Origin of the sequence: Streptomyces sp. BK208 (assembly GCF_004364245.1) — a bacterium.
In the GTDB taxonomy this organism is placed as follows: Bacteria; Actinomycetota; Actinomycetes; order Streptomycetales; family Streptomycetaceae; genus Streptomyces.
Genome location: NZ_SOAV01000007.1, coordinates 254,538 through 311,518, shown reverse-complemented (window position 1 = coordinate 311,518; position 56,981 = coordinate 254,538). Strand labels below are relative to the sequence as shown.

Annotated in this window: 51 protein-coding genes and 7 tRNA genes (1 of these 58 only partly in view); 14 read left to right on the top strand and 44 right to left on the bottom strand. The window is 71.4% G+C overall.

All coding sequences use genetic code 11. The features are described from left to right. From EV562_RS19755 to EV562_RS19725, 6 genes are all read right to left on the bottom strand, one after another. Positions 1-360 carry the beginning of a shikimate dehydrogenase gene (locus tag EV562_RS19755; RefSeq protein WP_133888118.1) on the bottom strand. The gene continues 480 nt to the left of window position 1, outside the view, so the window shows 360 of its 840 coding nt (coding positions 1-360); the start codon lies at positions 358-360; its stop codon lies beyond the left edge, outside the window. Continuing rightward, positions 341-2,086 carry an endolytic transglycosylase MltG gene (mltG, locus tag EV562_RS19750; RefSeq protein ID WP_133888117.1) on the bottom strand — a complete coding sequence of 582 codons (1,746 nt, stop codon included), beginning with the start codon at positions 2,084-2,086 and terminating at the stop codon, positions 341-343. Before mltG ends, EV562_RS19755 begins: the two co-directional genes overlap by 20 nt. 128 nt (positions 2,087-2,214) lie before the next feature. After that, on the bottom strand, positions 2,215-2,679 hold the full coding sequence (gene ruvX / locus EV562_RS19740; RefSeq protein ID WP_166661905.1) for a Holliday junction resolvase RuvX: 465 nt from the start codon (positions 2,677-2,679) through the stop codon (positions 2,215-2,217). 35 nt (positions 2,680-2,714) lie between these two features. Next, entirely contained in the window at positions 2,715-5,387 is a 2,673-nt protein-coding gene (alaS, locus tag EV562_RS19735) for an alanine--tRNA ligase (protein ID WP_133888115.1), read from the bottom strand. Then, on the bottom strand, positions 5,387-5,749 hold the full coding sequence (locus EV562_RS19730; protein ID WP_133888114.1) for a hypothetical protein: 363 nt from the start codon (positions 5,747-5,749) through the stop codon (positions 5,387-5,389). Before EV562_RS19730 ends, alaS begins: the two co-directional genes overlap by 1 nt. A 7-nt stretch (positions 5,750-5,756) precedes the next feature. Further along, positions 5,757-6,206, bottom strand: a complete 450-nt coding sequence (locus tag EV562_RS19725) for a DUF948 domain-containing protein (protein WP_133888113.1) — start codon at positions 6,204-6,206, stop codon at positions 5,757-5,759. A gap of 165 nt (positions 6,207-6,371) precedes the next feature. Between EV562_RS19725 and EV562_RS19720 the strand changes: the two genes are divergently transcribed. Continuing rightward, positions 6,372-8,564 (top strand): regulator, encoded by a 2,193-nt coding sequence (locus EV562_RS19720; protein WP_166661890.1) that lies wholly within the window; start codon positions 6,372-6,374, stop codon positions 8,562-8,564. Between the two features lie 30 nt (positions 8,565-8,594). Here the strand turns inward: EV562_RS19720 and rpsD are convergent, their stop codons facing one another. The 5 genes from rpsD to EV562_RS19695 all read right to left on the bottom strand — a co-directional run bounded on the left by rpsD (position 8,595) and on the right by EV562_RS19695 (position 13,761). Further along, positions 8,595-9,209 (bottom strand): 30S ribosomal protein S4, encoded by a 615-nt coding sequence (gene rpsD, locus EV562_RS19715; RefSeq protein ID WP_133888111.1) that lies wholly within the window; start codon positions 9,207-9,209, stop codon positions 8,595-8,597. Between the two features lie 290 nt (positions 9,210-9,499). Then, positions 9,500-10,855, bottom strand: coding sequence for a replication-associated recombination protein A (locus EV562_RS19710; RefSeq protein WP_133888110.1), 1,356 nt, complete (start codon positions 10,853-10,855; stop codon positions 9,500-9,502). Positions 10,856-10,924: 69 nt separating this feature from the next. Beyond that, positions 10,925-11,587 carry a vitamin K epoxide reductase family protein gene (locus EV562_RS19705; protein ID WP_166661889.1) on the bottom strand — a complete coding sequence of 221 codons (663 nt, stop codon included), beginning with the start codon at positions 11,585-11,587 and terminating at the stop codon, positions 10,925-10,927. A 192-nt stretch (positions 11,588-11,779) separates the two neighbouring features. Next, positions 11,780-13,042, bottom strand: a complete 1,263-nt coding sequence (gene hisS / locus EV562_RS19700; RefSeq protein WP_133888108.1) for a histidine--tRNA ligase — start codon at positions 13,040-13,042, stop codon at positions 11,780-11,782. Positions 13,043-13,053: 11 nt separating this feature from the next. Beyond that, complete coding sequence (locus EV562_RS19695; protein WP_133888107.1) at positions 13,054-13,761, bottom strand: MBL fold metallo-hydrolase; 708 nt, start codon at positions 13,759-13,761, stop codon at positions 13,054-13,056. Between the two features lie 183 nt (positions 13,762-13,944). Between EV562_RS19695 and EV562_RS19690 the strand changes: the two genes are divergently transcribed. Further along, a complete protein-coding gene (locus tag EV562_RS19690) occupies positions 13,945-14,781 on the top strand; it encodes a peptidylprolyl isomerase (protein WP_133888106.1) in 837 nt (278 codons plus the stop codon). Between the two features lie 135 nt (positions 14,782-14,916). Continuing rightward, complete coding sequence (locus tag EV562_RS19685; RefSeq protein WP_133888105.1) at positions 14,917-16,146, top strand: DUF349 domain-containing protein; 1,230 nt, start codon at positions 14,917-14,919, stop codon at positions 16,144-16,146. A 78-nt stretch (positions 16,147-16,224) separates the two neighbouring features. On the opposite strand, the gene relA is transcribed toward EV562_RS19685, so the two are convergent. From relA to pgsA, 15 genes are all read right to left on the bottom strand, one after another. Next, on the bottom strand, positions 16,225-18,768 hold the full coding sequence (relA, locus tag EV562_RS19680) for a GTP pyrophosphokinase (RefSeq protein WP_133888104.1): 2,544 nt from the start codon (positions 18,766-18,768) through the stop codon (positions 16,225-16,227). A gap of 172 nt (positions 18,769-18,940) precedes the next feature. Beyond that, complete coding sequence (locus EV562_RS19670; protein WP_133888103.1) at positions 18,941-19,489, bottom strand: adenine phosphoribosyltransferase; 549 nt, start codon at positions 19,487-19,489, stop codon at positions 18,941-18,943. Next, positions 19,486-20,607: a protein translocase subunit SecF gene (gene secF / locus EV562_RS19665; RefSeq protein ID WP_133888102.1), complete on the bottom strand. Its 1,122-nt coding sequence runs from the start codon at positions 20,605-20,607 to the stop codon at positions 19,486-19,488. Before secF ends, EV562_RS19670 begins: the two co-directional genes overlap by 4 nt. Before the next feature lie 3 nt (positions 20,608-20,610). Continuing rightward, a complete protein-coding gene (gene secD / locus EV562_RS19660; RefSeq protein WP_166661888.1) occupies positions 20,611-22,446 on the bottom strand; it encodes a protein translocase subunit SecD in 1,836 nt (611 codons plus the stop codon). 134 nt (positions 22,447-22,580) lie between these two features. Continuing rightward, positions 22,581-23,093, bottom strand: coding sequence for a preprotein translocase subunit YajC (gene yajC, locus EV562_RS19655; protein WP_133888101.1), 513 nt, complete (start codon positions 23,091-23,093; stop codon positions 22,581-22,583). A gap of 173 nt (positions 23,094-23,266) precedes the next feature. After that, positions 23,267-24,340, bottom strand: coding sequence for a Holliday junction branch migration DNA helicase RuvB (gene ruvB / locus EV562_RS19650; protein WP_133888100.1), 1,074 nt, complete (start codon positions 24,338-24,340; stop codon positions 23,267-23,269). Between the two features lie 46 nt (positions 24,341-24,386). Next, positions 24,387-24,992 (bottom strand): Holliday junction branch migration protein RuvA, encoded by a 606-nt coding sequence (gene ruvA, locus EV562_RS19645; RefSeq protein ID WP_133888099.1) that lies wholly within the window; start codon positions 24,990-24,992, stop codon positions 24,387-24,389. Further along, positions 24,989-25,555, bottom strand: coding sequence for a crossover junction endodeoxyribonuclease RuvC (ruvC, locus tag EV562_RS19640; protein ID WP_133888098.1), 567 nt, complete (start codon positions 25,553-25,555; stop codon positions 24,989-24,991). The genes ruvA and ruvC overlap by 4 nt, the downstream gene beginning before the upstream one ends. Positions 25,556-25,662: 107 nt before the next feature. Beyond that, entirely contained in the window at positions 25,663-26,415 is a 753-nt protein-coding gene (locus EV562_RS19635) for a YebC/PmpR family DNA-binding transcriptional regulator (RefSeq protein ID WP_133888097.1), read from the bottom strand. 49 nt (positions 26,416-26,464) lie between these two features. Next, on the bottom strand, positions 26,465-27,073 hold the full coding sequence (gene pdxT / locus EV562_RS19630) for a pyridoxal 5'-phosphate synthase glutaminase subunit PdxT (RefSeq protein ID WP_133888096.1): 609 nt from the start codon (positions 27,071-27,073) through the stop codon (positions 26,465-26,467). 12 nt (positions 27,074-27,085) lie between these two features. Then, the gene (gene pdxS / locus EV562_RS19625) at positions 27,086-27,997 is read right to left on the bottom strand and encodes a pyridoxal 5'-phosphate synthase lyase subunit PdxS (protein WP_133888095.1); all 912 of its coding nucleotides are present in this window, start codon (positions 27,995-27,997) and stop codon (positions 27,086-27,088) included. Positions 27,998-28,120: 123 nt separating this feature from the next. Next, a complete protein-coding gene (locus tag EV562_RS19620; protein ID WP_133888094.1) occupies positions 28,121-28,663 on the bottom strand; it encodes a hypothetical protein in 543 nt (180 codons plus the stop codon). Positions 28,664-29,190: 527 nt separating this feature from the next. Next, entirely contained in the window at positions 29,191-30,354 is a 1,164-nt protein-coding gene (locus EV562_RS19615) for a glycosyltransferase family 4 protein (RefSeq protein WP_133888093.1), read from the bottom strand. Beyond that, a complete protein-coding gene (locus tag EV562_RS19610) occupies positions 30,351-31,313 on the bottom strand; it encodes a phosphatidylinositol mannoside acyltransferase (protein WP_133888092.1) in 963 nt (320 codons plus the stop codon). The genes EV562_RS19615 and EV562_RS19610 overlap by 4 nt, the downstream gene beginning before the upstream one ends. Further along, complete coding sequence (gene pgsA / locus EV562_RS19605; protein WP_133888232.1) at positions 31,310-32,035, bottom strand: phosphatidylinositol phosphate synthase; 726 nt, start codon at positions 32,033-32,035, stop codon at positions 31,310-31,312. Before pgsA ends, EV562_RS19610 begins: the two co-directional genes overlap by 4 nt. A 208-nt stretch (positions 32,036-32,243) precedes the next feature. Between pgsA and EV562_RS19600 the strand changes: the two genes are divergently transcribed. Then, positions 32,244-34,442 (top strand): elongation factor G-like protein EF-G2, encoded by a 2,199-nt coding sequence (locus EV562_RS19600; protein WP_133888091.1) that lies wholly within the window; start codon positions 32,244-32,246, stop codon positions 34,440-34,442. A gap of 240 nt (positions 34,443-34,682) precedes the next feature. Then, entirely contained in the window at positions 34,683-36,344 is a 1,662-nt protein-coding gene (locus tag EV562_RS19595; RefSeq protein WP_133888090.1) for a hypothetical protein, read from the top strand. Positions 36,345-36,371: 27 nt separating this feature from the next. Here EV562_RS19595 and EV562_RS19590 read toward each other — a convergent pair whose 3' ends face one another. The 4 genes from EV562_RS19590 to EV562_RS19575 all read right to left on the bottom strand — a co-directional run bounded on the left by EV562_RS19590 (position 36,372) and on the right by EV562_RS19575 (position 40,932). Further along, positions 36,372-36,920: an HIT domain-containing protein gene (locus tag EV562_RS19590; RefSeq protein WP_133888089.1), complete on the bottom strand. Its 549-nt coding sequence runs from the start codon at positions 36,918-36,920 to the stop codon at positions 36,372-36,374. Positions 36,921-37,008: 88 nt separating this feature from the next. Continuing rightward, positions 37,009-38,985 carry a threonine--tRNA ligase gene (gene thrS, locus EV562_RS19585; protein ID WP_133888088.1) on the bottom strand — a complete coding sequence of 659 codons (1,977 nt, stop codon included), beginning with the start codon at positions 38,983-38,985 and terminating at the stop codon, positions 37,009-37,011. Between the two features lie 91 nt (positions 38,986-39,076). Continuing rightward, positions 39,077-40,369: a hypothetical protein gene (locus EV562_RS19580; RefSeq protein ID WP_133888087.1), complete on the bottom strand. Its 1,293-nt coding sequence runs from the start codon at positions 40,367-40,369 to the stop codon at positions 39,077-39,079. Beyond that, positions 40,366-40,932 (bottom strand): DUF4365 domain-containing protein, encoded by a 567-nt coding sequence (locus EV562_RS19575; RefSeq protein ID WP_133888086.1) that lies wholly within the window; start codon positions 40,930-40,932, stop codon positions 40,366-40,368. The genes EV562_RS19580 and EV562_RS19575 overlap by 4 nt, the downstream gene beginning before the upstream one ends. A 171-nt stretch (positions 40,933-41,103) precedes the next feature. On the opposite strand from EV562_RS19575, the gene EV562_RS19570 reads away from it, so the two are divergent. After that, complete coding sequence (locus tag EV562_RS19570) at positions 41,104-41,829, top strand: 3'-5' exonuclease (RefSeq protein ID WP_133888085.1); 726 nt, start codon at positions 41,104-41,106, stop codon at positions 41,827-41,829. Positions 41,830-41,968: 139 nt separating this feature from the next. On the opposite strand, the gene EV562_RS19565 is transcribed toward EV562_RS19570, so the two are convergent. From EV562_RS19565 to EV562_RS19525, 9 genes are all read right to left on the bottom strand, one after another. Then, positions 41,969-42,040, bottom strand: a tRNA-Val gene (locus tag EV562_RS19565). 39 nt (positions 42,041-42,079) lie between these two features. Beyond that, the gene (locus EV562_RS19560) at positions 42,080-42,526 is read right to left on the bottom strand and encodes an SRPBCC family protein (protein WP_133888084.1); all 447 of its coding nucleotides are present in this window, start codon (positions 42,524-42,526) and stop codon (positions 42,080-42,082) included. A 38-nt stretch (positions 42,527-42,564) separates the two neighbouring features. After that, entirely contained in the window at positions 42,565-45,303 is a 2,739-nt protein-coding gene (locus tag EV562_RS19555; protein ID WP_133888083.1) for a Tat pathway signal sequence domain protein, read from the bottom strand. 133 nt (positions 45,304-45,436) lie between these two features. Continuing rightward, positions 45,437-46,036 (bottom strand): hypothetical protein, encoded by a 600-nt coding sequence (locus EV562_RS19550; RefSeq protein ID WP_133888082.1) that lies wholly within the window; start codon positions 46,034-46,036, stop codon positions 45,437-45,439. A 12-nt stretch (positions 46,037-46,048) separates the two neighbouring features. Beyond that, a complete protein-coding gene (locus EV562_RS19545) occupies positions 46,049-46,960 on the bottom strand; it encodes a carbohydrate ABC transporter permease (RefSeq protein WP_133888081.1) in 912 nt (303 codons plus the stop codon). Beyond that, on the bottom strand, positions 46,957-47,955 hold the full coding sequence (locus EV562_RS19540; protein ID WP_166661887.1) for a sugar ABC transporter permease: 999 nt from the start codon (positions 47,953-47,955) through the stop codon (positions 46,957-46,959). The genes EV562_RS19545 and EV562_RS19540 overlap by 4 nt, the downstream gene beginning before the upstream one ends. Then, a complete protein-coding gene (locus EV562_RS19535) occupies positions 47,955-49,256 on the bottom strand; it encodes an extracellular solute-binding protein (RefSeq protein ID WP_133888079.1) in 1,302 nt (433 codons plus the stop codon). The genes EV562_RS19540 and EV562_RS19535 overlap by 1 nt, the downstream gene beginning before the upstream one ends. A 457-nt stretch (positions 49,257-49,713) precedes the next feature. Beyond that, a tRNA-Val gene (locus tag EV562_RS19530) sits at positions 49,714-49,785 on the bottom strand. 78 nt (positions 49,786-49,863) lie between these two features. Further along, positions 49,864-50,316, bottom strand: coding sequence for a TIGR02611 family protein (locus tag EV562_RS19525; protein WP_133888078.1), 453 nt, complete (start codon positions 50,314-50,316; stop codon positions 49,864-49,866). 191 nt (positions 50,317-50,507) lie between these two features. Between EV562_RS19525 and EV562_RS19520 the strand changes: the two genes are divergently transcribed. After that, complete coding sequence (locus EV562_RS19520) at positions 50,508-50,921, top strand: SsgA family sporulation/cell division regulator (RefSeq protein WP_004002642.1); 414 nt, start codon at positions 50,508-50,510, stop codon at positions 50,919-50,921. A 298-nt stretch (positions 50,922-51,219) separates the two neighbouring features. Then, complete coding sequence (locus tag EV562_RS19515) at positions 51,220-51,780, top strand: CGNR zinc finger domain-containing protein (RefSeq protein WP_133888077.1); 561 nt, start codon at positions 51,220-51,222, stop codon at positions 51,778-51,780. Positions 51,781-51,868: 88 nt separating this feature from the next. On the opposite strand, the gene EV562_RS19510 is transcribed toward EV562_RS19515, so the two are convergent. Both EV562_RS19510 and EV562_RS19505 read right to left on the bottom strand, forming a co-directional pair. Then, on the bottom strand, positions 51,869-52,048 hold the full coding sequence (locus EV562_RS19510) for a hypothetical protein (protein ID WP_133888076.1): 180 nt from the start codon (positions 52,046-52,048) through the stop codon (positions 51,869-51,871). Between the two features lie 189 nt (positions 52,049-52,237). Further along, the gene (locus tag EV562_RS19505; RefSeq protein ID WP_133888075.1) at positions 52,238-52,690 is read right to left on the bottom strand and encodes a hypothetical protein; all 453 of its coding nucleotides are present in this window, start codon (positions 52,688-52,690) and stop codon (positions 52,238-52,240) included. 191 nt (positions 52,691-52,881) lie between these two features. Between EV562_RS19505 and EV562_RS19500 the strand changes: the two genes are divergently transcribed. Beyond that, on the top strand, positions 52,882-53,406 hold the full coding sequence (locus tag EV562_RS19500; protein WP_166661886.1) for a DsbA family protein: 525 nt from the start codon (positions 52,882-52,884) through the stop codon (positions 53,404-53,406). 35 nt (positions 53,407-53,441) lie between these two features. On the opposite strand, the gene EV562_RS19495 is transcribed toward EV562_RS19500, so the two are convergent. From EV562_RS19495 to EV562_RS19485, 3 genes are all read right to left on the bottom strand, one after another. Then, the gene (locus EV562_RS19495) at positions 53,442-54,266 is read right to left on the bottom strand and encodes a GNAT family N-acetyltransferase (RefSeq protein WP_166661885.1); all 825 of its coding nucleotides are present in this window, start codon (positions 54,264-54,266) and stop codon (positions 53,442-53,444) included. 63 nt (positions 54,267-54,329) lie between these two features. Next, entirely contained in the window at positions 54,330-55,151 is an 822-nt protein-coding gene (locus EV562_RS19490; protein ID WP_133888072.1) for an aminodeoxychorismate lyase, read from the bottom strand. Continuing rightward, positions 55,148-56,212 carry a chorismate-binding protein gene (locus tag EV562_RS19485; protein ID WP_133888071.1) on the bottom strand — a complete coding sequence of 355 codons (1,065 nt, stop codon included), beginning with the start codon at positions 56,210-56,212 and terminating at the stop codon, positions 55,148-55,150. The genes EV562_RS19490 and EV562_RS19485 overlap by 4 nt, the downstream gene beginning before the upstream one ends. Before the next feature lie 177 nt (positions 56,213-56,389). Between EV562_RS19485 and EV562_RS19480 the strand changes: the two genes are divergently transcribed. From EV562_RS19480 to EV562_RS19460, 5 genes are all read left to right on the top strand, one after another. After that, positions 56,390-56,462 (top strand) — tRNA-Gly (locus EV562_RS19480). Between the two features lie 38 nt (positions 56,463-56,500). Beyond that, positions 56,501-56,574, top strand: a tRNA-Cys gene (locus EV562_RS19475). Position 56,575: 1 nt separating this feature from the next. Then, positions 56,576-56,647: transfer RNA gene (locus EV562_RS19470), tRNA-Val, on the top strand. 36 nt (positions 56,648-56,683) lie between these two features. After that, positions 56,684-56,755 (top strand) — tRNA-Val (locus EV562_RS19465). 20 nt (positions 56,756-56,775) lie between these two features. After that, positions 56,776-56,847: transfer RNA gene (locus EV562_RS19460), tRNA-Val, on the top strand. Positions 56,848-56,981 lie beyond the last annotated feature (134 nt).

The following is a 56,981-nucleotide window of genomic DNA, read 5'->3' as shown; positions in this document are numbered from 1 at the left end:
GTGTTCGCGCAGGGCGGCGACGATGCCGGGGATGTCGGTGTTGTCGCCGGTCCTGCGGCCGTCCTCGGTGAGCAGGACGGTGTTCACGGCGTCCACGGAGGCGGCCGTCTCGCTGACCGAGTCGAGCAGCGGGATCACCGCGCGCTTGAGCGGCATGGTCAGCGACAGCCCGGCCCACTCGGGACCCAGTTCCTCAAAGAAGCCGGGCAGCGCCGCCTCGTCGACGTCGAAGCGGTCGTACGTCCACTGTGCGAGGCCCAGCTCCGCGTAGGCGGCGCGGTGCAGCACCGGGGAGAGGGAGTGGGCGATCGGGGAGCCGAGCACGGCGGCCCGGCGCAGGTCAGTCGCCGGAGCTGGCATCGAACTTGTCCTTCAGCTTCAGGAACTCGTCGTGGGTCTTGGCGAACTCGGTCTTGTCCACGCCGTCGGTGGCCACGAAGTAGATCCAGCCGTCCTGCGTGGGGTCGAGCGCCGCCTGCAGGGCCTCGTCGCCGGGGTTGCCGATCGGGCCGGGCGGCAGTCCACGGTTGGTGTAGGTGTTGTACGGGTCCATGTTGCTGTTGATCTCGGACTCGCTGATGTGGATCTTGCTCTGGCCCATCAGGTAGTTGAACGTCGAGTCGAACTGGAGCTTCTGGTTCGTCTCGGTGTTGGACTCCTTGAGCCGGTTGTAGATGACCTCGGCCATCTTGCGGAAGTCGTCGTGGGTCTTGCCCTCCGCCTGCACCAGGCTCGCGGCGGTGAGCAGCTCCCACGGGCTCTTGAGGCCGAGACCTTCCGCCTTCCCCTCCAGACCGATCTTCTCGTACTGCTCGTTGGCACGTGCCACCATCTGCTTCAGCACGTCCTCGGGCTTCTGCCCCTTGGCCGCCGAGTAGCTGGACGGGTAGAGGAAGCCCTCCAGGGGATCCTTGACGCCCTTGTGGTTCAGCGCCCAATCGGGCAGCCCGAGGCTCTTGTAGTCGGACTTGGCGACGTCGGCGGTGGTGCCCGCCTTCACTCCGAGGCGCTTGTCGATGAGCTCGTAGACGGCGGCGTTGCGCTTGCCCTCGGCGATGATCAGGTTGCTGCGGCTCTTGGGGCTGAGCAGGAGTTCGACCGCGCTCTCGGCCGACATCTCCTTCTGCAGCGTGTACACGCCGTCCTGGATGCTCTTGCCGCGGGGGTTGCTCTGCTGGGCGGCGATGAAGGCGTCCACGCTCTTCACCACGCCCTGCCGCTTGAGTTCCTGGCCGATCGTGGAGCCGCCGGCCCCCTTGGGGATGGTGACGGTCACCTGCTCGCCGTTGCCGCCGCCCGCGTAGTCCGGGGCCGAGCCGAAACGATCCTGGTAAAACTGGTAGCCGAAATATCCGACCCCCGCCACGCCGCCGCCGAGCACCAGGCAGACCACCAGGCAGGCGCATCCGTTGCGGCGCTTCTTGGGCTTGCCGCCGCCCCGGCTCCTGCGCTCCCCGCGACCGTCGCGGCCCGCGTCCGCCACGTCGTCGTCCGCGCCGGCGAAGAAGGCGTGCTCCCCCTCGTCGGGTCCCGGGTCCCAGTCGGTGCGCTGCGGCTCGGGCTCGGCACGCCTGCGGGTGGGAGGCTCCGGCGGCGGGTACGCCTCGGGGGTGCCGTAGAAGTCGGGCTGCTCTGCGCCGTAGCCGCCGGCCTGCTGTCCGTAGGGGTCGGACGGGTCGGCCGGGTAATGCGCCTGAGGCTGGGCGCCGCCGCCCCAGCCGTCGTCGTAGCCCTGCTGCGGCTGCGCCTGGGGCGCGTACTGCTGCTGTCCGTGCTGCTGCTGTCCGTGCTGCTGCTGACCGTACTGCTGGTCGTACTGCTGCTGACCGTACTGGTCGTAGTGCGGCTCGGAGTTCTGGTGACCGTACTGGTCGTACTGGGGCTGCCCGCCGCCGTACGACGACTGGCCGTCGCTCCAGTCGCCGTAGCCCTGCTGCGCCTGCTGCTCGGGATACTGCTGCGGCCGGCCGTCGTAGGGGGACTGCTGGCCCGCGTGGGCCTGCTGCGCGCCCCATCCGCCGTCCCCGTACAACGGGTCCTCCGGATGCCACGGTTCGGAGCCTGGGCCCCGGCCATACTCAGTCATCGATCCCCTAGAGCCGCGAGGCGACGGGGGGCGCGGCCTGTGCCGAAGGGCCTGCTTCCGTTCCGCCTCTTGCTGTGCGGTGGCTGTTCGAATGCCTCCGCATCGCGCGGAACGTTACCGTATCGCGATCAGATGACCACTTCGACGCCCTCGCCGGGTGGCCTGCCTGACACCCGTTCGGATTCGAGTGCCTGCTGAAGGATGATCACAGCGGCGGCCTGGTCGATGACGGACCGGCCCTTCTTGGACCTCACTCCCGAGGCGCGCAGCCCCTGACTGGCGGTGACCGTCGTCATCCGCTCGTCGACGAGCCGGACGGTGACCGGTGCGATACCGCGGGCCAGTTCCTGCGTGAAGCGCCTGACCTTGGCCGCGGCCGGGCCCTCGCCCCCCTTGAGGGAGCGGGGCAGGCCGACGACGACCTCGATCGGCTCGTACTCCTCGACCAGCTGCCGTAGGCGTCGGTGCGCCGCGGGGACGTCGCGTCCGGGAACCGTCTCCACCGGGGTGGCGAGGATCCCGTCGGGGTCGCAGGACGCGACCCCGATGCGGGCGTCACCGACGTCGACGGCCAGGCGGCGGCCGCGGCGCATCACCGGGCCGTCCGCCGGGTCGTTCTCGGGCGTGCTCACTTGGCGGTGTCCGCCACGAGTCGCTCGACGGCGTCGACCGCGTCCCCGATGGCGGCCGGGTTCTGGCCGCCGCCCTGGGCGACGTCCGGCTTGCCGCCACCGCCGCCGCCGAGGGTCTTGGCGGCGGTGCGCACCAGGTCACCGGCCTTGAGGCCGCGCTCGCGGGCGGCCTCGTTGGTGGCGATGACCGTGAGGGGCTTGCCGTTCACCGTGGTGAACAGGGCCACGACCGCGGCCCGGCCGCCCTGGATGCGGCCGCGCACGTCGAGGACCAGCTTGCGCAGGTCGTCGGCGGTGGTGCCGTCCGGGACCTGCCCGGTCACCAGCGCCACGCCGCGCACGTCCTTCGCCGAGTCGGCGAGACCGCCGGCGGCCTGGAGGACCTTCTCGGCGCGGAACTTCTCGATCTCCTTCTCGGCGTCCTTGAGCTTGCCGAGCATCGACGAGACCTTCTCGGGCAGCTCCTCCGGACGGCCCTTGATCAGCTCCTGGAGCTGGGCGACGACCGTGTGCTCACGGGCGAGGAAGTTGTAGGCGTCGACGCCGACCAGCGCCTCGATGCGGCGCACACCGGAGCCGATGGAGGACTCGCCGAGCAGCTTGACCAGGCCGAGCTGGGCGGTGTTGTGCACGTGGGTGCCGCCGCACAGCTCCTTGGAGAAGTCGCCGATGGTGACGACGCGCACGCGCTCGCCGTACTTCTCGCCGAACTCGGCGATGGCGCCCTGCTTCTTGGCCTCGTCGATGCCCATGACGTCGGCGCGCACGTCGAGGTCGCGGGCGAGCACCTCGTTGATCTTCTGCTCGACGTCGGTCATCACGGCCGTCGGCACGGCGGACGGCGAACCGAAGTCGAAGCGGAAGCGGCCGGGCTGGTTCTCGGAACCGGCCTGCGCGGCCGTCGGGCCGAGGGCGTCGCGCAGGGCCTGGTGGGTGAGGTGGGTGGCCGAGTGGGCGCGGGCGATGGCCTTGCGGCGGCGGTCGTCGATGGATGCCTGGGCCTTGGCCCCGACGGTGACCTCGCCGACCTGGACGACGCCCTTGTGGACGTACACGCCCGGCACGGGCTTCTGGCAGTCGCGGATCTCGATGACGGCGCCGGTGTCGACCTTGATCCGGCCGGTGTCGCCGATCTGGCCGCCGCCCTCGGCGTAGAACGGGGTGCGGTCCAGGACGATCTCGACCTCGTCGCCCTCGGTGGCGGCCGGGGAGGAGGTGCCGTCGACGAGGATGCCGACGATCGTGGACTCGCTCTCGGTGTCGGTGTATCCGACGAAGTCGGTGGCGCCCGCCTTGTCGGCGATCTCCCGGTAGGCACCGGCACCGGCGTGACCGGTCTTCTTCGCCTGGGCGTCGGCCTTGGCCCGCTCCCGCTGCTCCTTCATCAGGCGGCGGAAGCCGTCCTCGTCCACGGAGAGCCCCTGCTCGGCGGCCATCTCCAGGGTGAGGTCGATCGGGAAGCCCCAGGTGTCGTGGAGCAGGAACGCCTTGTCACCGGCGAGGACGGTGCCACCGGCGGCCTTGGTGTCGGTGACCGCGGTGTCCAGGATGTTGGTGCCGGCCTTCAGCGTCTTGAGGAACGCGTTCTCCTCGGCGAGGGCGACCTTCTCGATCCGCTCGCGGTCGGTGACCAGCTCGGGGTACTGCTGTCCCATCATGCCGATCACGACGTCGATCAGGTCCTTGACGACGGGACCGGTGGCGCCGAGCAGGCGCATGTTGCGGATGGCGCGGCGCATGATGCGGCGCAGCACGTAACCGCGGCCCTCGTTGCCGGGGGTGACGCCGTCGCCGATGAGCATCACGGAGGTGCGCATGTGGTCGGTGACCACGCGCAGCGATACGTCCGAGGCCTGGGCGTCGCCGTAGGCCACGCCGGTCAGTTCGGTGGCCTTCTTGATGACGGCCATGGAGGTGTCGATCTCGTACATGTTCTGCACGCCCTGCAGAATCATGGCGAGGCGTTCCAGGCCGAGACCGGTGTCGATGTTCTTGCTCGGCAGCTCGCCGAGGATCTCGAACTCCTCCTTGCCGATGCCCTCGCCCCGCTCGTACTGCATGAAGACGAGGTTCCAGATCTCCACGTACCGCTCGTCGTTGACGGCGGGGCCGCCCTCGACGCCGAACTCGGGGCCGCGGTCGTAGTTGATCTCGGAGCAGGGGCCGCAGGGACCGGGGACGCCCATGGACCAGTAGTTGTCCTTCTTGCCGAGGCGCTGGATGCGCTCGGAGGGGACGCCCACGACGTCGTGCCAGATGCGCTCGGCCTCGTCGTCGTCCTGGTAGACGGTGATCCACAGCCGCTCGGGGTCGAGGCCGTAACCGCCCTTGTCCTGGGGGCTGGTGAGCAGCTCCCAGGCGTACTTGATGGCGCCTTCCTTGAAGTAGTCGCCGAAGGAGAAGTTGCCGCACATCTGGAAGAACGTGCCGTGCCGGGTGGTCTTGCCGACCTCTTCGATGTCCGGCGTGCGCACGCACTTCTGGACGCTGGTGGCGCGGTCGAAGGGCGGCTTGACCTCACCCAGGAAGTAGGGCTTGAAGGGCACCATGCCGGCCGGGACGAGGAGCAGAGTCGGGTCGTCCGCGATGAGCGACGCCGAAGGGACGACGGTGTGACCGCGCTCCTCGAAGAAGCTCAACCAGCGGCGACGAATCTCGGCCGACTCCATCAGTGGTCCTCATTCCGGTTGTGCGAGTGCGTCGTCCTGTCGTCGACGACGTACTTCGGGTTGTCGCTGTTGCGGTTCTCGATGGCGTGGTGGCGCCGGGGCGCGGGCAGTTCCCGGTCGACGGGGGCGTTCAGGCCCAGCGCGTCGTCCAGTTCGGCCTCCCGCTGGGCCATGTTGTCGCGGACGTCGAGTGCGAAACCCACCGCGCGCTCCCTGACCCTCGCACCCACGTCGAGCGCCTTGTTCGCCGCGGTGGCGGCGAGGCTGTCCGGGGTGAGCTGCTTGAGCTTCCGGTTGACCTTGGTGGTGGCCCAGACACCGGCGGCCATGCCGGTGCCGAACCAGAACGTACGGCGGAACATCGCTCGGTCAGCCCTTCTTCCGCTTCGTCCGCCGCGCGGCCGGCAGCGTACGGCCCACGATCACGGTGCGCCGCGCCTGTGCGGCCGGGACGGACACGTCATCCTTGCGACCGCCGAGTGCCCGCCGCACGCCGTACCCGAACGCCGCCACCTTCACCAGCGGGCCGCCGAAGGTGGAGGCCACGGTGGTGGACAGCGCGGAGGCGTTCGAGGTGACCTCCTGGACGTCGGAGGCGATCGCGTCGACCCGGTCGATCTGGGTCTGTGCGGAGCGCACCGCCGCGGAGGCGTCGGCCAGCAGCGGGACGGCCTGGTCGGTCACGTCCGCCACGAGTTTGGTGGTCGTCCTGAGCGTCTGGGCCAGCCTCGCCAGTGCGACGGCGAGGAAGGAGACCAGGATCGCCCAGAAGACGGCCACCAGGATCCCGGCCACCTCGCCACCGGACACTGTGTGCACCCGCTCCCTGAAAGACGTGCCTCAACATCGGGAAAGTCGTGCACCGAGCCTATCGCGCCGGGCGCGGGGCTCCGTACCCCGTTCCGCGTCCCGCGCGGCGCGGAACGGCCGAGTTGCCCGAAGGGATTGTACGGAGTGAATACGGGCCAGTACGCTCCGTGTTCCATGCGAGACCTTCGGCGCGACGGCGTTCCGCACGGCAACCTCCCGCTGGAGCTGGACGCCTTCGTGGGGAGAGCGACGGAACTCGCGGGGCTGGCCGGGGCGCTGGACGCGGCACGGCTGGTGACCGTCACCGGGCCCGGGGGCGTCGGCAAGTCCCGGCTGGCCGCCCGGGCGGCCGGGCGCCGCTCGCCCCGGGACGGGGTGTGGCGGGTGCAGCTGGCGCCGGTGCGGGACGAGGAGTTCGTCGACTACGCGGTGGTCGAGGCGCTGGGCCTGACCGACCACACGACCCGGCTGCCGCGCGAGACGCTGCTCGCGCACCTGGCCGAGCGGGAGCTGCTGCTGCTCCTGGACGGCGTCGAGCACCTGGTGGACGCCTGCGCGGCGCTGGTGACCGAGCTGCTGGGCCGGGCCCCCGGGCTCAGGGTGCTGGCGGTGGGCCGCAGGCCGCTGGGCGTGGCCGGGGAGCGGCTGGTCCCGCTGGCGCCGCTGAGCACGGAGGAGGCGGTGGAGCTGCTGGCGGTGCGGGCCGGGCAGCGGAGCGTCACCTGCGGCCATGACGCCGCCGATCCGGACGCGGACCGGCGGGAGGCGCGCGAGCTGTGCCGCCGCCTGGACGGGATCCCGCTGGCGATCGAGCTGGCGGCGGGGCGCCTGGGCGCGCTGTCGCCGGGGCAGGTGCTGCGCCGGCTCGACGACAGATTCCGGCTGCTGACGGGCGGGGACCGCACCGCGTTGCCCCGGCACCGGACGCTGCGCACGGCGATCGGCTGGAGTCATGAGCTGTGCACGCCGCCGGAGCGGCTGCTGTGGGCGCGGCTGTCGGTGTTCGCCGGGCCGTTCGACCTGGAGGCGGCCGAGTACGTGTGCAGCGGTGACGGGCTGCCGGCCGACGAGGTGCTCGACGTGCTCTCCGCGCTGCTCGCCCAGTCCGTGCTGACCCGCGAGGAGTCCCCGGCCGGGGTGCGCTTCCGGATGCTCGACACGGTGCGGGCGTACGGCGCCGACTGGCTGGAGGCGGCCGGGGACGCGGACCGGCTGCGGCGGCGGCACCGGGACTGGTACGTGGGCCTGGCCACCTGGTGCGAGCTGGAGTGGTTCTCGCCGCGCCAGGGTGAGGTCGCCGCGCGCGTGAACGCGGAGCTGCCGAATCTGCGCAGCGCCCTGGAGCACTGTCTGACCGAGCCGGACGACGCGCACCTGGGCCAGTATCTGGCGGGCTGCCTGTGGTTCCACTGGGTCGGCTGCGGACGGCTGTCGGAGGGGCGGCACTGGCTGGAGCAGGCGGTGCGGCTGGACGCGGAGCCGACGGCGGGCGAGCAGCCGCGGCTGAAGGCGCTGTGGGTGCTGGCGTACGTGGCGATCCTCCAGGGCGACACGGTGCCCGCGCTGGCCGCGCTCCAGGAGTGCCGCCGGGAGGCGGAGCGCTCGGCGAACCCCACGGCGGTGGCGTACGCGGAGCACCGCACCGGCTGTCTGGCGCTGGTGACGGACGACATGCCGCGCGCGGAGACGCTGCTGCGCTCCGCGCTGCGCCGCTACCGGGAGATCGGCGAGCTGAACAGCAACGTCCTGATGGGCCAGGTGGAGCTGGCGATGACGCGGGCGTTCCAGGGCGATCTGCCGGACGCGGTGCGCCTGTGCGAGGACGTGCGCCAGGTCTGCGAGGACCACGGCGAGCGCTGGGCCCGCGGCTACGCCCTGTACGTCCTCGCCTACGCGGCCTGGAGCGAAGGGAACCCGGTGCGCGCCCGCGAGCTGCTGGCCGACTGCCTGGGCGGTGCGCACCGCTTCCGCGACCAGCTGGGCTCGGTGCTGGCGGTGGAGCTGCTCGCCCTGGTCACGGTGGCGGAGGGCGACGCGGCGGAGGCGGCGGTGCTGCAGGGTGCGGCGGGGCGGATGTGGCCGTCGGTGGGGCTGCCGCTGTTCGGCTCGGCGCACTACAACGCGCCGCACGAGCTGTGCGAGGCGACGGCCCGGGAGCAGCTGGGCGACGAGCGGTACGAGGAGTGCGCACGGCACGGGGCGCGGCTCGGCCGCCGGGAGGCGGTGGCGCGGGCGCTGCGGCGGCCCGGGGCACCGGCCTCGCTGCCGGCGCCGCGCTCGGCGGACGGGCGGCGGACGGCGGCGGGACCCCGCACGGCGAAGCCCGCCGCCTCGCCCACCCGGAAGGGCGGGGAGACGGCGGGCTGAGGTACCGCTGGTACTGCGCCGGCGCTGGGATCAGCGGGCGTAGTACTCGACGACGAGCTGCTCGTCGCAGATCACCGGGATCTCCTTGCGGTTCGGCTCGCGGTCCAGGCGGAACGCCAGGGCCTTGAGGTTCACCTGGAGGTAGCGCGGGATCTCGCCGTCGGGGGCGAAGCCACCCTCGCGGGCGATGGTGAAGAGCGTCTTCTCCTTGGAGCGCTCGCGCACCTGCACCACGTCGTCCGGGCGGACGCGGAAGGACGGCTTGTCGACCTTCTGGCCGTTGACCTGGATGTGGCCGTGGACGACCATCTGGCGGGCCTGGTAGATCGTGCGGGCGATGCCCGAACGCAGGACCAGCGCGTCGAGACGGCGCTCGAGCTCGATGACCAGGGCCTCGCCGGTCTTCATGTTGGTCTTGGAGGCACGCTCGTAGGCGCGGACGAGCTGGCGCTCGCTGAGGTCGTACTGCGCGCGCAGACGCTGCTTCTCGAGCAGACGGACCTTGTAGTCCGAGTTCTGCTTGCGGCCGCGGCCGTGCTCGCCCGGCGGGTAGGGGCGGGCCTCGAAGTACTTGACGGCCTTCGGGGTCAGCGCGATGCCGAGGGCACGCGACTTCTTGACCTTGGGGCGGGACTGGTTCGCCACTGTGTCTCTTTCCTAGTTCCGGCTTGTCAGGGTTGTGGGAGGTCGCAATCCGCAGCCGGGGAAACCCGCCGGGTCCGTGTCGGACCTGCCGGGCAGCCGCTCCCCTGGTCTGGGCACATACGTGCAGCACGCGAGTGGCCCACCGACCTGTCCGGAACTCCGGGTGGTGGTGGGCTGCCCGCGACACCGATCGACGGTGCGCGACGCTCCTGGAACCCGCTGGGGGTTCCGGCCGGTTGTCCCGTTCTGACTGCACGGGACTCGGCACTCCGGGCGATTCTACAGGCTGCTCAGGTGGGCTTGCGACCGAGGTGCCCGCGGGTCCACTCCACCGCGTCCGCGTACCGGGCCTCGGCGCCGTGCCGGGTCGGCGTGTAGTAGGTGCGGTCCTTCAGCTCGTCCGGCGCGTACTGCTGGGCGGCGATGCCCTCGGGCAGGTCGTGCGGGTACACGTACCCCTGCCCGTGTCCGAGCTTGCCGGCGCCCTTGTAGTGACTGTCGCGCAGATGCGCGGGGACCGGTCCGGCGTGCCCCTTGCGCACGTCCTCCAGGGCGGCGCCGATGGCGGTGGTCGCGGCGTTGGACTTCGGGGCCAGCGCCAGGGCGATGGTGGCGTGGCTGAGGGTGAGGGCGGCCTCCGGGAAGCCGATCATGGCAACGGCCTGGGCGGCGGCGACGGCGATCTGCAGCGCCTGCGGATCGGCCAGGCCGATGTCCTCGCTGGCGGAGATCATCAGTCGCCGCGCGATGAAGCGGGGGTCCTCGCCTGCCTCGATCATCCGGGCCAGGTAGTGCAGGGCGGCGTCGACGTCGGAGCCGCGGATGGACTTGATCAGGGCGCTGGCGACGTCGTAGTGCTGGTCGCCGTCGCGGTCGTACTTCACCGCCGCCCGGTCGACCGTCTCCTCCAGCGTGGTCAGGCCGATCTCCGCCTCGCCCTTGTCGAGCGCGGCCCCGGCGGCGGCCTCCAGCGCGGTCAGCGCACGGCGGGCGTCGCCGCCCGCGATGCGCAGCAGGTGCGCCTCGGTGTCCTCGGGGAGCGCGACGGCGCCGCCCAGTCCCCGCTCGTCGGCGAGGGCGCGGCGGAGCAGGCCGCGCACGTCGTCGTCGGTGAGGGGTTCGAGGGTGAGCAGGAGGGAGCGGGAGAGCAGCGGGGAGATCACCGAGAAGTACGGGTTCTCGGTGGTGGCGGCGATCAGGGTGACCCAGCGGTTCTCGACGGCCGGGAGCAGGGAGTCCTGCTGGGCCTTGCTGAAGCGGTGGATCTCGTCGAGGAAGAGGACGGTCTCCTTGCCGTACCCGCCGACCGCGCGGCGGGCGCCGTCGATGACCGCGCGGACCTCCTTGACGCCGGCGGTGATCGCCGACAGCTCCACGAACCGCTTGTTGGTGGCCTTGGAGACGACGTACGCCAGGGTGGTCTTGCCGGTGCCCGGCGGGCCCCAGAGGATGACCGAGGACGGTCCCGCGGGGCCGGAGGCGCCCTCGCCGACCAGACGGCGCAGGGGGGATCCGGGCTTGAGCAGGTGCTGCTGGCCGACGACCTCGTCGAGGGTGCGCGGACGCATCCGCACGGCGAGGGGGCTGCCGGTCGGGTCCTTCTCCTGGCGTTCTTCGGCTGCGGCGGTGAACAGATCGGGCTCCACGTCCTGAACCCTAAAGGACCGCACCGACAACGCGACGGGCCCGGTGGGCCCGTCCTCCCGCCGGACCGGTCAGCTGGTCCAGAAGTCCCACCAGCGGGTGAGGATCATCATGCCGATGATGCCGATGTGCAGCACCGGCAGGACCCAGGTGAACTCGCCGAAGAAGCCGCGCAGCCAGCCGGGCGCGGGCAGGAAGCCCTTGCGGACGTTGAAGGACGTCACGTACCAGAACATCAGGATCGTGGCGACCCAGGCCAGGCAGCACCACAGGCACAGCGCGTTGATCCGGTACAGGGACTGGAACTGGAGCCAGGACACGAAGCCGACGCCGAACAGGCAGCCCGCGTTGAAGGTGAGCCAGTACCAGCGCGGGAACGTGGCGCGGGCGAGCAGGCTCATGCCGACGCAGACGACGACGGCGTAGGCGGCGAGGCCGAGCATCGGGTTCGGGAACCCGAAGACGGAGGCCTGGTCGCTCTCCATGACGCTGCCGCAGGAGACGACGGGGTTGAGGCTGCAGCCGGGTGTGAAGGTGGTGCCCGCGATCTTGGCCTCGAGCAGCTTCTGCTTGTCGATCGTGATGACCCACGCGGCGAGCAGGCCGGCCGCGCCCGTGATCACCAGCAGCAGCGCGAGGGCCCGGCTGCCGCCTTCGGTGCGCGGGGTGCGGGCCCTGGGGTCCGGCGCGGACTCGTCCACGGTGGAGACGTCCTTCACTGTCGTCTTGCTCATCACGCCGATTCCGTCACTGGAGGGTCGGACCTGCTTCGGGCAGGGGCCATTGTGCCGCACGACCCTGTAGGGGCACCGTTCGATGAACATATGAACGGATCGGCGATCACCCCGGAGCGCTGCCTTCCGGCCACCGTCCGTTCTCCAGGGGCACACGCGTACGGAACGCGTGCCCCTGGAGGGTGCGGATCGCTAGCCGCGCCGCGATTCCAGCTCGGCCACGATCTCGTTGACACCGATCGCGGTCTGCTCGCCGGACTCCATGTCCTTGAGCTGGACGACGCCTTCGGCGAGGTCGCGCTCGCCGAGGACCAGGGCGTAGCGGGCGCCGGAGCGGTTGGCCGCCTTCATCGCGGCCTTCAGGCCCTTGCCGCCGTAGGAGAAGTCGGCGGCGACGCCGTTCTTGCGCAGCTCGGTGACCTTGGCGAACAGGATCCGGCGGGCCTCCTCGCCGAGCGGGACGGCGAAGACGGAGGTGGCCGACGGGATGTCCAGTTCGATGCCCTCCGCCTCCAGGGCGAGGACGGTGCGGTCGACGCCGAGGGCCCAGCCGACCGAGGGCAGGGAGGGGCCGCCGATCATCTCGGACAGGCCGTCGTAGCGGCCGCCGCCACCCACCGCGGACTGGGAGCCGAGGCCGTCGTGGACGAACTCGAACGTCGTGCGCGTGTAGTAGTCCAGGCCGCGCACCAGCTTCGGGTCGTCCTCGAAGACCACACCGGCCGCCGTGATCAGCTCGCGCACCTCCTCGTGGTACGCCTTGCAGGCGTCGCACAGGTAGTCGCGCAGCAGCGGGGCGCCGGTGAGCTGCTTCTGCACGTCCGGGCGCTTGTCGTCCAGGACCCGCAGCGGGTTGATCTCGGCGCGGCGCAGGGTGTCCTCGTCCAGGTCGAGCCCCCGCAGGAACTCCTGCAGCGCGGCCCGGTAGACGGGACGGCACTCCTGGTCGCCCAGGGAGTTGAGCAGGATGCGGAAGTTCTGCAGGCCGAGCGCGCGGTACGACTGGTCGGCCAGGATGATCAGTTCGGCGTCCAGGGCCGGGTCCTCGGCACCGATCGCCTCGGCACCGACCTGGGAGAAGTGCCGGTAACGGCCCTTCTGGGGGCGCTCGTAGCGGTACTGCGAGCCCGAGTACCAGACCTTCACCGGCAGGTTGCCCGCCTTGTGCAGGTTGGCCTCGAGGACCGCGCGCAGCACGGGGGCGGTGGTCTCCGGGCGCAGGGCGAGGCGGTCGCCGCCCTTGGTCTCGAAGACGTACATCTCCTTGGTCACGATGTCGGTGGACTCACCGACACCGCGCGCGAACAGCTCGACGTTCTCGAAACCGGGCGTCTCGATGTAGCCGTAGCCGGAGTTGCGCAGCGGGGCGGCGATCGCCTCGCGGACCGCCAGGAACTTGGCGGAGTCGGGCGGCAGCAGGTCGTACGTGCCCTTGGGGGCCTTGAAGGTGCTCACGGAAGGTCTCGTCACATTCCTCGTCGGGGAGCCCCGGGGGCTCCCTGGCCGGATGCCACCTGCCGCAGGTACGGGTTGGTGGCGCGCTCCTGGCCGATGGTCGTCTGGGGGCCGTGTCCGGACAGCACCACGGTCGAGTCGTCGAGCGGCAGGCACACGCGTGCCAGGGACTCGAGCATGTCGTCCATGGAGCCACCGGGGAAGTCGGTGCGTCCGATGGAGCCGGCGAACAGCAGGTCGCCCGAGAACATGACCGGCGGGACGTCCGCCGCCTCGGGCAGGCCGAAGGTCACCGACCCCTTGGTATGGCCCGGTGCGTGCGCGACCGACAGGTCCAGGCCGGCCAGCTCCAGCCGCGCGCCGTCGGTCAGCTCCTTGACGTCGTCCGGCTCCCCGACGGTCAGCTCGCCCATGAGCGGCATGCCGATGGTGCGGCCGATCCCCTTCTCCGGGTCGCTCATCATGTAGCGGTCCTCGGGGTGGATCCAGGCCGGCACGTCGTGGGCACCGCACACCGGGACGACCGAGGCCACGTGGTCGATGTGGCCGTGGGTGAGGACGACGGCGACGGGCTTGAGCCGATGTCTGCGGATCGCGTCCTCGACTCCGGGGGCCGCCTGGTGGCCCGGGTCGATGATCACGCACTCCTCTCCGGCGGCCGGGGCGACGAGATAACAGTTCGTCCCCCAGGCCCCGGCGGGGAACCCGGCAATGAGCACGATCGTCCTTCGTTTGGGTCGGTACGGGTGGGCTTGCGAACGGATCGCGCCCATGGTCAGAGCCTACCGGCGGTGCCGATTCCTCAGCGAACCCATATACGGTACGGGGCTACACGCCCACGGTCGGCTCATCGCACCCACGCGTACCGGTCGGCACACGAAGACGCATGAGGAGAGAACCCGGTGGTCACCCAGGAGCAGCGGCGGCGTCAGCTCGCCCGGGAGAAGTTCTTGCGGCAGCAGCAGCGACGTACCTCCGCACGACGCAAGGCGCGCATGCGCAACGCCGCGATCGCGTCCGTGCTCGGCGTGATCCTGATCGGCAGCGTCGCGCTGTACACGACCGGCGTGGTCCTGGGGGACGACGACGACAGCAAGACGAGCGCGGGCGCGGAGGCGACGCCGAGCGCCTCGGCGCCGAGCAAGGCGCCGGACCCGTGCGAGAAGCCGGCCGACGGCAAGGTCAAGACGCAGACCTGGAAGAAGGAACCTGCGATGACCGTCGACGAGTCGGCGAAGTACACGATGAAGCTGGCGACCACGTGCGGTGACATAGACATCGCGCTGAAGGCGAAGGCGGCGCCGCACACCGTCAACTCGTTCGACTTCCTTGCCGGGAAGGGCTACTTCGACCACACCAAGTGCCACCGGCTCACCACCGAGGGCATCTACGTGCTCCAGTGCGGCGACCCCACGGCGCAGGGCAACGGCGGTCCCGGCTACAACATCCCGGACGAGAACCTGAAGGACAAGAGCCTGAAGGACAACGTGTACCCGGCGGGCACGGTGGCGATGGCGAACACCGGCCAGCCCGGCTCCGGCGGCAGCCAGTTCTTCCTGGTGTACCAGGACAGCCAGCTGCCCCCGAGCTACACGCCGTTCGGCACGGTGTCCGAGGGAGGCATGTCGGTCCTGAAGAAGATCGCCTCCGCGGGGGCCCAGGCCGCGGACCCCACGACCGGCAACACCGCGCCCAACGCGACGGTCGTGATCGACAAGGCGACGGTCACGAAATCCTGACCCTCATCAGCGGAAGTTCGGTCGTGCGGGATGCGGACAGGCCACCCGCCGGTCGCCTATGTTGGCCGTGACGAAACTGTGGACGATGCCCGGGGGTAGCGAAGCCCTCCGCAGGCATCATGTGGAGGAGGCGCTGTGAGCAGCGACCCGTGGGGCCGCGTCGACGAGACGGGGACCGTGTACGTGCGTACGGCCGACGGCGAGCAGGTCGTCGGATCCTGGCAGGCAGGCTCCCCCGAGGAGGCACTGGCCTACTTCGAGCGCAAGTACGAGGGCCTGGTTGTGGAGATCGGCCTCCTCGAGAAGCGGGTGAAGACCACCGACCTGTCGGCCAAGGACGCCCAGGCCGCCGTCGACCATCTGCGCGAGCAGGTGGACGCGCACCACGCGGTCGGTGACCTGGAGGCCCTGCGGGCCCGTCTGGACAAGCTCGTCGCGCTCGTGGAGACGCGGCGCGAGGAGCGCAAGGCGCAGCGGGCCAAGCAGTCCGACGAGGCGCGGGGCGCCAAGGAGGCCCTGGTCGCCGAGGCCGAGGAGCTGGCGCGCTCGGACCAGTGGCGGGCGGCCGGCGAGCGGCTGCGGTCCCTGGTCGACACCTGGAAGGGCCTGCCGCGCCTGGACCGCAAGTCCGACGACGAGCTGTGGCACCGCTTCTCGCACGCCCGCTCGGCGTTCTCCAAGCGCCGTAAGCAGCACTTCGCGCAGCTCGACGCGCAGCGCGAGGAGGCCCGCCGGACCAAGGAGCGTCTGGTCTCGGAGGCCGAGGCACTGTCGAGCTCGACCGACTGGGGACCGACGGCCGCGCGCTACCGCGACCTGATGTCCGAGTGGAAGGCCGCGGGCCGCGCCCAGCGCGAGCACGAGGACGACCTGTGGAACCGCTTCCGCGGCGCCCAGGACGTGTTCTTCGCCGCCCGCAGCTCCGTCTTCGCCGAGCGGGACGCCGAGCAGACGGAGAACCTGAAGCTCAAGGAGGAGCTGGCCGAGGAGGCCGAGAAGCTCGTCCCGGTCACCGACCTGAAGGCGGCCCGTGCCGCGTTCCGCTCGGTCAACGAGCGCTGGGAGGCCGTCGGCCACGTGCCGCGCGACGCCCGGCCGAAGGTCGAGGGGCGGATGCACGCGGTCGAGCGGGCCCTCCAGGAGGCCGAGGAGGCCGAGTGGCGCCGGACCAACCCGGAGGCACGCGCGCGCGCCGAGGGGCTGACCGGGCAGCTCCAGGCCGCCGTGGACAAGCTGCGCGCCCAGATCGAGCAGGCGCGCGGCCAGGGCAACGACGCCAAGGCCGACAAGCTCGCGCGTGAGCTCGAGGGCCGCCAGGCGCTGCTGGACCAGGCGCTCAAGGGCCTGCACGAGTTCGGCGGCTGACGCCGGCGGACCGGCACGAGAGGGGCTCCCGTACGTCGCGTACGGGAGCCCCTCTCGTGTGTGCGCCTGTGCGGCCCGCTACGACGGCCTGCGCGCCGAGGTCACCCTGTACACGTCGTAGACGCCCTCGACGCCGCGTACGGCCTTCAGGACGTGCCCGAGGTGCTTCGGGTCGCCCATCTCGAAGGTGAACCGGGAGGTGGCCACGCGGTCGCGGGAGGTCTGGACGGCCGCCGAGAGGATGTTGACGTGCTGATCGGACAGCACGCGCGTGACGTCCGACAGCAGCCGGGAGCGGTCCAGCGCCTCGACCTGGATGGCGACCAGGAAGACGGAGGACTGGGTGGGCGCCCACTCGACCTCGAGGATGCGCTCGGGCTCCCGGGACAGCGAGTCCACGTTCACGCAGTCGCTGCGGTGGACGGAGACGCCGCTGCCGCGGGTGACGAAGCCGATGATCGGGTCGCCGGGGACGGGCGTGCAACAGCGGGCCAGCTTGACCCACACGTCCTCGACGCCCTTGACGACGACGCCGGGGTCGGCGCTGGTCCGGCGCTTGCGGCCGCGGCCGTGGGCCGGCGGGACCGACTCGTCGATCTCCTCGGTGGCCGCCTCCTCGCCCCCGAGCGCCTGCACCAGCTTCTGCACGATGTTCTGCGCGGAGACATGGCCCTCGCCGATCGCCGCGTACAGCGCGGAGATGTCCGAGTACCGCATCTCGTGCGCGAGCGTGACCAGGGAGTCCCCGGTCAGGATGCGCTGGATCGGCAGGTTCTGCTTGCGCATGGCCCGGACGATGGCGTCCTTGCCCTGCTCGATCGCCTCGTCCCGGCGCTCCTTGGAGAACCAGGCGCGGATCTTGTTGCGGGCGCGCGGCGACTTCACGAAGCCGAGCCAGTCGCGGGAGGGGCCCGCGCCGGCCGCCTTGGAGGTGAAGACCTCCACCAGGTCGCCGTTGTCCAGGGTGGACTCCAGCGGGACCAGACGCCCGTTGACCCGTGCTCCTATGGTCCGGTGACCGACCTCGGTGTGGACGGCGTAGGCGAAGTCCACCGGGGTGGCCCCGGCGGGGAGCGCTATGACGTCGCCCTTGGGGGTGAAGACGAAAACCTCGTTGCGGGACAGGTCGAAGCGCAGGGACTCCAGGAACTCGCCGGGGTCCTCCGTCTCCTTCTGCCAGTCGAGCAGCTGGCGCAGCCACGCCATGTCGTTGAGGTGGTCGTCCTTGCTCTTGCCGGACGCCTTGGGCGCGTCGGTGCGCACCTTGGAGGCACCGGCGACGGCCTCCTGCTTGTACTTCCAGTGCGCGGCGATGCCGTACTCCGCGCGGCGGTGCATGTCGAAGGTGCGGATCTGCAGCTCGACCGGCTTGCCGCCGGGCCCGATGACCGTCGTGTGCAGCGACTGGTACATGTTGAACTTGGGCATCGCGATGTAGTCCTTGAACCGCCCCGGAACCGGGTTCCAGCGGGCGTGGACCGTGCCGAGCGCCGCGTAGCAGTCGCGGACGGTGTCCACCAGGACGCGGATGCCCACCAGGTCGTAGATCTCCGCGAAGTCCCGGCCGCGGACGATCATCTTCTGGTAGACGCTGTAGTAGTGCTTGGGGCGGCCGGTGACGGTCGCCTTGATGCGGGCCGAGCGCAGGTCCTGCTGGACCTCGTCGGTGACGACGGCGAGGTACTCGTCGCGCTTGGGGGCGCGCTCGGCGACCAGGCGGACGATCTCGTCGTACATCTTGGGGTAGAGGATCGCGAAGGCGAGGTCCTCCAGCTCCCACTTGATGGTGTTCATGCCCAGGCGGTGGGCGAGCGGCGCGTAGATCTCCAGGGTCTCGCGCGCCTTCTTCTCCTGCTTCTCGCGCTTGAGATACCGCATGGTGCGCATGTTGTGCAGGCGGTCGGCGAGCTTGATGACCAGGACGCGCGGGTCCTTGGCCATGGCGACGACCATCTTGCGGACCGTCTCGGCCTGCGCGGCCTCGCCGAACTTGACCTTGTCGAGCTTGGTGACGCCGTCGACGAGCAGGGTGACCACGTCGCCGAAGTCGCGGCGCAGGTCCTCCAGGCCGTACTCGGTGTCCTCGACGGTGTCGTGCAGCAGTCCCGCCATCAGCGTGGCCGGATCCATGCCCAGCTCGGCGAGGATGGTGGTGACGGCGAGCGGGTGCGTGATGTACGGGTCGCCGCTCTTGCGCTTCTGGCCCCGGTGCCAGCGCTCGGCGACCTGGTAGGCGCGCTCGATCTGGCGCAGGGTCGCCGTCTCGATCTTCGGGTCGTTGCCGCGCACTATGCGCAGCAGCGGCTCCAGGACCGGGTTGTAGGGGTTGGCGCGCTGCACGCCGAGCCGGGCGAGACGGGCGCGGACGCGGTTGGAGGAGCCGGAGCGGGCGGGCTGCCCGGCGGGGGCGCGGACCACGGGCGCGTTCTGCGGGCGCTCGGACGGGAGCGTCTTGGGGCGCGGCTGCTGCTCGGCCGGCTTGTCGACCGGCGCGGACGCGGCGTGCTGGATCGGCCCACGCGTGTCGTTCTTCGCCTGGGGCGCGCTCGGCGCGGGCTTCGCCGCGGACGCCGAGGCGGACTCGGGCTTTGCGGCGGTCAGTGGCTGGGCCTCGTCTGGCAAGAGGACTCCTCGTGCGCGATCCGGGTCCCCCGGTCAGGCTCCGGATACCCCATGGTAGCGATCCTGTGTCCCAGGATCGCCTTCAGGCCGGTGTGAGGGCCGTCGACTGGTGCAACGCCTGGGGCGGGCGCCGGATTCCTCCGGGCCCGCCCCAGGGTGCGGTGCGTGTGGCTCAGACGGTGAGCAGCGCCGTCAGCGGCGCCCCGGACAGGGCCGGCTCCAGCCGGGCCCGCCCGCCCAGGAACCCCAGCTCCATCAGGACGGCGACGCCCGCGATCTCGGCCCCGGCCCGCCGGATCAGCTCCAGCGAGGCCTCGGCGGTGCCGCCGGTGGCCAGGACGTCGTCGACGACCAATACGCGGTCGTCCGCGCTCAGGTCCTCGGCGTGCACCTCGATCTCGGCGGAGCCGTACTCCAGGTCGTACGCCTGGCTGAGGGTGGCTCCGGGGAGCTTGCCCGCCTTGCGCACGGGGATGAAGCCGAGGCCGGCCCGCAGGGCCACCGGGGCGCCGAGGATGAAGCCGCGGGCCTCCAGGCCGACGACCTTGGTGGCACCGGTGCGCCCGGCGACCTCGGCGAGCGCGTCGGTCAGCGCGGCGAACGCCGCCGGGTCCGCCAGGAGCGGGGTGATGTCCTTGAACACCACGCCCGGCTCCGGGTGGTCCGACACGTCCCGGATGCGGCTCAGGAGCAGCTCCGTGAGGCCGGTGGTTCCGGTCATCGGCGCTTCCCCGAGGGCCGGCCGCGTCCCCTGCCGCGGGACGCGGGCTGGTTCCGCGGGCCGACGACCGCCGGCGCCGCGTCGTCGGGCTCGTCGTCCGCGTACGGCGTCTCCTCCTCGGCGTCCGGCGCCTGCTCGCCCTTGGCCGCCGTCTGGGCCCGCTTGGCCAGGACCCGCTTCTTGAGGGCCTTCATCTGCGGCTCGGCCTCCTTGAGGTCGGCGACGAGCGGCGTGGCGATGAAGATCGACGAGTAGGCGCCCGCGGCGAGGCCGACGAACAGCGACAGCGAGATGTCGTTGAGCATGCCGGCGCCGAGGACACCGCCGCCGATGAACAGCAGGCCGCCCACCGGCAGCAGGGCCACCACCGTGGTGTTGATGGAACGGACCAGGGTGCTGTTGATCGACCGGTTGGCGATCTCCGCGTAGGTCCAGCGGGTCTGCTTGGTGATGTCCCGCGTCTGTTCCTTCAGGCTGTCGAAGACGACGACCGTGTCGTAGAGCGAGTAACCGAGGATCGTCAGCAGACCGATCACGGTGCCCGGGGTGACCTCGAAGCCGACGAGGGCGTAGATGCCCACCGTGATGGTGATGTCGTGGATCAGCGCGACGAAGGCGGCCAGTGCCATCCGCCACTCGAACGCGATCGCCAGGTAGATCACCACGAGGACCATGAAGATCCCGAGGCCCTGCCAGGCCTTGTTCGCGATCTGGTCGCCCCAGCTGGGACCGACCAGGTCGGCGTTGATCTTCTCCGCCGGGACGTTCAGGTCCTTGGAGAGTTCGTCCTTGATCTGGTCCGACTGCCCGGTGTCGGTGCCCGCGATCTGGATGCGCAGGCTGCCGTCGCCGAGCTTCTGGACGATCGCGTCGTGCCCGGAGGCCTCCTCCGCCCAGGTCTCGGCCTGGGAGACCGAGGCGCTCATGTTCTTCGGAGTGGTGAAGACCGCGCCGCCCTGGAACTCGATGCCCATGTGCAGGCCGCGCACCGCCAGGCCGACGATGGCCGTGATGGTGATGAGGATCGAGATGCCGTACCAGATCTTGCGGTTCTTGACGAAGTCGTAGCCGACCTCACCGTGGTGCAGTCGGGCGCCGAGCGTGCCGAGCTTCGACATCTCTCACGCCTCCTTCGGGTCGACAGGGCCGGCGGGGCGGGACGGACGGCGGGTGCGGCGCAGCGGGGGCTTGGCGCCCAGCGCCTTCGGGTCGAGGCCCGACCACTTGTGGCCGCTGGCGAAGAACTTGCGCCGGGCCATCAGCGTCAGCAGCGGCTTGGTGAAGAGGAACACCACCACCACGTCCAGCAGGGTCGTCAGACCGAGCGTGAACGCGAAGCCCTGCACCTTGCCGACGGTGACGATGAAGAGCACCGCGGCGGCGAGGAAGGACACGAAGTCGGAGACCAGGATGGTGCGCCGGGCGCGCGGCCAGGCCCGCTCGACGGCGGGACGCAGCGTGCGGCCCTCCCTGATCTCGTCGCGGACGCGTTCGAAGTACACGATGAACGAGTCCGCCGTGATACCGATGGCGACGATGGCACCGCACACCGCCGGCAGGTTCAGGGCGAAGCCGATGGTCGGGCCGAGCAGCGCCATGATCACATAGGTGAGGCCGGCCGAGACGAGCAGCGAGCAGACGGCGATGAACGACAGCCCGCGGTAGTAGAACAGCAGGTAGAGGACGACCAGGGCGAGACCGATCGCGCCCGCGATCAGACCGGCCTTGAGCTGCTCACCGCCGAGCGCGGCGGTGACGGTGGTGACGCTGTCCTCCTTGAAGGTCAGCGGCAGCGCGCCGTAGGACAGCATGTTGGCGAGGCTCTGGGCCTCTTCCTGGTCGAAGCTGCCGGAGATCTCCGCGCTGCCGCCGGTGAGCGCCTGGCTGACGTACGGGTCGGAGACGACCTCGTTGTCCAGGACGATGGCGAACTGGTTCTGCGGGGACTGGTTCTGCGCCAGCTTGCCGGTGATGTCGGCGAACTTCTTGCTGCCCTTGTCCGTGAACTTCATCGTCACGGTCCAGCCGGCCGCGGTCTGCGTGTTGTAGACGGCGTCGGCCTTGTCGACCTCGGTGCCGTCGACCGCCGCGGGGCCGAGGATGTACTTCTGCCACTGGCCCTGCGAGTTCTGACCGCAGGCCACCGTCGAGTCGGCCGGCTTGGCACCCTTGCCGGCCTTGGCACGGGCACCCTTGTCGGTGCAGTCCAGGGCCGCGTACTGCTGCTGCAGCTTGGCGGTGGCGTCGTCGCCTGAGGCGCTGGCGCTCGGCGACGGGGAGGCGCCGTCGGAGCTCTTGGCGGACGGGGTCGGGTCGGCCTTCAGGGCGTCGCTGGCGGCGCGGCCCTGCGTGGTGGCGCTGGCCGACGCGGCGTCGGACGGAGTGCCGCTGCTCGGCTTGTCGCCGTCGGTCGCCTTGTCGCCGTCGGTCGCCTTGTCGCCGTCGGTCGCCTTGTCGCCGTCGGTCGCCTTGTCCGTCGCCTTGTCGGTGGCCTTGTCCGAGGCGCCGCCGGTCTCGCTCGGCGAGGGGCTGCCGGTCGCGTCGGCACCGGAGAGCTCGGTGGCCAGGACGGGACGGAAGTACAGCTTGGCGGTGGTGCCGACCTGCTCCCGGGCTTCCTTCGAGTTCGTCCCCTTGGGGATGTTGACGATGATGTTCCGGTCGCCCTGGGTCTGGACCTCGGCCTCGGAAACACCCAGACCATTGACACGGCGGTTCATGATGTCGACCGCGGTGTCCATGTTGGTCTTGTTGATCGCGGACTCCTGGCCCGCCTCCGGCACGGCCCGGAGTGTGATGCTCGTGCCGCCCGCCAGGTCGATACCGAGACGCGGAGTCGTGTGCCCGGAGGCGAACATGCCTCCGGTGAGCGCCACGATGGCGATCAGGATCAGGGCCAGCGAGCGCCCGGGCTTACTCTGAGCGCTCGCATTCTTTCCCTTTTTAGGTGCTACCACCTTGGTGTACTCCCTCTCGGGCCGCTTCGCGCCCAGAAGGCGTCACCGGCGGCCATCACATGGTGTCCGGATCCGTGCGAGCCGCGCGTCACGCGGGGTGCGCGGGACCCTGTCCCGCGCACCCCGGGCACGGCTTACTTCGCCTCGGAACCGCCGTCGGACTTCTTCGCCTGCTCGTCCGTCTTCGCCTCGGCGGGCGCGGCGTCGACCGTCGGCTCGCCGGCCGTCTCACCGGCCGGCTCTTCGGCCTTCTTGCCGAGGTCGACGGACTTGTCGTCGGAGGAGGCGTCGGCGGGGGCGTCGGTCCCGGTGAGGGAGGAGGCGTCGTCGGGGACGACGTCCGCGTCGGACTTCAGGTCGTACTCGATGCCGTGGACGATGCGGTTGTACTCGTCGTCGGAGAGGACGGCGCCGATGGCGTTCTTGGCGAAGAGCAGCTCCACACCCGGGCCGGCGTCGAGGAGGACCGTGTCGTCGTTGACCTCCTTGACCGTGGCGTACATGCCCCCGATGGTGCGGACACCGGTTCCGGGCTGCATCTCGTTCCGCATGGAGGCGGCCTGCTGCTGCTTCTTCTTCGCCGACCGCGTCATCAGGAACATGGCCCCGATGAGCACGATGAACGGGAGGAGGGTCACGAGACTCACGGGTCGGTACTTCCTTCACACGACCGCGATGGTGAGCGGCCTGGGTTGGGGGTGTGTACGCCGCCGACTAGGGCGGCATCGGCGGAGTCTAAGCGAGTCCGCGCGCATGGAACAACGCTCAGCATGGCACCGGGGTTCCTGCTCCGGCGAATGTGCCTCTCGTGACCGGGTCGTCACGCCCCGAACAAGTCCTGTTGTCCGTTTCCTGAACTCTGAGGACGCGGCGGGGTGAGGCCGAGGTGGGCCCAGGCGGCCGGAGTGGCCACCCGCCCGCGTGGGGTGCGGGCGAGCAGACCCTCCCGTACGAGGAAGGGTTCGGCGACCTCTTCCACTGTCTCACGCTCCTCCCCGACGGCGACGGCGAGCGTGGACAGGCCGACCGGCCCGCCGCCGAACAGCTTCAGAAGGGCCTCCAGCACTCCCCGGTCGAGCCGGTCCAGGCCCCGGGCGTCGACCTCGTAGACAGCCAGGGCGGCCGCGGCGATCTCCTGGGTGATCAGACCGTCGGCCTTGACCTGGGCGTAGTCGCGGACCCGGCGCAGCAGGCGGTTGGCGATGCGGGGGGTGCCGCGGGAGCGGCCGGCGATCTCGGCGGCGCCGGTGGTGTCGATCTCGACGTCGAGCAGGCCCGCGGAGCGGTGGATCACCCGTTCCAGCTCGGCCGGTCCGTAGAACTCCATGTGGGCGGTGAAGCCGAAGCGGTCGCGCAGCGGGGGCGGCAGCAGGCCCGCGCGCGTGGTGGCGCCGACCAGGGTGAAGGGGGGCAGCTCCAGGGGGATGGCGGTGGCACCGGGGCCCTTGCCGACGACGACGTCGACACGGAAGTCCTCCATCGCCATGTAGAGCATCTCCTCGGCGGGCCGCGACATGCGGTGGATCTCGTCGAGGAAGAGGACCTCGCCCTCCTGGAGGGAGGAGAGGATCGCGGCGAGGTCGCCGGCGTGCTGGATGGCGGGCCCCGAGGTGATGCGGATGGGGGCTTCCATCTCGGCCGCGATGATCATCGAGAGGGTGGTCTTGCCAAGGCCGGGGGCGCCGGAGAGGAGCACGTGGTCGGCGGTCGCGCCGCGCGCGCGTGCGGCCCGCAGCACCAGGTCGAGCTGCTCGCGGACCTTCTCCTGGCCGATGAACTCGCCCAGGTCCTTGGGGCGCAGCGCGGCCTCCACGGCCTGGTCCTCGCCGGCGGCGACAGCGCCCACCAGCCGCTCGGCGGCGGCTTCCGCGTCGGTCGTGTCGTCCCAGTTCACTTCGTTCTCCTTGCCGTGGCGCACCGGTCGGTGGTGGCGGGCGTGGTCAGCGGGCGCGGTTCAGCGTCTGCAGGGCGGCCTTCAGCAGCGCGCCCACCTGTGGCGTCCCTCCGGCGGCTTCCGCCTGCGGCGCCACGGCGGCGACGGCCTCGTCGGCCTCGCGGGTCGCGTACCCGAGGCCGATCAGGGCGGCGTGCAGCTGGTCGCGCCAGCCGGTGCTGACCGGGGCGCCGACGGCGGGCGCGCCGATCGGCTCACCGAGGCGGTCCTTCAGTTCCAGGAGCAGCTTCTGCGCGCCCTTCTTGCCGATGCCGGGGACGGCGGTGAGGGCCTTCTCGTCGCCGGTGGAGACGGCTCTGCGCAGGGCGTCGGGCCGGTGCACGGCGAGCATCGCCTGGGCGAGCCGGGGGCCGACGCCGCTGGCGGTCTGGAGCAGCTCGAAGACTTGGCGTTCGTCGTCGTCGGCGAAGCCGTAGAGCGTGAGCGAGTCCTCCCGGACGACGAGGGAGGTGGCGAGCTTGGCGGGCTTGCCGAGCCGCAGGGTGGAGAGCGTGTCGGGCGTGCACTGCACGGCCATGCCGACGCCACCGACCTCGACCACCGCGGCGTCGGGGGCGAGGGCGGCGACGGTACCGCTGACGAAGGCGATCATGCGGGGCGGCCTTTCGGGGGGTGGGCGGTCTGCGGGCGGCGCGGACTCCGTGAGGCGTGGAGGGCCGCCGCCTGCTGGAGCCGGTTCTGCGCGGGGGCGCGCCAGATGTGGCAGATGGCGAGGGCGAGGGCGTCGGCGGCGTCGGCCGGTCTGGGCGGGGCGGCGAGCCGCAGCAGGCGGGTGACCATGGCGCCGACCTGCGCCTTGTCGGCCCGCCCGCTGCCGGTGACGGCCGCCTTGACCTCGCTGGGCGTGTGCAGGGCGACGGGGATGCCGCGGCGGGACGCGCACAGGATGGCGACGGCGCTGGCCTGGGCGGTGCCCATGACCGTACGGACGTTGTGCTGGCTGAAGACGCGCTCCACGGCGACGAACTCCGGCCGATGCTCGTCCAGCCACCGCTCGATGCCCTGCTCGACGGCGACGAGGCGGTGGCCGAGGTCGGCGTCCGCGGGCGTGCGGACGACGCCGACGCCGATCATGGTGAGCGGCCGGCCCGCGACGCCCTCCACGACACCGACCCCGCAGCGGGTCAGCCCGGGGTCCACCCCCAGTACGCGCACGCCACCCCCTCTCGTCGATCACCTGTTTGTGCAGGCTATCGGGTGCCACTGACAAGACGACGGGCCGACGGGGTGTGTCCCCGTCGGCCCGCTGAGCAGGGGACGCGTCAGGCGTCGACCTTCTCCATGACCTCGTCGCTCACGTCGAAGTTGGCGAAGACGTTCTGCACGTCGTCGCTGTCCTCCAGGGCGTCGATGAGCCGGAAGATCTTCCGCGCGCCCTCCTCGTCCAGCTCGATCTGCATGGTCGGGACGAAGTTGGCGTCGGCCGACTCGTAGTCGATGCCGGCGTCCTGGAGTGCGGTGCGGACCGCGACCAGGTCGGTCGCCTCGCTGAGCACCTCGAAGGACTCGCCGAGGTCGTTGACCTCCTCCGCCCCCGCGTCGAGGACGGCGCCGAGGACGTCGTCCTCGGACAGTTCGCCCTTGGGCACGATCACGACGCCCTTGCGGTTGAACAGGTACGACACCGAGCCCGGGTCGGCCATGGAGCCGCCGTTGCGGGTCATGGCGACGCGGACGTCGGAGGCGGCGCGGTTGCGGTTGTCGGTGAGGCACTCGATGAGCACCGCGACCCCGTTGGGACCGTAGCCCTCGTACATGATCGTCTCGTAGTCGGCGCCGCCGGCCTCGAGGCCGCCGCCGCGCTTGACCGCGGAGTCGATGTTCTTGTTCGGGACCGACTGCTTCTTCGCCTTCTGGATGGCGTCGTACAGCGTCGGGTTGCCCTCGACGTCGACGCCGCCCATGCGCGCCGCGACCTCGATGTTCTTGATCAGCTTCGCGAAGAGCTTGCCGCGCTTGGCGTCGATCACGGCCTTCTTGTGCTTCGTCGTAGCCCATTTAGAGTGGCCGGACATCTGCCTGTCTCCTTCGCGTAACCCATCTCCTGCAACGAACGCAGGAATCCTACAAGGACCGAGCCGCCCGGTTCGCGCGCACCATGTCCGCGAAGAGCGCGTGCACGCGGTGGTCGCCGGTCAGTTCCGGGTGGAACGAGGTGGCCAGCGCGTTGCCCTGGCGGACGGCGACGATGTGGCCGTCGTGCTCGGCGAGCACCTCGGCGGCGGCGCCCACGGACTCGACCCAGGGCGCGCGGATGAAGACGCCCTCCACGGGTTCGCCCTCGACGCCCTTGATGCCGACGGCGGCTTCGAAGGACTCGTTCTGCCGCCCGAAGGCGTTGCGGCGCACGATCATGTCGATGCCGCCGACCGTCTCCTGCCCCGAGCGCGGGTCGAGGATCTTGTCGGCCAGCATGATCATGCCGGCGCAGGTGCCGTACACGGGCATGCCGTCCCGCACGCGGGCGCGCAGGGGCTCCATCACGCCGAAGAGGACGGCGAGCTTGGAGATCGTCGTGGACTCGCCGCCGGGGATGACCAGTCCGTCCACCTCGGCGAGTTCTTCGGGGCGCCTCACCGGCCTGGCCACGGCGTCGGCCACGGCCAGGGCGACGAGGTGCTCCCGTACGTCGCCCTGGAGGGCCAGGACGCCGATGACGGGGGTGTCGCTCATGGGTTCGGTGTCCTACCAGCCGCGGTTGGCGTAGCGCTCGGCCTCGGGGAGGGTGTCGCAGTTGATGCCGACCATGGCCTCGCCCAGGTTGCGGGACGCGTCCGCGATGATCTTCGGGTCGTCGTAGAAGGTGGTGGCCTTCACGATGGCGGCGGCGCGCTTGGCGGGGTCGCCGGACTTGAAGATGCCGGAGCCGACGAAGACGCCCTCGGCGCCCAGCTGGCGCATGAGCGCGGCGTCGGCCGGGGTGGCGACACCACCGGCGGAGAAGAGGACCACCGGCAGCTTGCCGAGCTCGGAGACCTCCTTGACCAGCTCGTACGGGGCGCGCAGGTCCTTGGCGGCGGCGTACAGCTCGTTGTTGTCGTAGCCGCGCAGCCGGGCGATCTCGTTCTTGATCTGCCGCAGGTGACGCACGGCCTCCACGACGTTGCCGGTGCCGGCCTCGCCCTTGGAGCGGATCATGGCCGCGCCCTCGGCGATCCGGCGCAGGGCCTCGCCCAGGTTGGTCGCGCCGCAGACGAAGGGGGTGGTGAAGGCGAACTTGTCGCTGTGGTTGACCTCGTCGGCCGGGGTGAGGACCTCGGACTCGTCGATGTAGTCGACGCCGAGGGACTGCAGGACCTGGGCCTCCACGAAGTGGCCGATGCGGGACTTCGCCATCACGGGGATGGAGACCGCGTTGATGATGCCCTCGATCATGTCCGGGTCGGACATCCGGGCCACACCGCCGTCCTTGCGGATGTCGGCCGGGACGCGCTCCAGGGCCATGACGGCGACGGCGCCCGCGTCTTCGGCGATCTTCGCCTGCTCCGGCGTGACGACGTCCATGATGACGCCACCCTTGAGCTGCTCGGCCATGCCGCGCTTCACGCGGGCGGTGCCGGTCTCGGGGGTCTGGTTTTCGGGGAGCGTGCTGGACACGGGTACCTCGCTGAGGGGAAGGGGGTTTCTGCAGCAACGAGGAAACGCGAGGCGAGCAGGCCACAGCAAGGGCCAATGGGAAGGCGGTGGATCGTTTTCGCCGCGGGCGCCGACGGTCAGGGTCTACGCCGCCCGCTCGACCAGGGCGGCCGGCGGCTCGTCGTCCATCTCGAAGGCCAGTGGGAAGGGCGCGTGCCCGGCGAGGCGGAACCAGCGCACCTTGCGGTGCTCGCGCAGCCTGCGGGCGGCTCCCACCGCGTCGTTGTGGAAGCGCCGGGCCATCGGCACCCGGCGCACGGCCTCGGCCAGCTCGTGGGCCGCCGCCTCTCCCCCGGGCGCCTCGCGCAGCGCGTCCACCTGCTGGGCGTCGGCGAACACGGCGCGCAGGGCCTGGCTCAGCTCGCTCTCGGCGACCTCCCGCAGCTCCTCCTCGGCCTGCCGGGCGGCGTGCGCGGCCTCGTAGAGGACCATGGAGGCGGCGGGGTCGAGCACGCCGGAGGTGGCGAGTTCCTGGGCCACGGACGCCCTGCGCAGCAGCTGCGCGTCCAGGGCGGCGCGGGCGGCGTCGATCCGGGCGTGCAGCCGGTCCAGGCGGCCGGCCGTCCAGCTGAGGTACAGGCCGACGGCGACGAGGACGACCAGGATCCAGATGAGGGTTGCGGTCACGGGCGGCAACCCTATCGGTGGAGCGGGCGGAGCCGGTGAGCCGCGTGCGGCTCCGAGGCGCCGGGCCCGCCGCCTGCCCTCCCGTCGGCGGGCCCGCGTCCGACGGTGGGCCCGGGCGGGGGAGGCACACGTCCCCGCCGGTCCGCACGACGCCGGCCGCCTGGGCAGGGCGGGCCGGCTGCCCCACGCCCGTGGCGGGACACCCGGGCGGTCCGTCTCTCGCCACCGCCGACCAGCCACCCCACACCCGTCACGGGCACCCCGGCGGCCGGCCACCCCGACCGGACCGTGACAGGTCACCCCGCCGGTCAGCCACACCCCCGACCCGTGACAGCCCCGGCGGCCGGCCCCGCACCACCGCGGGCCGGCCACCCGACACCCCCACGGAGGGCGCCCCATCCCCAGGGCGGACACCCCCGGCGGCCAGCCTTTCGCCACCGCGGGCCGGCCGCCCGACGCCGGTGACAGGCACCCGTCGGTCGGTCCTCCCCACCGCGGGCCGGCCGCCCGTGGCGGGCGCCCCGCGGTCAGTCCCTCGCCAGGCCGAAGCGCGCCCGCAGGCCCGTCGCCCGGTCGTCCGCCGCCACCGCCGCCGCTCCCGCGGTGACCGTCTCGTAGACCGACAGGATGTCCGCGCCCACCGTGGACCAGTCGAAGCGCCGTACGTGGGCGCTCCCCCGCTCCCGCAGCGCGGTGCGCCGCTCCGGGTCGGCCAGCAGGCGCACGGCCGCGTCGGCCAGGGCGTCGGCGTCCTCGTTGGGGAAGAGTTCGCCGGCCGCGCCCTGGTCGAGGACCTGGGCGAAGGCGTCCAGGTCGGAGGCGAGGACGGGGGCACCGGCCGACATGGCCTCGACGAGGACGATGCCGAAGCTCTCGCCGCCCGTGTTGGGTGCCACGTACAGGTCGACGCTGCGCAGGAAGCGGGCCTTGTCCTCGTCGCTGATCATGCCGAGGAACTCGACGCGGGAGCGCAGTTCCCTGGGCAGGCGCTCCACGGCCTCCTCCTCGTCACCGCGGCCCGCGACGAGCAGCCGGGTCTGCGGGCGGGCCGCGAGGATCTTCGGCAGGGCCCGCATGAGCACCGGGAGGCCCTTGCGGGGCTCGTCGATGCGCCCGATGAAGCCGATGGTGTCGCCCTGCCACTCGGACTTCGGCTCCGCGTCGGCGAAGAAGTCGACGTCGACGCCGTTGGGGATGACGACCGCGTCGCCGCCCAGGTGCTCGACGAGCGTGCGGCGGGCGTACTCGCTCACGGCGATCCGGGCGCTGATCTTCTCCAGGGCGGCCTGGAGGATCGCGTACGCGGCGATCATCGCGCGGGAGCGCGGGTTGGACGTGTGGAAGGTGGCCACGATCGGGCCCTGCGCCGCCCAGCAGGTGAGCAGGCCGAGCGAGGGCGAGGTCGGCTCGTGGATGTGGATGACGTCGAACCTGCCGTCGTGCAGCCAGCGCCGCACCCGGGCCGCCGACAGGAAGCCGAAGTTCAGCCGGGCCACCGAGCCGTTGTACGGCACCGGCACCGCGCGGCCGGCGGAGACGACGTACGGGGGCAGCGGGGTGTCGTCGTCGGCCGGGGCCAGGACGGACACCTCGTGGCCGAGCCGGACGAAGTACTCGGCGAGGTCGCGGATGTGGAACTGGACGCCGCCCGGCACGTCCCAGGAGTACGGGCAGACGATGCCGATCCTCACGACGCGCCGCCCCGCCCCCCGGCCGCTCCCTGCGCCGGGCCCGCCCCGGGTGCCCCGGGTGCCTTGGCGGGGTCGAGGTCCTTCAGCCACAAGCGCTGCAGCATGTGCCAGTCCTCCGGGTGGTCGGCGATGCCCGTGGCGAAGGCGTCGGCCAGCGCCTGTGTCATGACGGACGTCTTCTCGGCCCGGGTGCCTGACCCGGGCACCTCGACCGGCGGATGCACCCGGCCCCGCATCACCGGCGAGTCGTCGTACCAGAGCGTCACCGGCAGCAGCCGCGCGCCCGTCTGCTGGGCGAGCAGGGCGGGGCCGGCCGGCATCCGGGCCGTCTCGCCGAAGAAGTCGACCTCGACGCCGGAGGCGGACAGGTCACGGTCGGCGACCAGGCAGACCAGGCCGCCGTCGCGCAGCCGCCGGGCCAGCGTGCCGAAGGCGGCGCCGCCGCTGTGCGGCAGGACCTCCATGCCGAGGCCCTCGCGGTAGGCGACGAAACGGTCGTACAGCGTCTCCGGCTTGAGGCGCTCGGCGACCGTGGTGAACGGGATGCCCAGCTCGGTGGTGACCCAGGCACCGGCGAGGTCCCAGTTGGCCAGGTGCGGCAGGGCGAGCACCACGCCCTTGCCCGCGGCCATGCCGTCGGTGAGGTGGTGCAGGTCCTCGGGCGTGAAGCCGCTCCTGATCCGCTCGGTGCTCCACGCGGGGAGCCGGAACGACTCCATCCAGTAGCGCAGGTACGAGCGCATGCCCGCGCGCGAGAGGGCGGCGAGCCGCTCGGGGCCGGCGTCCGGCACCACGCGCGCGTAGTTGCCCTCCAGGCGGCGCACACCCGCGCCGCGCTGCTTCCAGGCGAGGTCGGCGACGGTACGGCCGAGCCGCACCGCGGCGGGCTCGGGAAGCTTCTTCACGGTGCCCCAGCCGGCACCGTACAGACCGTCGGCGAGCCGGTCCCGAGCGCTCACTTCGCCGCCTCGGTGCCCTGGGTCTCCTGTGCGGCGGCGTCGGCCTCGGCGGCCTCCCGGCGGACCGTGACGACGCGCTGGACCAGCGTGACGAGGCTGCCGACGGCGACGATCCACAGGGCGACCGGCAGCAGGTACTGGATGCCGGGGACGCCGAACTTGTGCAGTCCGGCGAAGCCCGCGGCGACCAGCGAGACGACGAGGCGCTCGGCGCGCTCGACCAGTCCGTTGACGGCCACCGGCAGGCCGATCGCCTCGCCGCGCGCCTTGGTGTACGACACGACCTGACCGCTGGCCAGGCAGAAGATCGACACCGCGCACAGGATGTTGTCGTCGCCCGACCCCGCGTACCAGAGGGCGAGTCCGCCGAAGATCGCGCCGTCGGCGACCCGGTCGAGGGTGGAGTCCAGGAAGGCGCCCCAGCGGCTGGAGCGGCCGAGCTGGCGGGCCATGTTGCCGTCGACGAGGTCGGAGAAGACGAAGAGCGTGATCACGACCGTGCCCCAGAAGAACTCACCCATGGGGTAGAAGACCAGCGCACCCGCGACCACACCGGCGGTGCCGAGGAGCGTGACCGTGTCGGGGCTGACGCCCCGGCGGATGAGAAACGCGGCGAACGGTGTGAGGACACGCGTAAAAAATGCACGCGCGTACTTGTTCAGCATGGCCTTCCCGACGGTCGGTGTGGCGCCGCGGCCCTTGCTGGCCACCGGCTGGCCCATCGTAGTCACGCGCGCGTGCGGTCGGTGGCCGGGCACCCGGAGCCGTCGCGGAGCGGCCGGCGGGGCGGCGGGATCGGGTCCTTCGTATGGACGCGGCGTGAAGGGAGTGGAAAGCTCGAAGGACCGCGGGCGTCGCCGGAGCCGCCAGTGCACGCGGTCCCGCGTGTCCGCGCCCACAGTGACCTCACCGTGCACGGGAGGCAAGGACATGGGCGACAAGGCACACACCCACCCCGGAGCCGCCGGCAGGGCGACGGCGGCCGGCCACCCCACCTCCGTACGGAACGTGGTGCTGGTCGGCCACTCCGGATCGGGCAAGACGACTCTCGTGGAGGCTCTCGCGCTGACGGCGGGGGCGGTGAACCGGGCGGGCCGCGTGGAGGACGGCGGCTGCGTCTCGGACTACGACGACATGGAGCACCGCCAGCAGCGCTCCGTGCAGCTCTCCCTGGTGCCGGTCGAATGGGACGGCATCAAGATCAACCTTCTGGACACTCCCGGGTACGCCGACTTCGTCGGTGAGCTGAGGGCCGGTCTGCGCGCGGCGGACGCGGCCCTCTTCGTCGTCTCGGCCTCCGACGGGGTGGACGGCTCGACCCGCATGGTCTGGGAGGAGTGCGCCGCGGTCGGGATGCCGCGCGCCATCGTGATCACGCACCTGGAGGCCGCCCGCGCGGACTTCGAGGAGATGACGCGGATCTGCGCGGAGGCGTTCGGCGGCGACGACCCCGACGCCGTGCTGCCGCTGTACCTGCCGCTGCACGGACCGGCCGCCCCCGACGGGCACGCGCCCGTGACGGGGCTCGTCGGACTGCTGTCGCGCAAGCTGTTCGACTACGCCTCGGGGGAGCGTGTGGCCTCGGAGCCGGGCGAGGCGGATCTGCCGCAGCTCGACGAGGCCCGCTCCCTGCTGATCGAGGGGATCATCTCGGAGAGCGAGGACGAGACCCTCATGGAGCGCTACCTCGGCGGCGAGCAGGTCGACGTCGAGACGCTGATCGAGGATCTGGAACGGGCCGTGGCGCGCGGGGTGTTCTTCCCCGTGCTGGCCGCCGCCCCGGCCGCCGAGGGCGCCCGGCAGGGTCTGGGCACCGTCGAGCTCCTGGAGCTGATCACGCGCGGCTTCCCGACACCCCTGGAACGCGCGGCGCCCCGGGTCACCACCCCGGAGGGCGCCGGGCGCGAGCTGCGGATGTGCGACCCGGAGGAGTCGCTGGTCGCGGAGGTCGTCAAGACGTCCTCCGACCCGTACGTGGGCCGCATCTCGATGGTCCGCGTCTTCTCCGGCACCCTGCGCGCCGACCAGACGGTGCACGTGTCCGGGCACGGGCTGACCGACCGGGGCCACGAGGATCACGACGTCGACGAGCGGATCGGCGCGCTGTCCACGCCGTTCGGCAAGCAGCAGCGGCCGGTCTCGCACGTGATCGCGGGCGACCTCGCCTGCGTGGCCAAGCTGACCCGCGCGGAGACCGGGGACACCCTCTCGGCCAAGGACGACCCGCTGCTGATGGCGCCCTGGGAGATGCCGGACCCGCTGCTGCCGCTCGCCATCGAGGCGCACAGCAAATCCGACGAGGACAAGCTGTCCCAGGGGCTGGCGCGGCTGGTGGCCGAGGACCCGACGATGCGCCTGGAGCACAACCAGGACACCCACCAGGTGGTCCTGTGGTGCCTGGGCGAGGCCCACGCCGACGTGGCGCTGGAACGGCTGCGCAGCCGCTACGGCGTCCAGGTCGACGTGGTCCCCCACCGGGTGCCGCTGCGCGAGACGTTCGGCGGCCGGGCGGCCGGGCGGGGACGGCACGTCAAGCAGTCCGGCGGACACGGGCAGTACGCCATCTGCGAGATCGAGGTGGAGCCGCTGCCGGGCGGCTCGGGCATCGAGTTCGTGGACAAGGTCGTCGGCGGCGCGGTGCCCCGGCAGTTCGTCCCGTCCGTCGAGAAGGGCGTACGCGCCCAGGCGGCCAAGGGCGTCGCCGCGGGCCACCCGCTGATCGACGTGCGGGTGACGCTGCTCGACGGCAAGGCGCACTCGGTGGACTCCTCCGACGCCGCGTTCCAGACGGCGGGCGCGCTGGCACTGCGCGAGGCCGCGACGGAGGCGAGGATCCACCTGCTGGAGCCGGTCGCCGAGGTGAGCGTGCTGGTCGGCGACGACTACGTGGGCCCGGTGATGAGCGACCTGTCCGGACGGCGCGGCAAGGTGCTGGGCACGGAGCAGACCAGCGGCGGCCGGACCCTGATCAGGGCCGAGGTGCCCGAGATCGAGATCGGCCGCTACGCCGTGGACCTGCGCTCCCTCTCGCACGGCACGGCGCGCTTCGACCGCCGTTACGCACGGCACGAACCGATGCCGGCGCAGGTCGCCGACCGGCTGCGCGAGGAGGTGAGGGCGGCCTCGTAGCGCGGCCGGGTCCTGCGGCGCGGGGTCTGCCGCAGGGGGGCCGCTGCCCCGCGCCGTGTCCGCCACCCCGGCGTGCGACGGCGCGCCCGGCGGCCGATCCGCGCGCACGGGGGGCGCCTTCGGGCGTCCCGTGACGCGTGCCGGTGCCGGCGGATACGCTGATGACCAGATCAACAGGTGTGCGGGGCAGGGAAGTCGGGAAGGCCGCAGGAGCGACAGTGTGGCGATCAGGGGGCGGGAATGACCGTTGACGGCGGGTACGCGGACTTCTTCGGACCGCAGGTGCCGCGCACGGACGACGGCGGCCAGACGGCCACCTTCGCGCTGGCCTCGGCCGCCTACCGGGACAGCCCGATGGAGGAGATCAAGAAGGCCGACAACGAGTGGCACCGGACGACCGTCAACACCGGCCGGTCCTGGGCCACGGTGTTCCGGCCCAACCTCGGCGAGGCGTTCTCCCGCGCGGTGGCCGACCGCATGCTGGGCGGCGACCGCAAGCCCCTCATCCAGTCCTTCGGCGCCGAGCCGCAGGTCGTGGTCGAGCACTGCCTCGCGGCCAACGGCATCCGCAAGAACCGTGACAACCGGCTGACCATGGTCAGCGTGGTGTGCGGGCTGCTCTTCCTGCCCGGCGCGCTGGTGTGGCTGCTCGGCTTCCAGATCCGCACCACCGTCTCCAAGGCGGAGAACAAGCAGGCCGGGGCGCTGGGCACCGCGGTGCTTGTGGCGATCGCCGCGCTGGCCGTGCTGTTCCTCGTCAAGATGCCCTTCTCCGGTTTCTGGGCCTGGTACGCGCGCGCGACGGTCGTCATGCCGGTGGTGGGCTGGTTCTGGGCCAAGCGGATCTGCGAGGGCACCGCGCGGGACCTGCGCGAGCGCTGGGACGGGCTGCTGTCGGGCAGCGGCGTGGGCGCCAAGGTTCCGGAGGCGGTGCCCAGCAACCCGGGCGAGACCGCGGCCGAGCAGCTGCGCCAGTCCCTGGCCAGGCTCGGCGCCGAGCAGCAGTCCAACTCCGTCTTCTACGCCGGTCCCAAGGGCATACTCGGGATGGGCACCCGCTGGGGCAGCTGGCAGCTCGCCGAGAACCTGGCGCCGGCCGACCCGGACCGGGAGATCCACCCCTTCCGCAGCTGGGACGTCGTGAAGGCCGTCCACGACCAGCTGCGCATGCTGGAGCGCGGCCCGCTGAACACCGGCGGATTCACCAAGCCCTCCATACGGCACTGGGTGGTCACGCCGATCGGGGAGAACGCCAAGGCGGTGTCCCGTCCGGAGGGCACGGACGTCGAGGCGTACCAGGTCAAGTCGCACGCGATACAGGAGATCTGCAACAAGCAGCAGTTCGGCGCGGGCGACCGGCACTACCTGGGCGTCCAGTGGACGCTGTGGGACGGCCAGCTGGTCATCACCATGCTGATCACGGTGACCGTGCTGCACGAGACGCTGCGCATCGAGGTGACCGGGCACGCCCTCGGCCCGGTGAACCCGCTGTTCACCACGAAGCCGGAGGCGCCCTCCAAGGAGGTCGCCAAGTCGTTCAAGCCGTGGGAGACCCGCAAGGTGATGCTCCCGCTGGTCACCGCGAACGAGGTGGTGCGGCTCGCCGTGCGCGCGCCGCTCACCTGGTATCCCCCGCTGCTGAACTGGCTCGGCGGCACGATCACGCTGCCGGAGCCGTTCGGCCTGCGGCACGCCTGGGCCGACCAGCCGTGGCGGCACCGTTTCATGGCCGACGACGCCCTGCGCGCGGCGGCGCCGGTACTGCGGGTGGTGCACGCGGCGGCGATCCGGGTGCTGGACGAGAACGGCGTGGACACCGAGAAGTTCGGCACGCGGTCGGCGTTCCTGAGTACGGCCGTGCAGGATCCGACGCCGGGGAAGGCGGACCTCTACAACGCTTAGGGCGCCTCGCGAGTACGCAGCCGCGTACTAGGCGGAGGGCCAGGCCTCCGCCAGCATCTTGCGGGTGTCGCCGAGCAGCTGTGGGAGCACCCTCGTGTGGCCCACCACCGGCATGAAGTTCGTGTCGCCGCCCCAGCGGGGGACGAGGTGCTGGTGGAGGTGGGCGGCGATGCCCGCGCCCGCCACCGCGCCCTGGTTCATGCCGATGTTGAAGCCGTGGGCGCCGGACGCGGTGCGCAGCGCCGTCATCGCCTGCTTGGTCAGCTCGGCCAGCTCCGCGGTCTCCACGGCGTTCAGCTCGGTGTAGTCGGCGACGTGGCGGTAGGGCACCGTCATCAGGTGGCCGCCGTTGTACGGGTACAGGTTGAGCACCGCGTACACGTGCTCGCCGCGCCGGACGATCAGACCGTCCTCGTCGGACTTGGCCGGGATCGAGCAGAAGGGACAGCCGTCGTCGGCACCGGGGCCGCTCGGCTTGTTCTCGCCCTGGATGTAGGCCATCCGGTGGGGCGTCCACAGACGCTGGAACGCGTCCTGCGTCCCGACTCCCAGCTGCTGCTCCGGCTCACTCGTCATGCGTGCAGCATATGGCGTCGCCCCCGGGGACAGGGAAAGGCCCCCGGAATCCGCCCGGGGGCCCGTCCCACGCTGTCGAACCGGACGGTCAGACCTGCACCCGGTCCTCGACGACCTTCGCGATCTTGGCGAGGGCCTCGTCGAGGGGGATGCCGTTCTCCTGGGAGCCGTCGCGGTAGCGGAAGGAGACCGCGCCGTTGGCCATGTCCTCGTCGCCCGCGATGACCATGAAGGGCACCTTCTGCTTCTGGGCGTTGCGGATCTTCTTCTGCATCCGGTCGGAGGAGGAGTCCACCTCGACGCGCAGCCCCTGCTTCCTGGCGGCCGCGGCGAACTTCTCCAGGTACTCGACATGCGCGTCGCCGATCGGGATGCCGACCGCCTGGACGGGCGCCAGCCAGGCCGGGAACGCGCCCGCGTAGTGCTCCAGGAGCACCGCGAAGAACCGCTCGATGGAGCCGAACAGCGCGCGGTGGATCATGACCGGGCGGGTCTTGCCGCCGTCCGCGCCGGTGTACTCCAGCCCGAAGCGCTCGGGCAGGTTGAAGTCGAGCTGGATCGTCGACATCTGCCAGGTGCGGCCGATGGCGTCCTTGGCCTGGACGGAGATCTTCGGGCCGTAGAAGGCGGCGCCGCCCGGGTCCGCCACGAGCTCCAGGTTCTGCTTCTCGGCGACCTGGCGCAGCGTCTCGGTGGCCTCCTCCCACGCCTCGTCCGAGCCGACGAACTTCTCCGGGTCCTTGGTGGACAGCTCGAGGTAGAAGTCGTTCAGGCCGTAGTCGCGCAGCAGGTTCAGGACGAAGGTGAGCGTCTTGTCGAGCTCCTCCGACATCTGCTCGCGGGTGCAGTAGATGTGCGCGTCGTCCTGGGTGAAGCCGCGGGCGCGCGTCAGGCCGTGCACGACGCCCGACTTCTCGTACCGGTACACGGTGCCGAACTCGAAGAGGCGCAGCGGCAGCTCACGGTAGGAGCGGCCGCGCGCGTCGAAGATCAGGTTGTGCATCGGGCAGTTCATGGGCTTGAGGTAGTAGTCCACGCCCTCGTCGAGCTGCATGGGCGGGTACATGCCGTCGGCGTACCAGTCCAGGTGGCCCGAGGTCTCGAAGAGCTTCCCCTTCGTCGCGTGCGGGGTGTAGACGAACTCGTAGCCCTCCTCCTCGTGGCGGCGCCGCGAGTAGTCCTCCATCACCCGGCGGATGATGCCGCCCTTGGGGTGGAAGACGGCGAGGCCGGAGCCGATCTGCTCCGGGATGGAGAACAGGTCCAGCTCGCTGCCGAGCTTGCGGTGGTCGCGCTTCTCGGCCTCGGCGAGGAACTCCAGGTGGGCCTTCAGCTCGTCCTTGGTGGGCCAGGCGGTGCCGTAGATGCGCTGGAGCATCGGGTTCTTCTCGCTGCCGCGCCAGTAGGCCGCGGCGTTGCGCATCAGCTTGAACGCCGGGATGGCGCGGGTGGTGGGCAGGTGGGGACCGCGGCAGAGGTCCTTCCAGCACAGCTCGCCGGTCTTGGCGTCCAGGTTGTCGTAGATCGTCAGCTCGCCGGCGCCGACCTCGACGTCCGCGCCGTCGTCGCTGGACGCGGAGCCCTTGAGGCCGATCAGCTCCAGCTTGTACGGCTCGTCGGCCAGCTCCTCGCGGGCGGCCTCGTCGGTGACGACGCGGCGGGAGAACCGCTGCCCGCGCTTCTGGATCTCCTGCATCTTCTTCTCGATGGCCTTGAGGTCATCGGGGTGGAAGGGCTTCTCGACGTCGAAGTCGTAGTAGAAGCCGTCCTTGACGGGCGGGCCGATGCCCAGCTTGGCCTCGGGGAACAGCTCCTGCACGGCCTGCGCCATGACGTGCGCGGTGGAGTGGCGCAGGATGTTCAGGCCGTCCTCGGAGGAGATCTCGACACCCTCGACGGTCTCGCCGTCCTTGACCTCGTAGGCGAGGTCCTTGAGGTCACCGGCCACGCGCGCCGCGATGATCGAGCGCTGGCCGGCGAAGAGCTCGGCGGCCGTAGTGCCCGTCGTCACCACGCGTTCTTCCCGCTCGGAATCCCGCTGGATGATCACACGGACGTCTGACACCGGTCTCTCCTGACTGAAGTGGGGCCGCGGCGCCATACCGGAGCGCACGCATGAGGGCGATCGTACCGACCCGGGCCCGCCCACCGCGAAATCAGTCCCGGCACTCCCCTCCGTCGCCGCAGGCCTCCTCGAAGAGGGCCGCGACCTCCACGTGTTCCTGGACGGCCTTCAGCAGCCGGTCCCGCTCCGCGTCGTCGACCTGTACCGGGGTGATCTCGCAGGCTCCGGTGAGCCGGCGGAACCCGCCCCGGCTCTCCAGCCGCCCCAGCACCCGCACCGGCAGCCCCACGAGGTGGGCGTGGCCCGCGATCCGGTAGGCCTCCTCGTCCAGCGCGACGCGCACGTGCGGCACCTCGGCCCCGGCCAGCACCCGCAGCCGTACGGTGCCCGGGCCGCGCGGTCCGGGCCGGCGCATGCGGACCACGGCGCCGGTGATCCGCACCGGGACGGAGGGCTCCGCGCGCAGGTAGCGGGCGGCGGCCTCGCGCAGCGCGGGCAGGTCGCCGGGCGAGAACTCGACGGGTTCGGCCAGTGCGCCGCAGCCCTCGGGGACCCCCGCGGCCGGCGCCCAGCGGACCGCGATCCGGGCTCCCTGGCTGCCCCGGACCAGGGCGACGAGCGCCTCGGTCAGCTCGTGGCTGACGCCCACGGCGACGGCCGAGTCGAAGGCCTCCATGCCGCCGGTGGCCCGCCGGTAGTCGACGGCCTCACGGGCGGCGTACAGGGCCTGGTGGAGGCGCACGGCCAGGGGGCGGGCGTTGCCGACCGGCAGGAAGGCGGTGAGGCGACGGCCGCCGGGGACGGGGCCCACCAGGACGTGCTCCAGGGCCGCGCCGGCGGCGCGCCGGTGCCGGGCGCCGTAGTAGCCCGCACGCGCGCGTGTGGCGAGTGCGCCGGCGAGCAGCATCCGGCGGGCGGCGGAGCGCAGCTGCTCCTCCGCGGTCCAGGACGCGGTGCCGCCGGGCCCCGTCGGGGTGTCGCGTTCCCAGCGGACCTCGTCGCTGGGGACGGCGAGGGAGAGCAGGATCTCGCGGGCCGCGGGCGTGCCGCTGCGGGAGAGCGCGAGCAGCGCCTCGGCGAGCAGGTCGTCACTGTCGGGGAAGGCGCGGCTGACGGGCACCAGGAGACTGGTGCCGCCGGCGGTCTGATCGGGCGGGGTCCAGCGGCCGTAGCGGCCAGGGGCTCCGCCGCGCCGCCGCCAGCCGTGCCGGTGGAGCAGGGCGGTCAGCACGGCCGGGTCGACGGAGCCCGGCTCGGGCGGGCGGCCGTCCCGGGCGGTGTCGTCGCGGACGTCGGCCCGGAACGGCCGTACGGAGCGCAGGGGTTCGGCGGACCGTAGCGGTTCGCCGGAGCCCGGGGGTTCGCCGGCCGGGCGGTGCGTCATGGTGTTCCTCCCGTCCCGACCCGCGTCATGATCTCGCACAGCGCCCGGTCGTCGAAGATCCGCGCGGTCGGTATCCGCACGGTGGTGCGCCGCCGTCCGGTGACCGGATGTCCGGCGAGGTTGGTCCAGTAGCAGCAGTGCCTGAGGTCGAGCCGGTCGTGGCCGGCACGCAGCCACTGGTCCCGGGACCGGGGGACGATCATCACGACCAGGATCTTGTGCACCGACACCGGGGTGCGGGCGAGTTTCGCCAGGTGGTCGTTGTCGAGGGTGAAGGAGAAGAAGGGGCCGGGCGGGTTCGGCGCGAGCTGGTACGTCGCCTTGAGCTGCACCTTGATGGTGACCTCGTCGTCGACGGTGTGCCCCGGGGCGCTGTGGCTGACGTGCCAGTCGATGCCGTTGTCCGGGAAGGGCTGGGAGAGCGAGCAGCCCGCCGCGGCGGCGACCGCGTGGAGGTAGCCGACCTGCAGTGTCTCCATGCAGGCGGTGGTGGCGAGAGAGCCGCGTGAGGGCGCGGTGCGCTCCGGCAGCAGCCCGCCCCGTTCGGGCTGCGCGATGGCCATGACCAACAGCCTTCCAGAACTGGTGAATCCCGGCTGCGGGTCTGTGAACTGCAAAGACCCGTACTCCTGTTGTGTCCTTCCGGCGTACGTCGCAAACAGCCCGGGTATCACCGAACCGGGACAAGGGACGGCGCGTCAGCTGCCGCGCTCGGACGAGGAGTTGAGTGCCCTATGACGAGCTGGTTCGAGGGGCCGCTGGCCGCTTTCGACACGGAGACCACGGGTGTGGACATCGAGACCGACCGGATCGTGTCGGCGGCCCTCGTCGTCCAGGACGCGCCGGGGCTGCGGCCGCGGGTGACCCGGTGGCTGGTGAATCCGGGTGTGCCGGTGCCCGAGGCGGCGACGGCGGTGCACGGGCTGACCGAGGAGCACGTGCAGCGCCACGGACGGTGGCCGGCGCCGGTGATGTACGAGATAGCCGAGGCAGTGACCGAGCAGGCCCGCGCCGGCCGACCGCTCGTGGTGATGAACGCGCCGTTCGACCTCACTCTGCTGGACCGGGAGTTGCGCCGGCACCGTGCCTCGTCGCTCGGCCGCTGGCTGGACCGGACGTCGCTGCACGTGCTGGACCCGCGCGTGCTGGACAAGCACCTGGACCGCTACCGCAAGGGCCGCCGCACCCTCACCGACCTGTGCGCGCACTACGGCGTGGAGCTGACCGGCGCGCACGACGCGGCGGCCGACGCCCAGGCGGCGCTGGAGGTCGTACGGGCGGTGGGGCGGCGCTTCCAGGCGCGGCTGGAGCGCCTCTCCCCCGCCGAGCTGCACACCCTGCAGGCGGAGTGGCACGCGGGCCAGGCACGGGGGCTGCAGGCCTGGTTCGCGCTCAACGGCACCGACGAGGCGGTGGATCCGGCGTGGCCGCTGCGACCGGACCTGCCGGCGGCGGCGTGACCCTCCGCCCCCGGGGCCCGCGTCAACGGCGGGACGGGGGTGTGGTGGCGGAGCCCCCACACCGCGCGGCGAAGCCGCGCGGAAACGACGAAGCGACGTGGTCCGCGTATTCTGCGGACGCACGTCGCTGTCGCGAGCGTGGGCGATACTGGGTTCGAACCAGTGACCTCTTCGGTGTGAACGAAGCGCTCTCCCACTGAGCTAATCGCCCGGGAACGCACTGAACCATACAGGTCCCGGCACGCTTCCTTCAAACCGCTTCCAGGCGGGCGGCGAGTCCACGCCGCCCCGCCCGCATCATCACCCGGTGGTTGGCCCGGAACAGCGGACGGGCCGGCACGGCCAGGCGGCGCAGGAGTGCCTTGTGCACGACGACCTCCTGGTCGTAGCGGGCGAGGCTGCCGGAGTCCCGCCCGGTGACCGTCCAGCGCGCCCAGCCCTCCAGGTCGCCGCTCATCACGACCTCCAGGACTCCCGCCGCCGGATCACGCCGCCCCTCCCGCAGGACCGTCGTCAGGTCGTACGGGAGCAGTGAGCGCACCCGGAGCACACCGCTGGTGTCGTCGAGCCGGGTGACCTCGCGCACCTGGCGCCACCAGAGCGGATAGTCCTCGATCCGTTCCAGCACCCGGTAGACGGCGGGGACCGGCGCGGGCAGGGTCCACAGGCTGCGAAAGCGGTAATGGTTCCAGTCCACCCGTGCAGTGTGCCCGCGTCCGCGCCGATCAGCGCGGGCTACGGCATCCTGTCCCCCAGGAGTGCGAGGTTCTCGATGGCGGCTAGACCGTAGAGCGCGGTGTCGTTGGTGGACACCCAGCCGGCCTCGCTGCCCGGGACCAGGGTGACGGGGCCGCTCAGGGGCTCCGTCTTCCAGGGGGCCGACTCCTTGTAGCCGTCGGAGTCGTAGAACTTCTGCCACGCGCGCGCGGCGAGCTTGTCGTCGCCGGTCCGCACCGCCGCGTACGCGTCGAGGCGTGAATGGCCCTGGAAGAGGATGAGGCTGCCGAAGTCCGAGCCGTAGCGCGCCGCCTGTTCCGCCTTGCTCGCGTTGAAGTAGCGGCAGTAGTCGTAGTACGCCTCCTCGAACTCCGGCATGTCGACGAGGTCGATCAGTTCGGCGCACAGTTCGTTCAGACCGAAGACCGCCGAGAGGTGGGAGACCTCGACCTTCGGCGCGTCGGCGACCGCGAACTCGCCGGTGTCCAGGTCGTACAGGCCGCTGCCCTGGACGAAGCCGTTGGGCTGGGCGGCGATGGTCTCCATGGTGGACAGGACGCGGTCCCGGGCCTTCTCCCACTTGGGGCCCCTGCGTTCCCACTCGGTGAGCCACGCCGAGACCAGGCCGCTCCAGTCGGTGCCGAACCCGACCGACAGGGCGTTGCGGTCCGGGGTGTAGGGCTCGGTGCGGACCTTGCGGAGCGGGTCGAGGGCGAGGAAGGTCTCGTCGGAGTCGACGTTGGCGTGCATGAGGTCGCCGACGCGTTCGTCGGCGGTGAGGAAGTAGTAGAAGCGCCGGTAGGTGGTGTTGGCGATGCGTTGCTGCTTGGCGCTGTCGGCGTAGTGCTGGACGCCGTGCCGGGTGCCGAGTCCGGCCCATGCGCCGAGATGGTAGACGTCGACCTCGCCGGTGTGCCGGGTCATGGCCTCGGCGAAGCGGAAGATGTCGGCGCGGCCGGAGCGCAGGTAGGCGTACCAGAGCCAGAGGTCCGGGGAGAGTTCGGAGTTGTCCCAGGCGTAGCCGCCGACGTCGTAGCGCCAGACGTGCCGGGCGGTGTCGTAGGTGTGCATGATGTCGCCGTAGTCCCAGAAGCCGTACCAACGGCGTTGCTCCACCTGGTCCTTGTAGTAGGTGAAGAGGAAGTCGAGGTGGTCCTCGATCTTGGCCTTGGCGGGGGTGGAGCGGTCGGGCCTGGCATAGAGGCCGGGACCGAAGACGCCGGCCTTGATGAGCTGCTCGGGCGGGGCGGCCAGTTGGGGCAGTACGCGCACCGCCCCGATCTGGTCGGCGAGCGTCTCGGCGCTCGGGGTGGCGGCGTTGGCCCAGAACAGCAGTTCCGAGGTGCGGGCGATGCCGTAGGGGGTGCCGAAGCCGGGTTCGTAGTCCTCGTAGGTGATGTTGAGGCCCTCGATCTGCTCGGGGAAGGTGTCCTGGCCCATGCCGTCGTGGTAGAAGCGCAGGTCCATGGGCTGGGCCTCGGGCGACCAGAGCCAGAGGGTGACCTCGGCCTCGTCGGTGTGGGCGTCGCGGATGTCGAGCTGGGCGGGGTACTTCTCCCAGAAGTCGCGCAGGCCGAAGGAGAGGCCGCCGCTCGCGCCGCCGACGTACCCGAAGCCGGAGGCACGCCGGCCACCGCCGGCGCCGATCCAGCCGTGTCCCTTCTTGGTGCGCTTGCGCAGGGTGAAGCCGTCGGCGGAGAGCTGGGAGAGGGTGTAGTCGCCCCACTCGGGGATGTACGGCAGGCGGGTGGTGACCCGCTGGTCCCAGGTGGCGGGGTCGGGCAGCTTCTCGCCGGCGAACTGCGCCGCCTGGACGGCCGCCCCGGGGTCGCGGCGCAGTCCGGTGATGCCCTTGACGGCTTCCCGGAGCAGGCCGGTGCCCTCGCCGCCGAGGCGGATGTGGCGGTCGTAGGCCGCGTCGCGCATCGGGACGGTGAAGCGGACGCCGAGGCCGCGGACGAAGTCGCCGCTCGCCTTGCCGGGTTCCTGCTCCCCGTCGAAGGTGACGGTGTGCACCATGCGGAACGAGTCGGCGCCCGCGTAGAAGTAGAGCCGGACGGAGAAGGGGAGCCGGCCGTGGTGGCCCTTGCGGTGCTTGCCGTCGACGCGGACGACGGCGCGGACCGGGCCCTCCTGCTCGACCGTCACGTCGTCGACGGTTCCGTCGAAGCGCTCGTACTTCACCGTGCCCTGGTCACCGTCCTCGATCTCCGGCTGGCGCAGCAGGACCAGGCGGCCGTTCTTCGCGATCTCGGTGGCGCCCCGGGTGACCGACTTGATCAGGGTGGATCCGGAGGTGCTGATTCTCGCGGTGACGACGCCGGTCGATATGTCGATGGTGCCGCCGTGCCGGTCGACGGTGACCTTCTTGGCGGGGGCGGCGGGGGTGCCGGCGGCCAGGGTGAGCTTGCCGCTGCCCGAGCCGACGGCGTGAGCGGTCCACTTGAGGGAGCCGTCGGGCCACTGGGCGAGCGGCCAGGACTGTACGGGTACCGCCTTGCCGTCCGCGTCCGTGACGGAGAACGGCTGGTCCTCCCGGAAGGTGCCCCTGGGCCAGGGGACGCCGACGGTGGTGCCGGGGGCGGCGCCGAGGCCGCCCTCTTCCAGCCAGGCCAGGGTGACGGGTCCGTCGTCGGCGACCGGGGCGCCGGCGGGCGCGGCCTGCGCGTTCCTGGTGCCCAGCGCCCAGCTGAACTGGGCGGCGGCGCCGGCGACGGCGGCCGCCTTGAGGAGGGACCTGCGGGGGATGGGGGACATGGCCTTTCCTTTCCGTGCGGATGAGCAAGGTGTCAAGGGCATGACAGAGGACGAGCGGTGACGGAAGCAGCGGCCTCGGTGCGAAGGGGCGGCCGCCGCGACGCACGCGACCGCCCCCGTGGGGGGTGCCGGGTCAGCGGCGCCGGGGGCGTTCCTCCACCGCGACGGCCGCCGCGGCGACGGCGCCCAGGACGGCGACGGCCAGCGGGGCGCTGAACCAGGCGGAGCAGACCACGACGGCCAGCCCGCCGACGAGGAGGAAGGAACCGGCGGGGTCGAGCACGGTGCGCCGGCCCGCCCGGGCGAGCAGCGACCGCCAGGAGGCGCCGGGGCGCCAGTCCGCCGCGGCGCGCAGCCCCGCGACGGCCGCGCCGATCAGGGCGAGGACGCCGACGGCGCCGACCGGCTGCCCGCCGGGCAGACCGTCCCGGACGGCCCGTACGTCCACCCAGACGACCGCCAGGGCGGCCCAGCCGGCCACCCCGACGAGCCACCCGTGGCGCACCGCCGCCCGGAAGTCGGCGGCGAACTCCCGCCATCCGCCGCTCTCGTGGGCCAGCCGGCGCGCGAGGTGCCGCGACCCGGCCGCGAAGGCGGCGGGGTAGGTGACCACCGGCAGCGCCGCCACGGCGATCCACACGCCGGTGAGCAGGCATTCGGCGAACAGGGCGAAGCCCTGGGCGAACCGGGACTCCCCCGGCCGGGTACGGGCCTTCACACGCGCTTCGGTCATCGCAGTCCCACCTCAGCCCTTCAGGCCGGACGTCGCCATGCCGTCGATCAGGTAGCGCTGGAAGGCCAGGAAGAAGGCGAGGACCGGCAGCAGGGCGACGAGGGACATGGCGATCATGCCGCCGTAGTTCGCCAGGCCCTCCTGGTCCACGAACATTTTCAGGCCGAGGGAGATCGTGTACTTGCCGGGCTCGTTGAGGTAGATCAACGGGCCCATGAAGTCGTTCCAGGAGTTGATGAAGGTGAAGATCGCGCTGGTGATCAGCGCCGGCCGGCTCAGCGGGAGCACGATCGACCAGTAGATGCGGAAGTGCCCGCAGCCGTCCAGCCGGGCGGCCTCGTCCAGTTCCCTGGGCAGGTTGCGCATGAACTGCACCATCAGGAAGACGAAGAACGCCTCGGTGGCCAGGTACTTCCCCAGCAGGAGCGGGGTGTACGTGTTGATCATGTCCAGGTTGCGGAACAGCACGTACTGCGGGATCAGCAGCACGTGGTACGGCAGCAGCAGCGTGCCGATCATGAGGGTGAACAGCAGGTTGCGGCCGGCGAACCTGATCTTCGCGAAGGCGTACGCGGTCAGCGAGCAGGAGACCACGATCCCGATCACGGATCCGACGGCGAGGACGAGGGAGTTGACGAAGAACGTCGAGATCGAGATGTCCGCGATGCCGTCGGCGAGGCTCGTGTAGTTGGACGTGATCGGGTCGCCCGGGAAGAGGTCCAGGCTGCCGACGATGTCGCCGCTCTCCTTGAAGGAGCCGCCGATCACCCAGAGCACCGGGTACAGGATCACGGCGAGGATCGCCAGCGAGCCGATGTGCCAGGCCAGCGACCCGGGCAGCCCGCGCCGCGGCGCGGGCGCCCGGCCGGAGCGGGGACCGTCGGCCTCGGTGGCCGGTGTGACGTCGGTGGCCTGCGCGCTCATCGGCCGCCCTCCTCGTAGTGCACCCAGCGCTTCTGGGACCAGAACAGCACCGCGGTGACCAGGGCGACCGCGATCAGGAGCATCCACGCCATGGCGGAGGCCAGGCCCATGCGGCTGTTCTCGAAGCCCTGGACGTACAGGTAGCAGGTGTAGACCATCGTGCCGTCGGCGGGACCGCAGGCGTTGCCCCCGGCGCCGCCGCCCACGATGTAGGCCGAGCTGAAGATCTGGAAGGAGTGGATGGTCTCCAGCAGGACGTTGAAGAAGAGGACCGGGGAGATCATCGGCAGCGTGATGTTCCAGAACTGCCGCAGCTTCCCCGCCCCGTCCACGTCGGCCGCCTCGTACAGCTCGCGCGGGACCTGTTTCAGACCGGCCAGGAAGATGACCATAGGGGCGCCGAACTGCCAGACGGTCAGCGCCACCAGGCTGTAGATGATCAGCTCCGGGTCGCCGGTCCAGCCGCCGGCGTCGATCCCGAAGAGCTGCTGGGTACGGTCGACGACGGCGTCGTCCGAGAAGATCGCCTTCCAGACGATGGCGACGGACACGCTCGCGCCGATCAGGGACGGGGCGTAGAAGGCGGCCCGGTAGAAGGCCTGCCCGCGCCGCTTCTGGGCCAGCAGCAGGGCGACGCCGAGCGCCGCGATCAGCTTGATCGGCGTGCCGACCACGACGTACCACAGGGTGACGCGGACCGAGTGGCGCCAGCGGGGATCGCCGAACATCTCGGAGAAGTTGTCCAGGCCGATCCACCGGGGGGCGTCGAACAGGTTGTAGTCGGTGAACGCGAAGTAGAGCGAGGCGGCCATCGGTCCGGCCGTCAGCAGCAGGAATCCGGCGATCCAGGGGGACATGAAGAGGTATCCGGCCAGGTTCTCCCGGCGGCCGTGCCGCTGCGGTCCGGTGCGGCGCGGGGTCTTCACCGGACCGTGCCGCGGCTCGGAGACCGCCGGGCCCTCCGTCGCGGGGGCGTGTGTCACGGCGCTTCCCATCAGCCGGCGAGAGCCGTCTTCGACTCGGTGAAGAACTGCCCGACGGCCTCCTCGACGGACCGCGAGCCGAGCGCCATCTCCTCGGCGATGCGCAGGAAGGCGGCCTCGCAGATGTCGGCCCCGTTCGGATGCGGGGTGATCTGCTCCAGGACTCCGGCCTCGACGAGCGACTCCTCGTAGGCGGCGATGGCCTTGTTGACCGGGTCGGTCGGCCGGTAGGCGTCGTACTGGGCCTGCGTGGTGGGGACACCGCGGTCGTAGCCCATGATCTTGGCGACCTCGGGATCGTGGACCATGAAGTCGATGAACTGCGCGACTTCCTTGGGATGCTGGGTGCGCTTGTAGGCGCTGAGCATCAGCGAGCCGAGGTACTGCCCGGTCCTCTTGCCGTCCGTGGTCGGGATCGGCGCGATTCCGTACTCGCTCTTGCCTTCGGAGGTGTAGCGGACGGTGAAGTTGTCCCAGGTGAACTCGCTGCCGGCCAGCTCCGCGGAGAGCGCCGACTTGGGCTTGATCTGGGCGACCTTCTTGGGATCGGCGAACAGGCCGGACTTCACGTCCTTCTCCGCCTTGGTCCACCAGGCGGTCAGGTCGGCCTCGGTGAAGCCGAGTCCGTCCTCGGTGAAGAAGGCCTTGCCGTGCTGACGCAGGTACAGGTCGTAGAGGTACATGACGCCGTACATCCCGCTGTCGCCGGCCCGGCCGACCCTGTCGCGGACCTTCGTCATCGCCGCGTCGAAGTCGTCCCAGGTCCAGCCCTGTTCGGGCTTGATGCCGGCCCGGGTGTAGACGTGCTTGTCGATGACCAGGGCCATCGAATTGGAACCGACGGGAACGCCCAGGAGTTTGCCGTCGATCTCGCCGAACTTCTCCAGGCCCGCGCGGAATCCGTCCATGGAGAGGTTTCCCGCCTCGACCTGCTTACCGAGATCGAGCAGGACGTTCTTGGCACCGTATTTGCGGAGAAATCCGATGGCATTCTGGAAGACGTCCGGCGGATTCCCTCCGGAGGCTTGGGTGTTGAACTTCTTCCAGAAGTCGGTGTACGGCTGGAAGTCGGTCTTCACCTTGATCTTCGGGTACTTCTTCTCGAAGAGCGCGATGGTCCTGTTGATGCGTTCCGCCCGGTCCTCGGCGCCCCACCAGGAGTAACGGATCGTCACCGTTCCGTCTCCGGAGCCGCTGCCGCCGCCGCACGCGGTAGCCGTGGCCCCCAGTCCCGCGACGGCCAGCGAGGCCCCGGCCGCCTTGAGGATCGTCCGCCTCCCGGTCTGCCGTTCCGCATTCCCGCCCTGCTGCATACGAGCCTCCCCGCGACGCCGCGTCCGCCTCATGAATCGTTTCAAGTAAGCGCTTGCTGGCACAAGGTACGGAGGCCCCGGGGGCACGTCAATGATTCGGACAGGAATTCACCGGCGGCGGGCGGCGAGAACTGCGACGCGCGTCCGGCGGGCCACCGCCCACGGCGGGGGGAACACCCAGGTCCGCGCGGCGTGACCGACGGGCCGAACGCGTCCGAGCACACCGGCGGGAGCGACGCGGAAGGTCACGGTTGAGTGAAGGCGGACGGAAACGGAATGCGCGCGCTTCTCGTGCGCCCCGCACGCGGGCGGCACACCGGTACGGCAACGCGCACACGGCGGTACCGCCGATGAGCACCGCGCAGGCGGGCGGCACAGGCCCAGGTGCCGCACCCGGCTCAGCGCACACGCAGGCGGCCCGGCTCACGATCGTGAGCCGGGCCGCCTGCTGATCCGGTGGGCGATACTGGGTTCGAACCAGTGACCTCTTCGGTGTGAACGAAGCGCTCTCCCACTGAGCTAATCGCCCGGACGCAGGAAGAACATTACCCCATGTCACAGGCGCCCGTGACCAGCGGGGGCGGCGACGGCACACCCCCGCGGGCGATCACTGGTCCTTGATCTTCCAGGGCATCTGGAGACCGAACTTCCACAGGTAGACCCCGGCCAGCACGGCGATGATCACCACGCCGATCGAGGTCAGGATGATGTTCCGGCGTCGCACCCGCGGATCGAGGGCACGCTGCGCCGCCTCGGTGACCTTGCGCTTGGTCCAGCGCAGCACCAGCTGGGCCCAGACGAACTCGGTCGCCCAGATCGCCATGCCACCGAAGATCACGACCCAGCCGGGTCCCGGCAGCGGCAGCATGATGATGCCGGCCACCACGACCGCCAGGCCGACGACGAAGACGCCGACCTGCCAGCTCACGTGCAGCGCACGGCGCGCCTTGATGAATTCCGGTGCCCGCGAACCGAGCGCCCGCTCGGCCGCGGCCTCGTCCGTCCCCGAACGGTCCTCGGCCACGGCTGCCTCGCCGGGCTTGTTACTCCCCGTGTTCATACGGCCAAACACTACCGGAGCGAAACCTGTCACCGGAATGGGTGCAGGACCCGAACGGCCACTCGGCCGGAAGAGTTACCTAAACACACGCAAAACACTCAGAGGGGTTTACAACGGCACCGTAGGTGGCATGTCGATTTCGCCGACGTGCGAATCCCCGAGCGCACACTGAGCGAAAGGCCCTGGCGCTTATGAACACCACGGTCAGCTGCGAGCTGCACCTGCGCCTCGTTGTGTCGAGCGAGTCCTCCCTGCCTGTCCCCGCAGGCCTGCGGTACGACACGGCCGACCCCTACGCCGTGCACGCCACCTTCCACACCGGAGCCGAGGAGACCGTCGAGTGGGTGTTCGCCCGCGACCTCCTCGCCGAAGGTCTCCACCGACCGACCGGGACCGGCGACGTCCGTGTCTGGCCGTCCCGCAGTCACGGCCAGGGCGTCGTGTGCATCGCTCTCAGCTCCCCGGAGGGCGAAGCGCTGCTCGAGGCCCCGGCGAGGGCCCTGGAGTCCTTCCTGAAGCGCACAGACGCCGCCGTGCCCCCCGGCACGGAACACCGGCACTTCGACCTCGATCAGGAGCTCTCGCACATCCTGGCGGAAAGCTAGGACGGGGCCCCGCCCCAAGCCGCCCGTCGCCGTCGACTCGGGGTGACGGCACGGGCCAGGACAACCGCATAGGGCACACACCGGCGTCGCCGCCGCGGATCACCGCGGGGGCGGCGCCGCGTGCGTTCGGGGGCCGCGCCGTCGCGTGAGGGGTGGCGGGAACGAAGACGGGCCGGCCCCCGTTGTAGGGGCGACCGGCAGACGGGGCGGGCTCGCGCCGGATCGCCCGCCGCGCGAGCCACTACCATCGGCCAGCATCGGCGGGCGCCCGCCCGACCCCCAGGCCAGGGAGCGAAACGTGCTGATCACCCACGACACCCGGTGCGCGCTCGACACCGTGGTGGCTCTGGTGAACACCGTGCCGGAGGACGAGTCGGCTCCGGACGGGCTGCCGGACGTCCCGGCCCTCCAGGAATTCGTGGGAGCGCACGACATCAGCGACGTCGGCGTGCTCTCGGAAGTCGACCTCTCGGCGGTGCGCCGGATCCGCGGGCGGTTCGCGGCGGTCTTCGCCGCCCCCGACGCCCGGACGGCCGCGGGGCTGATCAACGACCTGGTCGCGGCCGCCGGCACCACGCCCCGGCTCACCGACCACGACGGCTACGACTGGCACATCCACTACTTCGCGCCCGGCGCCTCCGTGGCGGACCACCTCACCGCGGACTGCGGGATGGCCCTGGCGTTCTTCGTGGTCGCCGGGGAGCAGGAGCGGCTGCGGCGGTGCGAGGCCCCCGACTGCCGGCGCGCCTTCGTCGACCTGTCCCGGAACCGCTCGCGGCGGTACTGCGACAGCCGCACCTGCGGAAACCGCCTGCACGTGGCCGCCTACCGGGCCCGGCGCAAGGAGGCGGCGGGCTGACGCGCTCGGCGGAGGACCGGGACGGGTGGGGGGTGCGCGGACGGCGACGCGGCCCCCGGCGGGTGACGCCGGGGAGCGCGGGTACGGCTCACAGCAGCAGCAGATCGTGCAACGAAGCCATGAGCAGCAGACACCCGATCACCGCAAGGAAGATCATGAGCGGTGGCTGGGAAAGGGCGAAGAGGCAGCCGCGTGGTGGGTCCTGCTGCCGCGCGGTTTCGCTCTGTCTCGTGTCCAGCTGGGAGTCCAGCTGAGTGGTGTCCGGCATCTCGCCGCGATGATGACGCAGCCGACGGGGTCCACGCGATCAACACGCTCATGGCGACCGGGAGTTCGTTGAATGTCGCAAGATCCGGTCACATCGTGATCATTCCGGAGCGCGCGCTGTCGGCCTCGGACCGCTGTGTCGTTTCAGTCCGCTCGGCCGGCCACGGCCGTCGCGTGCGGGCGCCGGTCCTCAGATCCCGTGCTTCTTGAGGATGGCCTCGATGTCGCTGAAGTCGTCGTCACCGCCCCGGGCCGCCTTCGCGGGCCTCGGTGCGGGCTCGGCGGCGGGGCGGGAGCCCGAGCCGAGGGAGGGCGCGGAGGCTCCCGGAGCCACCGCGTCGCGCCGTGCCGCGGCCCGGGCCTCCTTGCGTTCCTTACGGGTGCCGCCTCGGCGGCGCTCCACGGCACGGGTGGTCATGAAGAGCACCCAGGCCACGCCGAGCACTCCGAAGCCCGCCCAGGCGACCGGGCTGAAGGCGGTGTCGGCCAGCCACTCGACGACTCCGGTCATCACCAGGCCGATGGGGACCAGCGAGTAGGCGGCGACCCGGGCGGCGGTGAGGAAACGCCTGCGGTACGCGGTGACCGCCGCGATGCCCAGGCCCGCCGCGGACACCGCGGAGCAGACGGTCTCGGCAATCATCCGGTCCTCCAGGGCTGGGCTCGGTCGGGCATGAGTACGTCGTCCCTTCCATCCTGCACCGTCCGCCCGCCGCGGGGCCATGCCGGGAGACCGGGATCAGGGAGATCTCGGGGTCGGCTCCTCCGCAGGTGCCGGTGGGCGGCGTACGACGCCGGTTGGGGCGGCCCGCCGCGGGCTGGGAGAATGGGGGCATGAGCGACTCCTCCCCCGACCGTCCCGCCGCGCCCGTCCTCGACGTCTGGTGCGAGCTTCAGTGCCCGGACTGCCGTACCGCCCTGGACGACCTCCGTGCCCTGCGCGCCCGCTACGGCGACCGGCTGGAGGTGCGGCTGCGGCATTTCCCGCTGGAGAAGCACAAGCACGCCTTCGCCGCCGCGCAGGCCGCCGAGGAGGCCGTCGCCCAGGGCAAGGGCTGGCCGTACGCCGAGGCCGTCCTGGGGCGGGTCGCGGAGCTGGACCGCCAGGGGGAGCCGTTCCTCATCGAGGTGGCCAGGGAACTGGGCCTGGACGCGGAGGAGTTCGACACGGCGCTGATCGACGGCCGGCACATCCTGATCGTCGACGCCGACCAGGCCGAGGGCAAGGCGATCGGCGTGACCGGCACGCCGACGTACGTGATCGGCGGCGAGCGCCTCGACGGCGGCAAGAGCCAGGAAGGGCTGCGCGAGCGCGTCGAGGAGATCGCCGACCGGCTGCTGGCCGAGCGGCAGGGCTGAGAGCGGGACGGGCGGCGGAACACGGCCGCCCGCCGTCAGAGCAGCGGCTTGCCGTAGCTGTACCGCGTGGTGCGGTAGCCGAGCGACTCGTAGAGCCGTTCGGCCGCGGTGTTCCCGGCGAAGACGTTGAGGCCGATCAGCGAGTGGCCTGCGGCTGTCGCCTGGGCCTCGGCCAGCAGCATCAGGGTGCGTCCGTGGCCCCGGCCCCGGTGGGCCGCGTCGGCCTCGACGTCGAAGACGAAGGCCCGGTCCTCGCGCAGCGCCAGCCACAGGATCCCGACCCGCTCGCCCTCCTGCTCCAACACGCTGAACAGCATGTTCTCGGTGGCCGCCCCCTGGGGCAGCAGCACCTCGTGATCGCGGCGGGCCTTCGCGCGGGCGTCCTCCTCGGGCACGCCCCGCTCCATCCAGGTACGGGCGTACTGCTCGGCCTCGTACGCCTGCCAGGCGGTGAATTCGTCCGGTGTCATGGGCCGGGCCCGGCTGCCCGCGGGCAGGGTGGGCGGGGTCTCGCCGAGCGGCTTGGCCATGGTGCGGTTGCGCAGCACGTAACCGAGCGCCTCCGCGAGCCGCGTGCCCGCCTCGGAGTCCGCGTCGACGGATGCCTCGATCAGCCGGCAGCCCCAGCCGCGTGCCACCTCCTCCGCGGCGAGCGCGGCCACGGTGCCGCGGCCGCGCCGGCGGTCCGGGCCGTCGACGCGCAGCTTGTGGATCACGGCCACCGAAGGACCGAGTTGGGGTGAGGTGCCGAGGTGCAGTACGCCGACGGGACGGCTGTTCACACACACCTGGTAGTGGCGCGAACGGGTCCCGTCGGCGGCGCGCTGGAGCGGCTCGGTAGGCCGCAGGGTCGTTGTCATCACGGCAGTTCTACCCACCGGGCACGCGAACGGCAGCCGAATATCGGCGGCTTCGCGGGTCGGTCACGGATCCAGGTCGTCCCCGGACCGCTCCTCGAAGACGCGCATGGCCTTGGCGGTGACCGGCCCGGGGGCGTTCGGCAGTTCACGGTCGTCGACGCGGTGCACGGCCTGTACGTCGCGCAGCGTGGAGGTCAGGAACACCTCGTCGGCGCGGTCCAGGACGTCCAGCGGGAGGTCCGTCTCGCGGGCGCCGGTCCACTCGGCGGCCAGGGCGCGGGTGATCCCGGCGAGGCAGCCGGAGGCGACCGGCGGGGTGTGGATCTCGCCGTCGAGGACGACGAAGACGTTCGACCCGGTGCCCTCGCACAGCTGTCCCACCGTGTTGCCGAACAGTGCCTCGGTGGCGCCCCGTTCGCGGGCCCGGGCGAGGGCGACCACGTTCTCCGCGTACGAGGTGGTCTTCAGGCCGGTGAGCGCGCCGCGTTCGTTGCGGGTCCACGGGACGGTGATCACGGCGGTGGAGTCGGGGCGGCGGCCGGTCTCGCCGAGGGCGACGACGAGGGTCGGGCCGCTCTCGCCGCGGTCGGAGCCGAGGGGGCCGTGGCCGCCGGTGTAGGTGATGCGCAGCCGGCCGAGCGGCATCGGGTTGGCCTCGATGACGGCGGCGCAGGCACGGCGCACCTCGTCCAGGTCGGGGTCGGGCAGGCCCAGGCCGCGGGCCGAGCGGGTCAGCCGGTCCAGGTGCCGGGTCAGCGCGAACGGCCTGCCGTCCACCGCCTTCACCGTCTCGAAGATGCCGTCGCCCACGGTCAGCCCGTGGTCGAGGACGGAGACGCGGGCGGCCCCGATGTCCTGCAACCCGCCGTCGAGCCAGATCTTCACGTCGCCAGCGCCTCTCCACTCTCGTTCGCCTCGTACACCCCCGACGCTACCGCGAGCAGCCGGGACGCCTTGAGTTCGGTCTCCCGCCACTCGCCCTCCGGGTCGGAGCCCCAGGTGATGCCGGCGCCGGTGCCGAAGCACAGCCGCCCGGCACCGCCGTCGGCGGACCGCTCGATCCAGAAGGTACGGATGCCGACGGCCAGCTCGGCGGTCCCCCGGTCGGCGTCGACCCAGCCGACGCCCCCGCAGTACGGGCCCCGGGGCGCGGTCTCCAGTGCTTCGATGATCCGCAGGGCGCTGGACTTGGGGGCGCCGGTGACGGAGCCGGGCGGGAAGGCGGCGTCGAGCAGCTGCGGCCAGCCGGCCTCCGGGGACAGTTCGCCGCGCACCGTGGACACCAGGTGGACGAGGCCGGGGTGCTTCTCCACGACGCACAGGTCGGGCACCGTGACCGTGCCCGTGGCGCCGACCCGTCCCAGGTCGTTGCGGACCAGGTCCACGATCATGACGTTCTCGGCGTAGTCCTTCTCCAGCAGGTCGGCCTCGGTCCGCCCGGTGCCCTTGATCGGCCCGGACTCGACCGTCCGGCCGTCCCGGCGCAGGAACAGCTCGGGCGACGCGGTGGCGATCTCGACGCCGTGCCCCGGCAGCCGCATCGTCCCGGCGTACGGCGCCGGGTTGCCGCGGGCGAGCAGGGCGGTGAGCGCGTCGACGTCGGCGCCGGGGCCGATCGGCGCCGTCAGCACCCGGCAGAGGTTGGCCTGGTAGACCTCGCCGGCGGCTATGTGCTCGCGGATGCGCCGCACGGCCGCCGTGTACGCCGCGCGGTCGAGCGACGACGTCCAGTCGCCGAGGGCGGGGCCGCGCCAGGCGCCCGGCAGCGGCGCGGGCACCGGCTCGGTCCGCACGTCCGCGAAGCGTGCGCAGGTCAGGCGCCCTTCGAAGTCCGCGCAGACGGCCCAGAACCCCTCGGAGTCGAGGGCGGCGGGATCGCTCGTGACATCGAGGAGACCGGTGGCGAGCCGGCCGCCGAAGCGGGCGAGAGGAGGGAGGTCGGGCACACTGCCGAGTCTAGGCCGGTGGCCCCGGGGTGACCCGAACGTGCCCTTCCGGGTGCCCTGACCAGGCCCGTGGGCGGACGCACCGCAGCACGCTGCACAAACGCGTTTTTGTGCTGGCTCCGGAATCCGCTAGAGTTCATCACGTCGCCGGGCCGCGCAAGCGGACCGAACCGACAGGCGGACGTAGCTCAGTTGGTAGAGCGCAACCTTGCCAAGGTTGAGGTCGCGAGTTCGAGCCTCGTCGTCCGCTCGCAGGAACAGGGGGCCTCCCGGGCCTCCTACACTCCTGGTGGAGTGGCCGAGAGGCGAGGCAACGGCCTGCAAAGCCGTCTACACGGGTTCAAATCCCGTCTCCACCTCCAAGGACGATTAGCTCAGCGGGAGAGCGCTTCCCTGACACGGAAGAGGTCACTGGTTCAATCCCAGTATCGTCCACTGGTCCGCAAGGATCACCGATCCGTACGGATCCCCGCGCGATTAGCTCAGCGGGAGAGCGCTTCCCTGACACGGAAGAGGTCACTGGTTCAATCCCAGTATCGCGCACGCAGCACTCGCACCATCCCGGACGATTAGCTCAGCGGGAGAGCGCTTCCCTGACACGGAAGAGGTCACTGGTTCAATCCCAGTATCGTCCACACCGAACGAAGCCCCGGCCGTCGAGACGGCCGGGGCTTCGTCGTGCGGGGCTTCGTCGTGCGCGGGCCCCGCCCGGCGGGCCCCCCCCCGCCGGGGAGCGGGGGAGAAGGCATCGGGCGGAGCTGGTGTGTCG

Excerpts from the sequence above, each read along its gene's own strand:
- mltG (WP_133888117.1), bottom strand. The coding sequence starts at position 2,086 with ATGACTGAGTATGGCCGGGGCCCAGGCTCCGAACCGTGGCATCCGGAG.
- ruvX (WP_166661905.1), bottom strand. The coding sequence starts at position 2,679 with ATGCGCCGCGGCCGCCGCCTGGCCGTCGACGTCGGTGACGCCCGCATC.
- alaS (WP_133888115.1), bottom strand. The coding sequence starts at position 5,387 with ATGGAGTCGGCCGAGATTCGTCGCCGCTGGTTGAGCTTCTTCGAGGAG.
- EV562_RS19730 (WP_133888114.1), bottom strand. The coding sequence starts at position 5,749 with ATGTTCCGCCGTACGTTCTGGTTCGGCACCGGCATGGCCGCCGGTGTC.
- EV562_RS19720 (WP_166661890.1), top strand. The coding sequence starts at position 6,372 with ATGCGAGACCTTCGGCGCGACGGCGTTCCGCACGGCAACCTCCCGCTG.
- EV562_RS19705 (WP_166661889.1), bottom strand. The coding sequence starts at position 11,587 with ATGAGCAAGACGACAGTGAAGGACGTCTCCACCGTGGACGAGTCCGCG.
- EV562_RS19670 (WP_133888103.1), bottom strand. The coding sequence starts at position 19,489 with ATGACCGGAACCACCGGCCTCACGGAGCTGCTCCTGAGCCGCATCCGG.
- secF (WP_133888102.1), bottom strand. The coding sequence starts at position 20,607 with ATGTCGAAGCTCGGCACGCTCGGCGCCCGACTGCACCACGGTGAGGTC.
- ruvA (WP_133888099.1), bottom strand. The coding sequence starts at position 24,992 with ATGATCGCCTTCGTCAGCGGTACCGTCGCCGCCCTCGCCCCCGACGCC.
- EV562_RS19635 (WP_133888097.1), bottom strand. The coding sequence starts at position 26,415 with ATGTCCGGCCACTCTAAATGGGCTACGACGAAGCACAAGAAGGCCGTG.
- pdxT (WP_133888096.1), bottom strand. The coding sequence starts at position 27,073 with ATGAGCGACACCCCCGTCATCGGCGTCCTGGCCCTCCAGGGCGACGTA.
- pgsA (WP_133888232.1), bottom strand. The coding sequence starts at position 32,035 with ATGGGCCAGCCGGTGGCCAGCAAGGGCCGCGGCGCCACACCGACCGTC.
- EV562_RS19600 (WP_133888091.1), top strand. The coding sequence starts at position 32,244 with ATGGGCGACAAGGCACACACCCACCCCGGAGCCGCCGGCAGGGCGACG.
- EV562_RS19595 (WP_133888090.1), top strand. The coding sequence starts at position 34,683 with ATGACCGTTGACGGCGGGTACGCGGACTTCTTCGGACCGCAGGTGCCG.
- EV562_RS19590 (WP_133888089.1), bottom strand. The coding sequence starts at position 36,920 with ATGACGAGTGAGCCGGAGCAGCAGCTGGGAGTCGGGACGCAGGACGCG.
- EV562_RS19580 (WP_133888087.1), bottom strand. The coding sequence starts at position 40,369 with ATGACGCACCGCCCGGCCGGCGAACCCCCGGGCTCCGGCGAACCGCTA.
- EV562_RS19575 (WP_133888086.1), bottom strand. The coding sequence starts at position 40,932 with ATGGCCATCGCGCAGCCCGAACGGGGCGGGCTGCTGCCGGAGCGCACC.
- EV562_RS19570 (WP_133888085.1), top strand. The coding sequence starts at position 41,104 with ATGACGAGCTGGTTCGAGGGGCCGCTGGCCGCTTTCGACACGGAGACC.
- EV562_RS19555 (WP_133888083.1), bottom strand. The coding sequence starts at position 45,303 with ATGTCCCCCATCCCCCGCAGGTCCCTCCTCAAGGCGGCCGCCGTCGCC.
- EV562_RS19550 (WP_133888082.1), bottom strand. The coding sequence starts at position 46,036 with ATGACCGAAGCGCGTGTGAAGGCCCGTACCCGGCCGGGGGAGTCCCGG.
- EV562_RS19545 (WP_133888081.1), bottom strand. The coding sequence starts at position 46,960 with ATGAGCGCGCAGGCCACCGACGTCACACCGGCCACCGAGGCCGACGGT.
- EV562_RS19540 (WP_166661887.1), bottom strand. The coding sequence starts at position 47,955 with ATGGGAAGCGCCGTGACACACGCCCCCGCGACGGAGGGCCCGGCGGTC.
- EV562_RS19535 (WP_133888079.1), bottom strand. The coding sequence starts at position 49,256 with ATGCAGCAGGGCGGGAATGCGGAACGGCAGACCGGGAGGCGGACGATC.
- EV562_RS19525 (WP_133888078.1), bottom strand. The coding sequence starts at position 50,316 with ATGAACACGGGGAGTAACAAGCCCGGCGAGGCAGCCGTGGCCGAGGAC.
- EV562_RS19520 (WP_004002642.1), top strand. The coding sequence starts at position 50,508 with ATGAACACCACGGTCAGCTGCGAGCTGCACCTGCGCCTCGTTGTGTCG.
- EV562_RS19510 (WP_133888076.1), bottom strand. The coding sequence starts at position 52,048 with ATGCCGGACACCACTCAGCTGGACTCCCAGCTGGACACGAGACAGAGC.
- EV562_RS19505 (WP_133888075.1), bottom strand. The coding sequence starts at position 52,690 with ATGATTGCCGAGACCGTCTGCTCCGCGGTGTCCGCGGCGGGCCTGGGC.
- EV562_RS19500 (WP_166661886.1), top strand. The coding sequence starts at position 52,882 with ATGAGCGACTCCTCCCCCGACCGTCCCGCCGCGCCCGTCCTCGACGTC.
- EV562_RS19495 (WP_166661885.1), bottom strand. The coding sequence starts at position 54,266 with ATGACAACGACCCTGCGGCCTACCGAGCCGCTCCAGCGCGCCGCCGAC.